Source organism: Micromonospora sp. BS32 (assembly GCF_059089345.1).
This window is the reverse complement of sequence record NZ_JBSSHR010000019.1, coordinates 1-57,460: the sequence shown is the minus strand read 5'-3', so window position 1 is coordinate 57,460 and position 57,460 is coordinate 1. Positions and strand designations below refer to the sequence as shown.

48 protein-coding genes and 2 pseudogenes (1 of these 50 cut by a window edge) are annotated in these 57,460 nt (G+C 72.1%); 29 read left to right on the top strand and 21 right to left on the bottom strand.

The features are described from left to right. Window positions 1-271 carry the 3' portion of a response regulator transcription factor gene (locus AC5RWQ_RS24095; protein ID WP_494284931.1) on the top strand. The gene continues 545 nt to the left of window position 1, outside the view, so the window shows 271 of its 816 coding nt (coding positions 546-816); its start codon lies off the left edge, out of view; the stop codon is at window positions 269-271. An 8-nt stretch (window positions 272-279) separates the two neighbouring features. On the opposite strand, the gene AC5RWQ_RS24090 is transcribed toward AC5RWQ_RS24095, so the two are convergent. Continuing rightward, on the bottom strand, window positions 280-687 hold the full coding sequence (locus AC5RWQ_RS24090; RefSeq protein ID WP_494284930.1) for a DUF5319 domain-containing protein: 408 nt from the start codon (window positions 685-687) through the stop codon (window positions 280-282). Between the two features lie 198 nt (window positions 688-885). Between AC5RWQ_RS24090 and guaB the strand changes: the two genes are divergently transcribed. From guaB to AC5RWQ_RS24070, 4 genes are all read left to right on the top strand, one after another. Beyond that, entirely contained in the window at window positions 886-2,448 is a 1,563-nt protein-coding gene (guaB, locus tag AC5RWQ_RS24085) for an IMP dehydrogenase (protein ID WP_494284929.1), read from the top strand. A 28-nt stretch (window positions 2,449-2,476) separates the two neighbouring features. Next, window positions 2,477-3,595: a GuaB3 family IMP dehydrogenase-related protein gene (locus tag AC5RWQ_RS24080; RefSeq protein WP_334493382.1), complete on the top strand. Its 1,119-nt coding sequence runs from the start codon at window positions 2,477-2,479 to the stop codon at window positions 3,593-3,595. Between the two features lie 137 nt (window positions 3,596-3,732). Then, window positions 3,733-5,142: a M1 family metallopeptidase gene (locus AC5RWQ_RS24075; protein ID WP_494284928.1), complete on the top strand. Its 1,410-nt coding sequence runs from the start codon at window positions 3,733-3,735 to the stop codon at window positions 5,140-5,142. Window positions 5,143-5,231: 89 nt separating this feature from the next. Further along, entirely contained in the window at window positions 5,232-6,695 is a 1,464-nt protein-coding gene (locus tag AC5RWQ_RS24070) for a M1 family metallopeptidase (protein WP_494284927.1), read from the top strand. Here the strand turns inward: AC5RWQ_RS24070 and AC5RWQ_RS24065 are convergent. Then, a complete protein-coding gene (locus AC5RWQ_RS24065) occupies window positions 6,692-7,813 on the bottom strand; it encodes an LCP family protein (RefSeq protein WP_494284926.1) in 1,122 nt (373 codons plus the stop codon). The two genes, AC5RWQ_RS24070 and AC5RWQ_RS24065, sit on opposite strands and share 4 nt — an antisense overlap. 137 nt (window positions 7,814-7,950) lie before the next feature. Here AC5RWQ_RS24065 and AC5RWQ_RS24060 point away from each other — a divergent pair, with 137 nt between their 5' ends. Further along, window positions 7,951-9,648 carry an FAD-dependent oxidoreductase gene (locus tag AC5RWQ_RS24060; RefSeq protein WP_494284925.1) on the top strand — a complete coding sequence of 566 codons (1,698 nt, stop codon included), beginning with the start codon at window positions 7,951-7,953 and terminating at the stop codon, window positions 9,646-9,648. A gap of 101 nt (window positions 9,649-9,749) precedes the next feature. Next, complete coding sequence (gene guaA, locus AC5RWQ_RS24055; protein ID WP_494284924.1) at window positions 9,750-11,306, top strand: glutamine-hydrolyzing GMP synthase; 1,557 nt, start codon at window positions 9,750-9,752, stop codon at window positions 11,304-11,306. Between the two features lie 109 nt (window positions 11,307-11,415). Here guaA and AC5RWQ_RS24050 read toward each other — a convergent pair. Next, a pseudogene (locus AC5RWQ_RS24050) lies at window positions 11,416-11,718 on the bottom strand (PspC domain-containing protein); the annotation flags it as partial. A gap of 144 nt (window positions 11,719-11,862) precedes the next feature. On the opposite strand from AC5RWQ_RS24050, the gene AC5RWQ_RS24045 reads away from it, so the two are divergent. The 3 genes from AC5RWQ_RS24045 to AC5RWQ_RS24035 all read left to right on the top strand — a co-directional run bounded on the left by AC5RWQ_RS24045 (window position 11,863) and on the right by AC5RWQ_RS24035 (window position 15,096). Beyond that, entirely contained in the window at window positions 11,863-12,810 is a 948-nt protein-coding gene (locus AC5RWQ_RS24045; RefSeq protein ID WP_494284923.1) for an NUDIX hydrolase, read from the top strand. Between the two features lie 79 nt (window positions 12,811-12,889). Further along, a complete protein-coding gene (locus AC5RWQ_RS24040; RefSeq protein ID WP_494284922.1) occupies window positions 12,890-13,810 on the top strand; it encodes an NUDIX domain-containing protein in 921 nt (306 codons plus the stop codon). Between the two features lie 347 nt (window positions 13,811-14,157). Beyond that, a complete protein-coding gene (locus AC5RWQ_RS24035; protein WP_494284921.1) occupies window positions 14,158-15,096 on the top strand; it encodes a CDP-alcohol phosphatidyltransferase family protein in 939 nt (312 codons plus the stop codon). A gap of 57 nt (window positions 15,097-15,153) precedes the next feature. Here the strand turns inward: AC5RWQ_RS24035 and AC5RWQ_RS24030 are convergent, their stop codons facing one another. The 3 genes and pseudogenes from AC5RWQ_RS24030 to AC5RWQ_RS24020 all read right to left on the bottom strand — a co-directional run bounded on the left by AC5RWQ_RS24030 (window position 15,154) and on the right by AC5RWQ_RS24020 (window position 18,663). After that, on the bottom strand, window positions 15,154-16,401 hold the full coding sequence (locus AC5RWQ_RS24030) for a phosphatidylserine decarboxylase (protein ID WP_494284920.1): 1,248 nt from the start codon (window positions 16,399-16,401) through the stop codon (window positions 15,154-15,156). 517 nt (window positions 16,402-16,918) lie between these two features. Continuing rightward, window positions 16,919-17,161: pseudogene (locus AC5RWQ_RS24025) on the bottom strand (hypothetical protein); the annotation flags it as partial. Then, window positions 17,158-18,663 (bottom strand): PspC domain-containing protein, encoded by a 1,506-nt coding sequence (locus tag AC5RWQ_RS24020; RefSeq protein WP_494284919.1) that lies wholly within the window; start codon window positions 18,661-18,663, stop codon window positions 17,158-17,160. The pseudogene AC5RWQ_RS24025 and the gene AC5RWQ_RS24020, both read right to left, overlap by 4 nt. A 170-nt stretch (window positions 18,664-18,833) precedes the next feature. Between AC5RWQ_RS24020 and AC5RWQ_RS24015 the strand changes: the two genes are divergently transcribed. Continuing rightward, window positions 18,834-20,099 carry a PspC domain-containing protein gene (locus AC5RWQ_RS24015; protein WP_494284918.1) on the top strand — a complete coding sequence of 422 codons (1,266 nt, stop codon included), beginning with the start codon at window positions 18,834-18,836 and terminating at the stop codon, window positions 20,097-20,099. A gap of 1 nt (window position 20,100) precedes the next feature. Then, the gene (locus AC5RWQ_RS24010; protein ID WP_494284917.1) at window positions 20,101-20,787 is read left to right on the top strand and encodes a response regulator; all 687 of its coding nucleotides are present in this window, start codon (window positions 20,101-20,103) and stop codon (window positions 20,785-20,787) included. A 17-nt stretch (window positions 20,788-20,804) separates the two neighbouring features. On the opposite strand, the gene AC5RWQ_RS24005 is transcribed toward AC5RWQ_RS24010, so the two are convergent. After that, window positions 20,805-21,539 (bottom strand): PIG-L deacetylase family protein, encoded by a 735-nt coding sequence (locus tag AC5RWQ_RS24005; protein WP_494284916.1) that lies wholly within the window; start codon window positions 21,537-21,539, stop codon window positions 20,805-20,807. A 411-nt stretch (window positions 21,540-21,950) separates the two neighbouring features. On the opposite strand from AC5RWQ_RS24005, the gene AC5RWQ_RS24000 reads away from it, so the two are divergent. The 5 genes from AC5RWQ_RS24000 to AC5RWQ_RS23980 all read left to right on the top strand — a co-directional run bounded on the left by AC5RWQ_RS24000 (window position 21,951) and on the right by AC5RWQ_RS23980 (window position 27,783). Further along, on the top strand, window positions 21,951-23,588 hold the full coding sequence (locus tag AC5RWQ_RS24000; protein WP_494284915.1) for a peptide ABC transporter substrate-binding protein: 1,638 nt from the start codon (window positions 21,951-21,953) through the stop codon (window positions 23,586-23,588). Window positions 23,589-23,745: 157 nt separating this feature from the next. Continuing rightward, on the top strand, window positions 23,746-24,672 hold the full coding sequence (locus tag AC5RWQ_RS23995; protein WP_494284914.1) for an ABC transporter permease: 927 nt from the start codon (window positions 23,746-23,748) through the stop codon (window positions 24,670-24,672). A 72-nt stretch (window positions 24,673-24,744) separates the two neighbouring features. Further along, complete coding sequence (locus AC5RWQ_RS23990) at window positions 24,745-25,722, top strand: ABC transporter permease (RefSeq protein WP_494284913.1); 978 nt, start codon at window positions 24,745-24,747, stop codon at window positions 25,720-25,722. A 26-nt stretch (window positions 25,723-25,748) separates the two neighbouring features. Then, a complete protein-coding gene (locus AC5RWQ_RS23985) occupies window positions 25,749-26,777 on the top strand; it encodes an ABC transporter ATP-binding protein (protein ID WP_494284972.1) in 1,029 nt (342 codons plus the stop codon). Beyond that, window positions 26,770-27,783 (top strand): ABC transporter ATP-binding protein, encoded by a 1,014-nt coding sequence (locus AC5RWQ_RS23980; RefSeq protein WP_494284912.1) that lies wholly within the window; start codon window positions 26,770-26,772, stop codon window positions 27,781-27,783. Before AC5RWQ_RS23985 ends, AC5RWQ_RS23980 begins: the two co-directional genes overlap by 8 nt. 71 nt (window positions 27,784-27,854) lie before the next feature. Here AC5RWQ_RS23980 and AC5RWQ_RS23975 read toward each other — a convergent pair whose 3' ends face one another. Both AC5RWQ_RS23975 and AC5RWQ_RS23970 read right to left on the bottom strand, forming a co-directional pair. Beyond that, window positions 27,855-28,232: a chorismate mutase gene (locus AC5RWQ_RS23975; protein WP_494284911.1), complete on the bottom strand. Its 378-nt coding sequence runs from the start codon at window positions 28,230-28,232 to the stop codon at window positions 27,855-27,857. 266 nt (window positions 28,233-28,498) lie between these two features. Next, complete coding sequence (locus AC5RWQ_RS23970) at window positions 28,499-30,352, bottom strand: bifunctional metallophosphatase/5'-nucleotidase (RefSeq protein WP_494284910.1); 1,854 nt, start codon at window positions 30,350-30,352, stop codon at window positions 28,499-28,501. Between the two features lie 169 nt (window positions 30,353-30,521). Between AC5RWQ_RS23970 and pcrA the strand changes: the two genes are divergently transcribed. Further along, window positions 30,522-32,927 carry a DNA helicase PcrA gene (gene pcrA, locus AC5RWQ_RS23965; RefSeq protein ID WP_494284909.1) on the top strand — a complete coding sequence of 802 codons (2,406 nt, stop codon included), beginning with the start codon at window positions 30,522-30,524 and terminating at the stop codon, window positions 32,925-32,927. 61 nt (window positions 32,928-32,988) lie between these two features. On the opposite strand, the gene AC5RWQ_RS23960 is transcribed toward pcrA, so the two are convergent. Further along, entirely contained in the window at window positions 32,989-33,786 is a 798-nt protein-coding gene (locus tag AC5RWQ_RS23960; RefSeq protein WP_494284908.1) for a M23 family metallopeptidase, read from the bottom strand. Between the two features lie 262 nt (window positions 33,787-34,048). Further along, a complete protein-coding gene (locus AC5RWQ_RS23955) occupies window positions 34,049-34,765 on the bottom strand; it encodes a M23 family metallopeptidase (RefSeq protein ID WP_334493548.1) in 717 nt (238 codons plus the stop codon). A 387-nt stretch (window positions 34,766-35,152) separates the two neighbouring features. Here AC5RWQ_RS23955 and icmB point away from each other — a divergent pair, with 387 nt between their 5' ends. From icmB to sucD, 3 genes are all read left to right on the top strand, one after another. Then, window positions 35,153-35,557 carry a coenzyme B12-dependent isobutyryl CoA mutase small subunit gene (gene icmB, locus AC5RWQ_RS23950; protein ID WP_334493550.1) on the top strand — a complete coding sequence of 135 codons (405 nt, stop codon included), beginning with the start codon at window positions 35,153-35,155 and terminating at the stop codon, window positions 35,555-35,557. A 482-nt stretch (window positions 35,558-36,039) separates the two neighbouring features. Next, a complete protein-coding gene (sucC, locus tag AC5RWQ_RS23945; protein ID WP_494284907.1) occupies window positions 36,040-37,218 on the top strand; it encodes an ADP-forming succinate--CoA ligase subunit beta in 1,179 nt (392 codons plus the stop codon). A 2-nt stretch (window positions 37,219-37,220) separates the two neighbouring features. Then, entirely contained in the window at window positions 37,221-38,108 is an 888-nt protein-coding gene (sucD, locus tag AC5RWQ_RS23940) for a succinate--CoA ligase subunit alpha (protein ID WP_494284906.1), read from the top strand. 100 nt (window positions 38,109-38,208) lie between these two features. Here the strand turns inward: sucD and AC5RWQ_RS23935 are convergent, their stop codons facing one another. Beyond that, window positions 38,209-38,523, bottom strand: a complete 315-nt coding sequence (locus AC5RWQ_RS23935) for a hypothetical protein (protein ID WP_494284905.1) — start codon at window positions 38,521-38,523, stop codon at window positions 38,209-38,211. 244 nt (window positions 38,524-38,767) lie between these two features. Between AC5RWQ_RS23935 and AC5RWQ_RS23930 the strand changes: the two genes are divergently transcribed. Then, complete coding sequence (locus tag AC5RWQ_RS23930; protein ID WP_494284904.1) at window positions 38,768-39,565, top strand: AfsR/SARP family transcriptional regulator; 798 nt, start codon at window positions 38,768-38,770, stop codon at window positions 39,563-39,565. A 75-nt stretch (window positions 39,566-39,640) separates the two neighbouring features. On the opposite strand, the gene AC5RWQ_RS23925 is transcribed toward AC5RWQ_RS23930, so the two are convergent. Beyond that, window positions 39,641-39,916: a DUF4190 domain-containing protein gene (locus AC5RWQ_RS23925; RefSeq protein ID WP_494284903.1), complete on the bottom strand. Its 276-nt coding sequence runs from the start codon at window positions 39,914-39,916 to the stop codon at window positions 39,641-39,643. A gap of 155 nt (window positions 39,917-40,071) precedes the next feature. Here AC5RWQ_RS23925 and AC5RWQ_RS23920 point away from each other — a divergent pair, with 155 nt between their 5' ends. Then, on the top strand, window positions 40,072-41,409 hold the full coding sequence (locus AC5RWQ_RS23920) for a cell division protein PerM (RefSeq protein ID WP_494284902.1): 1,338 nt from the start codon (window positions 40,072-40,074) through the stop codon (window positions 41,407-41,409). A gap of 60 nt (window positions 41,410-41,469) precedes the next feature. Here AC5RWQ_RS23920 and AC5RWQ_RS23915 read toward each other — a convergent pair whose 3' ends face one another. Beyond that, entirely contained in the window at window positions 41,470-42,135 is a 666-nt protein-coding gene (locus tag AC5RWQ_RS23915; protein WP_494284901.1) for a DUF4190 domain-containing protein, read from the bottom strand. Window positions 42,136-42,164: 29 nt separating this feature from the next. Beyond that, complete coding sequence (locus AC5RWQ_RS23910; protein WP_494284900.1) at window positions 42,165-42,464, bottom strand: CD225/dispanin family protein; 300 nt, start codon at window positions 42,462-42,464, stop codon at window positions 42,165-42,167. Between the two features lie 179 nt (window positions 42,465-42,643). On the opposite strand from AC5RWQ_RS23910, the gene purN reads away from it, so the two are divergent. The 4 genes from purN (at window position 42,644) to AC5RWQ_RS23890 (ending at window position 48,340) form a co-directional block, all read left to right on the top strand. After that, a complete protein-coding gene (gene purN, locus AC5RWQ_RS23905; RefSeq protein ID WP_494284899.1) occupies window positions 42,644-43,264 on the top strand; it encodes a phosphoribosylglycinamide formyltransferase in 621 nt (206 codons plus the stop codon). Further along, window positions 43,261-44,832 (top strand): bifunctional phosphoribosylaminoimidazolecarboxamide formyltransferase/IMP cyclohydrolase, encoded by a 1,572-nt coding sequence (gene purH, locus AC5RWQ_RS23900; protein WP_494284898.1) that lies wholly within the window; start codon window positions 43,261-43,263, stop codon window positions 44,830-44,832. The genes purN and purH overlap by 4 nt, the downstream gene beginning before the upstream one ends. 278 nt (window positions 44,833-45,110) lie before the next feature. Next, the gene (locus AC5RWQ_RS23895) at window positions 45,111-45,506 is read left to right on the top strand and encodes a hypothetical protein (RefSeq protein WP_494284897.1); all 396 of its coding nucleotides are present in this window, start codon (window positions 45,111-45,113) and stop codon (window positions 45,504-45,506) included. Between the two features lie 200 nt (window positions 45,507-45,706). Then, window positions 45,707-48,340 (top strand): beta propeller repeat protein, encoded by a 2,634-nt coding sequence (locus AC5RWQ_RS23890; protein WP_494284896.1) that lies wholly within the window; start codon window positions 45,707-45,709, stop codon window positions 48,338-48,340. Window positions 48,341-48,496: 156 nt separating this feature from the next. On the opposite strand, the gene AC5RWQ_RS23885 is transcribed toward AC5RWQ_RS23890, so the two are convergent. From AC5RWQ_RS23885 to AC5RWQ_RS23860, 6 genes are all read right to left on the bottom strand, one after another. Next, the gene (locus tag AC5RWQ_RS23885) at window positions 48,497-49,264 is read right to left on the bottom strand and encodes a hypothetical protein (protein WP_494284895.1); all 768 of its coding nucleotides are present in this window, start codon (window positions 49,262-49,264) and stop codon (window positions 48,497-48,499) included. A gap of 83 nt (window positions 49,265-49,347) precedes the next feature. Beyond that, a complete protein-coding gene (locus AC5RWQ_RS23880) occupies window positions 49,348-50,376 on the bottom strand; it encodes an ABC transporter ATP-binding protein (protein ID WP_494284894.1) in 1,029 nt (342 codons plus the stop codon). Continuing rightward, window positions 50,360-51,397, bottom strand: coding sequence for an ABC transporter ATP-binding protein (locus AC5RWQ_RS23875; protein WP_494284893.1), 1,038 nt, complete (start codon window positions 51,395-51,397; stop codon window positions 50,360-50,362). The genes AC5RWQ_RS23880 and AC5RWQ_RS23875 overlap by 17 nt, the downstream gene beginning before the upstream one ends. Before the next feature lie 4 nt (window positions 51,398-51,401). Further along, window positions 51,402-52,358: an ABC transporter permease gene (locus AC5RWQ_RS23870; RefSeq protein ID WP_334492858.1), complete on the bottom strand. Its 957-nt coding sequence runs from the start codon at window positions 52,356-52,358 to the stop codon at window positions 51,402-51,404. A 72-nt stretch (window positions 52,359-52,430) separates the two neighbouring features. Next, window positions 52,431-53,369 carry an ABC transporter permease gene (locus AC5RWQ_RS23865; RefSeq protein WP_494284892.1) on the bottom strand — a complete coding sequence of 313 codons (939 nt, stop codon included), beginning with the start codon at window positions 53,367-53,369 and terminating at the stop codon, window positions 52,431-52,433. An 82-nt stretch (window positions 53,370-53,451) separates the two neighbouring features. Next, entirely contained in the window at window positions 53,452-55,056 is a 1,605-nt protein-coding gene (locus AC5RWQ_RS23860; protein ID WP_494284891.1) for a peptide ABC transporter substrate-binding protein, read from the bottom strand. 414 nt (window positions 55,057-55,470) lie between these two features. Here AC5RWQ_RS23860 and AC5RWQ_RS23855 point away from each other — a divergent pair, with 414 nt between their 5' ends. Together AC5RWQ_RS23855 and mdh are read left to right on the top strand one after the other, a co-directional pair. After that, window positions 55,471-56,331, top strand: a complete 861-nt coding sequence (locus AC5RWQ_RS23855) for a bifunctional methylenetetrahydrofolate dehydrogenase/methenyltetrahydrofolate cyclohydrolase (protein WP_494284890.1) — start codon at window positions 55,471-55,473, stop codon at window positions 56,329-56,331. A 118-nt stretch (window positions 56,332-56,449) separates the two neighbouring features. Then, complete coding sequence (gene mdh / locus AC5RWQ_RS23850; RefSeq protein ID WP_334492866.1) at window positions 56,450-57,400, top strand: malate dehydrogenase; 951 nt, start codon at window positions 56,450-56,452, stop codon at window positions 57,398-57,400. Window positions 57,401-57,460 lie beyond the last annotated feature (60 nt).

Genomic DNA, 57,460 nt, shown 5'->3' with positions numbered 1-57,460 from the left:
GGACGGCGGCGAGCCCGAGCCGGCCGCCCCCGCCGGTCAGCGGTCCGCGCCCGGCGCGCGCAACGGCCGCGCCCCGGTCGGGCTGACCGAGCGGGAACTACAGGTGCTGCTCGGCATGGCCGAGGGGAAGAGCAACGCGGAGATCGGGCGGGAGCTGTTCGTCTCGGAGGACACCGTCAAGACGCACGCCCGCCGGCTCTTCCGCAAGCTGGGCGCCCGGGACCGGGCGCACGCGGTGGCCGCCGGCTTCCGGGCCGGGCTGGTGGCCTGAGCCGGGGATCAGTCCTCCGTGGCGTCGTCCTCGGCGGCGTCGGTGAGCGTGTCGTGCACCCCGTCGGCGTAGCCGCGCGCGTAGTCCCAGGTGACGTAGTGGTCCGGATCCGGGTCGTAGGCCGGCTCGTGCACCCGCGGGCGCCCGGAGGTGAGCAGGTGACGCAGGTTGCCGCGGAGCAGATCCCAGTCGAAGTAGTGCGGCTCGCGGCAGTCCTCGCACTCGATGACCAGCCCACGCACCCCGATCGGCGCCAGCAGGGCCTGGTAGATCTCCAGGTCCGCCAGGTCCTCCAGCACGTCCTGGCGCTCGACCTCGGTCAGCGGGTCGAGCGGGGCGTCCTCGCCCGGATCGTGCAGGCCCGCTGCCGGATCGGCGGGGTCGCCGTTGAACGGGTCGATGGGCTCCTCGTGCACCCTCTCACCGTAGACCCAACCCCCGCGCGACGCGTCCCCCCGCCGGGCCCCTGTGGCGCTGCCGACCCGCGGCGGCACCGCCGGGGGCGGCGCAGCTCAATGGGTACGATGAAGCGACGCGCCGTCATCCCGGCGAGCGCCGGCGCCCGCGCCTGCCGCCGCGCCGGAGCCCGTCCGAGCAGCTCAGGAGAGCACATCGTGGAGAATTCGCCCAGCACCGATCTTCCGGCCGGCGTCAACACCGGCGAGCTGGGCGGTCACCTGCCGGAGTTGCCCGCCGGCTCGGCGCGGGTGGTCCCGCTCGGGCTGACCTTCGACGACGTGCTGCTTCAGCCGGGCGAGTCGGACGTGGTGCCCAGCCGGGTCAACACCCGGACGAAGCTCACCCGCAACATCGAGCTGACCGTGCCGCTGCTCTCCAGCGCGATGGACACCGTCACCGAGGCGCGGATGGCGATCGCGATGGCCCGCCAGGGCGGCATCGGCGTGCTGCACCGCAACCTCTCCCTCGAGGACCAGGCGCTCCAGGTCGACCTGGTGAAGCGCTCCGAGTCCGGCATGATCACCAACCCGGTGACGGCCAGCCCCGACGACACCCTCCGCGACGTCGACGCGCTCTGCGGCCGCTACCGCATCTCCGGCGTGCCGGTGGTCGACGCCGGCGGCCAGCTGGTCGGCATCGTCACCAACCGCGACATGCGGTTCGAATCCGAGCCGAGCACCCGGGTCCGCGACATCATGACCCACACCCCGCTGATCACCGCGCCGGTCGGGGTGAGCAAGGACGACGCGCTCGACCTGCTGCGCCGGCACAAGGTGGAGAAGCTGCCGATCGTCGACGACTCGGGTCGGCTGCGCGGGCTGATCACCGTCAAGGACTTCACCAAGAGCGAGCAGTACCCGAACGCCACGAAGGACGACGCGGGCCGGCTCCGGGTCGCCGCCGCCATCGGCGTCGGCGAGGACGCGTACAAGCGGGCCCGGACCCTGGTCGACGCGGGCGTCGACGTGCTGATCGTGGACACCGCGCACGGCCACCAGCGGGCGGTGCTGGACATGGTCCGCCAGCTCAAGAAGGACGTCACGATCGACATCGTGGGCGGCAACGTCGCCACCTACGCCGGCGCGAAGGCGCTGGTCGACGCGGGCGCCGACGGCGTCAAGGTCGGGGTGGGTCCGGGCGCGATCTGCACCACCCGGATCGTGGCCGGGGTCGGCGTACCGCAGATCACCGCGATCATGGAGGCCGCGCGGGCCGCCCGCCCGGCCGGCGTGCCGGTGATCGGCGACGGCGGCATCCAGTACTCCGGCGACATCGCCAAGGCGCTGGTGGCCGGCGCCGACACGGTGATGCTCGGCAGCCTGCTGGCCGGCTGCGAGGAGAGCCCCGGCGAGCTGATCTTCATCAACGGCAAGCAGTACAAGGCGTACCGGGGGATGGGCTCGCTCGGCGCGATGCAGTCCCGCGGCCAGGCCAAGTCGTACAGCAAGGACCGCTACTTCCAGCAGGACGTGCTCGCCGAGGACAAGCTGGTCCCCGAGGGCGTGGAGGGCCAGGTGCCCTACCGGGGGCCGCTCTCCGCGGTCGCCCACCAGCTCATCGGCGGGCTCCGCGCCGCGATGGGATACGTCGGCGCGGAGAGCATCCCCGAGCTGCACCGCCGGGGCCAGCTCATCCGGATCACCGCGGCCGGGCTCAAGGAGAGCCACCCGCACGACATCCAGATGACCGTCGAGGCGCCCAACTACCACTCCCGCTGACCATCACCCCCGAACACCTGGAGTCCCCATGCGTGACGTGGTCGAGATCGGGCTGGGCAAGACCGCGCAGCGCGGCTACCACCTGGACGACATCGCCATCGTGCCGAGCCGCCGGACCCGGGACGTCGACGACGTCTCCACGGCCTGGCAGCTCGACGCGTACCCGTTCGGCATCCCCTGCGTCGGGCACCCGTCGGACGCCACCATGAGCCCGGCGTCCGCGGTGAGGCTCGGCCAGCTCGGTGGCCTCGGCGTGCTCAACGTCGAGGGCCTCTGGACCCGGTACGAGAACCCGACCAAGATCCTGGAGGAGCTGGCCGGCCTCGGTGAGGACGCCCGGGCCACCAAGCGGCTCCAGGAGGTCTACGCGGAGCCGATCCGCCCCGACCTGATCGCCGAGCGGGTCCGCGAGCTGCGGGCCGGCGGCGGCACGGTGGCCGTCCGGGTCTCCCCGCAGCACACCCTGGCGCTCGCCCCGGTCATCCTCGACGCGGGCGTGGACATCCTGGTCATCCAGGGCACCATCGTCTCGGCCGAGCACGTCTCGACCACCGACGAGCCGCTGAACCTCAAGGAGTTCATCGCCGACCTCGACCTGCCGGTGGTCGTGGGCGGCTGCACCGACTACAAGACGGCGCTGCACCTGATGCGCACCGGCGCGGCCGGTGTCATCGTCGGCATCGGCGGCGACGACTGGTCGACCACCGAGTCGGTGCTCGGCATCCGGGTGCCGATGGCCACCGCGATCGCCGACGCCGCCGCAGCCCGCCGGGACTACCTCGACGAGACCGGCGGCCGGTACGTGCACCTGATCGCCGACGGCGACATCCAGACCTCCGGCGACATCGCCAAGGCGCTCGGCTGCGGCGCCGACGCGGTGATGCTCGGCGAGCCGCTCTCGCTCTGCGAGGAGGCGCCGGCCGGTGGCGCCTGGTGGCACTCGGCGGCCAGCCACCCGTCGCTGCCGCGCGGCGCGTTCGAGGTGGCCGGCGAGCCGATCGGCTCGATGGAGCAGCTCCTCTTCGGCCCGGCCGACGAGCCGGACGGCCAGCTCAACCTCTTCGGCGGGCTGCGCCGGGCGATGGCCAAGTGCGGTTACCGCGACCTCAAGGAGTTCCAGAAGGTCGGCCTGGTCCTCGACCGCTGACCGGTCGCGCACACGTCGGAAGCCGGCCCACCGTCACGGTGGGCCGGCTTCGTCGTACCGCGCGGTGGAAGTCTCCGATCCGGCCTCGGCTCCCGCCACCCTGGCTAGGCTCGTCGGAGATCGAAGAGGAGGAGCGCATGGTCCAGACCGGACGGAGCCGGGCCCGCCGCCGGTTGGCCCTCGTCGCCGCGCTGACCTGCGTCGTCGCGTCCGGCGCGGGCTGCACCGACGACGGGTTCCGGCCCGGGGCGGCCGACGCCGGGGACCCGTACGTGCCCGGCCACGGCAACGGCGGTTACGACGTCTCGGCGTACCGGCTGCGGGTGCGCTACGACCCGGCGAGCGACCGGCTCACCGGCCACGCCGCCGTCGACGCCACCGCCACCCAGGCGCTCTCCCGGTTCAACCTTGACCTGGTCGGGCTGGACGTCTCCCGGGTCACCGTCGGCGGGACGACCGCCGCGCACCGGCGCGACGGCGACGAACTGGTGGTCACCCCGCCCCGGGGGCTGCCGCGCGGCGCCGGCTTCACCGTCGAGGTCGACTACGCCGGGGTGCCCACGGCCGTCTCCGACGGCGTGCTGGGCAGCGGCGGCTGGCTGCACACCGCCGACGGGGCGATCGCGCTCGGCCAGCCCGACTCGGCGGCCACCTGGTTCCCGGTCGACGACCACCCGTCGGACAAGGCGACGTACCAGGTGGAGGCGACCGTCCCGGAGGGACTCGCGGCGATCGGCAACGGGGTGCCCGGGGAGCGGACCAGCGCGGACGGCTGGACCACCTGGCGGTGGACCGAGTCGTCCCCGATGGCCAGCTACCTGTGCACGCTGGTGATCGGCGACTACCGGGTCACCACCGGCACCCACGCCGGCCGGCCGATGGTCACCGCGGTCGCCGCCGGGCTGCCCGCCGACGGCCCGGCGGCCCGCTCGCTCGCCCGCACCGGGGCCATCGTGGACTTCCTCGCCGAACGCTTCGGCCCGTACCCGTTCGACGCGTACGGCGGGGTGGCGATCGCCGACGACCGGATCCGGTACGCCCTGGAGACCCAGTCCCGGCCGGTGTACGGTCCGGGCTTCTTCCGCACCGGGCGGCCGGACGAGGGAGTGGTCGCGCACGAGCTGGCCCACCAGTGGTTCGGTGACAGCGTCTCGGTGGCCCGGTGGAGCGACATCTGGCTCAACGAGGGCTTCGCCACCTACGCCGAGTGGCTCTGGGCCGAGCACACCGGTGGCCGTACCGCGCAGCGCGCCTTCGAGCTCCAGTACGCGGTGACCGACTGGTCCGAGCCGTCCGTCGACCCGGGAACCGCGGAGCTCTTCGGCGACGCCGTCTACCGGCGCGGCGCCCTGGCCGTGCACGCGTTGCGCCGCACCGTCGGCGACGACACCTTCTTCCGCATCCTGCGCGGCTGGACCGCCGAGCGGAAGGGCGGCACCGCCACCACCGCCGACTTCGTGGCGTACGCCGGGAAGGTCGCCGGTCGGTCGCTCGACGCCTTCTTCGACGCCTGGCTGGTCGGCGCCACCGCTCCCGGCCTGCCGTGACGACGTGGTGACCGTCGATCGCTAGGCTGCCGACGACGACCGACCCGGCCGGGCGGTCGCGCCACGGGGAAGGGCGAACGATGAGAAGGATGCGGAGGAGCCTGTCGATGGGCGCCGCGCTGCTGGCGACCGGCGCACTCGGGCTGACGGCCTGCGACGCGGAGGAGCCGGCCCCGTCGGCGACGTCGTCGACGGCGACCACGAGCGCCGAGCCGCAGCCGTCGCGGAACTTCCAGCCCGGGGCGGCCGGCGTCGGGGACGCCTACTTCCCGACGTACGGCAACGGCGGCTACGACGTCGCCGGCTACACGGTCAAGGTCCGCTACGACCCGAAGTCCGACAAGCTCACCGGCGTCACCACGGTCCGGGCGAAGGCCACCGCCGACCTGAAGTCGTTCCACCTGGACCTCGCCGGCCTCGCCGCGAGCGCGGTGACCGTCGACGGCGCCGACGCCGGCCACACGGCGGAGAAGAACGAACTGGTGGTCACCCCGGCGACCGGGCTGGCCAAGGACGCCGACTTCGTCGCCGAGATCACCTACGGCGGTACGCCGAGGGCGCTGAAGAACGAGGTGATCGGCGACGGCGGCTGGCTGCACACCGCCGACGGCGCGATCGCCCTCGGCCAGCCGGAGTCGGCCAGCACCTGGTACCCGGTCAACGACCACCCCTCCGACAAGGCCACCTACGACTTCGAGATCACCGTCCCGGACGGGCTGACCGCGGTCAGCAACGGCGTACCGGGCGGGAAGACCAGCACCGGTGGCTGGACGACCTGGAAGTGGTCGGAGAGGTCCCCGATGGCCAGCTACCTGAGCACCGTCGTGATCGGCAACTTCCGGATCACCACCGGGCAGCACAAGGGACGGCCGGTCTACAGCGCCGTCACCACCAAGGTGGCCAAGGGCGCGGCGGACCGGTCCATCGCGCAGACCGTGAAGGTGGCCGACTACCTGGAGACCGTCTTCGGCCCGTACCCGTTCGGCGCGTACGGCGGGGTGGTCGTCTCCGACGACCGCATCCACTACGCGCTGGAGACGCAGAGCCGCCCGGTCTACTCCGCCGGCTTCTTCCGCCGCGGCGAGAACACCCAGGTGGTCGCGCACGAGCTGGCCCACCAGTGGTTCGGCGACAGCGTGGCGCTGGAGAAGTGGCAGGACATCTGGCTGAACGAGGGTCTGGCCACGTACGCCGAGTGGCTCTGGGCGGAGCACACCGGGGAGTACACCGCCCAGCAGGCGTTCGACATCCGGATGGCCCGGGTGCCGGCCGCGGTCTGGAAGACCCCGCCCGGCAGGCCGGGGGTGAAGAACCTGTTCGGCGAGTCGGTCTACCAGCGCGGTGGGATGACGGCGCACGCGCTGCGGATGTCCGTCGGCGACCAGAAGTTCTTCCAGATCATCAAGGCCTGGGCCAAGGAGCAGCGGGACGGCAACGGCACCACGGCCGAGTTCGTGGCGCTGGCCGAGCGGATCTCCGGCAAGCAGCTCGACGCGCTCTTCGCCGCCTGGCTCAACGGCACGAAGAAGCCCGCCGTCCCGAAGAAGCTCTAGTTCTTCACCCGCAGCTCGGGGTGGGCGTCGAGGTACTGTTCCGCGTCGCCCGCCTTGAGCGCGGGGAGGAAGCCCCGGCCGACCGGGGTGAGCTGCTCACCCTTGTAGGCGCTGCCCTTGCCCACCCCGTTGCCGGGGAGCGCGACCAGGGTGAACCGGGCGATGTCCAGCCCGCCCAGGGCGTAGGCGACGTCGACGATCCGCGGGCCGCCGACGTAGATCAGGCTGGCGCCGAGCGCGTCGATGACCTGCTGCACCCGGTCCGGCTGCCGGGCCAGGTCGTCGCTCAGGATCTTGGCGGTCAGCGCCCGGATCAGCTGCTGCTGGTGGCGCTGCCGGGCGTAGTCGCCGCCGGTGATGTAGCGCTGCCGGCCGTAGTCCAGCGCCTGCCAGCCGTTGAGGTGGCGGTCGCCCGGCTCGTAGACCATCTGCGGCCCGGTGTAACCGCCGCCCGACGGGAGCAGGTCCCGGTACTTCCCGTCCGGCCTGCGGTGGATGGAGGTCACCTTCTCGTCGACGTAGAGGTCGACCCCGCCGAGGGTGTTGACCAGCTTCTCGAACCCCGGAAAGTTGATCACCGCGCCGGCGTCGATGCGCAGCCCGGTGTAGCCGCTGACCGTGCTGCGCAGCAGCTCGTACCCCTGGGCCGGGTTCGGCTCCTTCGGCTTGCCGGGCACCCGGCTGCCGTAGCTCATCGAGTGGGTCAGCTTCGTCCGGCCGCCCTTCCAGCCCGACTTCGGGAACGCCGGGATGTCGACCAGCAGGTCGCGGGGGAGCGAGAAGAGGTACGCCCGGTCCAGCCCGGCCGGTACGTGCAGCACCAGCACCGCGTCGCTGTGCGGCTCCCAGCCGGGCACGCTGACCCGGGTGTCCAGGCCGACGACCAGCAGGTTGAGCGGGCCGGTGACGCCGGTGCCGGGCGGGGCGGTCGGGCTCGGGGTGGCGGTGGCGGCCTGTGGGGTGCCGGTGGCGGCGACCGCGCCGGTCCGCCGGGACGGCTCGTCGTCGCGGACCAGCCGGGCGATCACCAGGGCGGCCGCCACCACCAGGAGCACCGCCCCGAGGGCGGCCACGCCCAATATCCAGCGCGGTCGCCGCGCTCCGCTCTCCTGGCTCATCCTCGCCACCCCCGTGTGCACAACGCTCCGACAGGGGGCGGAAGTTGCGGCCCGGGCCGGGCGGACCAGCTCGACAGCATCATGATCGCCGCAAAACGGCACTGGCGCGATGGCTACCCACCGGTAATGATGCGTTCATGCGGTACGACGTGGTCGTCATCGGGTCCGGCTTCGGCGGCAGCGTCACCGCCCTGAGGCTGGCCGAGAAGGGGTACACCGTCGGGGTCCTGGAGGCCGGCCGGCGGTTCGCCGACGACGAGTTCCCCCAGACCTCGTGGCGGGCCCGGCGCTTCCTCTGGGCGCCGAGGCTCGGCTGCTACGGCCTGCAACGGATCACCCTGCTCCGCTCGGCCGACCGGAAGTCCGGCGGCGGCGTCATGGTGCTCTCCGGCGCCGGGGTGGGCGGCGGCTCCCTGGTCTACGCCAACACCCTCTACGAGCCGCTGGACGCCTTCTACGCCGACCCGCAGTGGCGGAACGTCACCGACTGGCGCGACGAGTTGGCCCGCCACTACGACCAGGCCAAGCGGATGCTCGGAGTCACCACGTACCCGATCGTCACCGGCGCGGACCGGGCGATGCGGGCGGTCGCCGAGCGGATGGGGGTGGCGCACACCTTCCACGCCACCCCGGTCGGGGTGCACATCGGCCGCCCCGGGCAGCGGGTCGCCGACCCGTACTTCGGCGGGGTGGGGCCGGAGCGGACGGGCTGCACGCACTGCGGCTCGTGCATGACCGGTTGCCGGCACGGCGCCAAGAACACCCTGGTCAAGAACTACCTCTGGCTGGCCGAGCGGCTCGGCGCCCGGGTCCACCCGCTGACCACGGTCACCGCGGTCCGCCCGGCCGCCGACGGCGGGTACGAGGTGCACACCGTGCGTACCGGGGCCTGGCTGCGCAGGCGCCGGCAGGTGATCCACGCCGACCAGGTGGTCTTCGCCGCCGGGGCGCTCGGCACCCAGCGGCTGCTGCACGAGATGAAGGCGAGCGGGGCGCTGCCCCACCTGTCGGACCGGCTGGGCGAGCTGACCCGGACGAACTCGGAGGCGATCCTCGGCGCCTCGGTGCCCCGCCAACGGGCCCGGGCGCAGCGGATGGACTTCACCGAGGGGGTGGCGATCACCAGCTCGTTCCACCCCGACCCGCAGACCCACATCGAGCCGGTCCGCTACGGCCGCGGTTCCAACGCGATGGGGCTGCTCCAGTCGCTGCTGGTCGACGGCGGCCCGCACCGGGTCCGGCGCTGGCTGGGCAGCATCGTCCGGCAGCCCGGCCTGGCGGCCCGGATGCTCTCGGTGCGCGGCTGGTCCGAGCGGACGGTGATCGCGCTGGTGATGCAGTCCGCCGACAACTCGCTGACCACCCGCTGGCGGCGCGGCCCGTTCGGCCGGCGGCTGGTCTCCGGTCCGGGGCACGGTGCGCCCAACCCGACCTGGATCCCGGCCGGCAACCAGGCGGTCCGGCTGCTCGGTGAGGAGATCGGCGGCACCCCCGGCGGCGCGCTGACCGAGCCGTTCAACATCCCGATGACCGCGCACATCCTCGGCGGTGCGGTGATCGGCGCGACCCCCGGCGACGGGGTGATCGACCCCTGGCACCGGGTGTACGGCCACCCGGGGCTGCACGTGGTGGACGGCGCGGCGGTCTCCGCCAACCTCGGCGTCAACCCGTCGCTGACGATCACCGCCCAGGCGGAGCGGGCGATGTCCTTCTGGCCCAACAAGGGCGAGGAGGACCCCCGGCCGCCGCTCGGCGAGGCGTACCGCCGGGTGGCGGCCGTAACACCGCGGAGTCCGGCGGTGCCGGCGGGCGCCCCGGCGGCGCTCCGTCCCTGAGCGCCACCGGCGGCGACCCTGACCGGCGGCGACGTGACGCGGCGCGCGGGAAGCACGGCCCGTGCCCGGGCCGGAAGTGACTGTCGGTAGGCTTTCTGCACATGAGCACGCCTCGCCCCGTCCTCGTGGTGGACTTCGGAGCCCAGTACGCCCAGCTCATCGCGCGTCGGGTGCGCGAGGCGAAGGTCTACTCGGAGATCGTCCCGCACTCCATGCCGGTCGCCGAGATGCTGGCGAAGAACCCGGCCGCGATCATCCTGTCCGGCGGCCCGTCCAGCGTCTACGCGCCCGACGCGCCGCAGATCGACGCCGGGATGTTCACCGCCGACGTGCCGGTCTTCGGCATCTGCTACGGCTTCCAGGCGATGGCCCAGGCGCTCGGCGGCACGGTCGCGCGGACCGGCAACCGCGAGTACGGCGGCACCCCGCTGCGTCCCCGCCTCCTCGAACCCGGCGTGCTCCTGCGCGATCTGCCGGCTGATCTGCCGGTCTGGATGAGCCACGGCGACGCGGTGACCGAGGCGCCCGAGGGCTTCACGGTGACCGCCGAGTCGGCGGGCGCGCCGGTGGCGGCGTTCGAGGACCTGGTCGGGCGCCGGGCCGGCGTGCAGTTCCACCCGGAGGTCGGGCACACCGCGCACGGCCAGGAGATGCTGTCCCGGTTCCTCTACGACATCGCCGGCATCGAGCCGACCTGGACCCCGTCGAACATCATCGACGAGCAGGTGGCCCGGATCCGGGAGCAGGTGGGCGACAAGGAGGTCATCTGCGGCCTGAGCGGCGGGGTGGACTCGGCGGTCGCCGCCGCGCTGGTGCACAAGGCCGTCGGTGACCAGCTCACCTGCGTCTTCGTCGACCACGGCCTGCTGCGCGCGGGCGAGGCCGAGCAGGTGGAGAAGGACTACGTCGCGGCCACCGGCATCAAGCTCAAGGTGGTCGACGCGCAGGAGCGCTTCCTCGGCGCGCTGGCCGGGGTGACCGATCCGGAGCAGAAGCGCAAGATCATCGGCCGGGAGTTCATCCGGGTCTTCGAGGCCGCCGCCCGGGACATCGCCTCGCACGGCGACGTCGAGTTCCTGGTGCAGGGCACCCTCTACCCGGACGTGGTGGAGTCCGGCGGCGGCACCGGCACCGCCAACATCAAGAGTCACCACAACGTCGGCGGCCTGCCGGAGGACCTGAAGTTCGCCCTGGTCGAACCGCTGCGCACGCTCTTCAAGGACGAGGTCCGGGCGCTCGGCCTGGAGCTGGGCCTGCCCGAGGCGATGGTCTGGCGGCACCCGTTCCCCGGTCCGGGCCTGGCCATCCGGATCATCGGCGCGGTCGACCGGGAGCGGCTCGAGCTGCTGCGCCGGGCCGACCTGATCGCCCGGGAGGAGCTGACCGCCGCCGGCCTGGACCGGGGCGTCTGGCAGTTCCCGGTAGTGCTCCTGGCCGACGTGCGCAGCGTCGGTGTGCAGGGTGACGGGCGCAGCTACGGGCATCCCGTGGTGCTGCGCCCGGTCTCCAGCGAGGACGCGATGACCGCCGACTGGTCCCGGCTGCCCTACGAGGTGGTCGCCCGGATCTCCACCCGGATCACCAACGAGGTCGCCGAGGTCAACCGGGTGGTCCTGGACGTGACCAGCAAGCCGCCGGGCACCATCGAGTGGGAGTGAGCCGGCCGGCTCAGGCGGCCGGCGGCGTCGGCGGCTGAGGCGCGGTCCGGGGCTCGGGCTCCGGCCGCACGGTCGGCACCGCCGCCGTGGCCGCGGTCGGCCAGTCGCGCGGGGCCGGCTGCGGCGCCGGGGTCGGCCAGCCGGCCGGGCCGGCCTGGGGCGCGACGCCCGTCGGGTGCGGCCAGGCGGGGGCGTCCGCCGGCTCCTCCGGCATCAGGAACCACATGATCGGGTACGCCAGCGCGGCGAAACCGCCGGTGACCAGGGCCGCCACCGCGAAGACCACCCGGACCAGGGTGGGGTCGACGGCGAAGTACCGGCCGATGCCGCTGGCGACGCCGGCCACCATCCGGTCCGTCGTCGGGCGGCGGAGCTGCTTGTACGGGGCGTGGGGGGTGTGGGTCGAGGTCATGTCTCCACGCTCCGCGCCGGCTGGCCGGCCGTCCTCGGTGACCGCCCCGATCCCTACCCTGATCGATCCCTGAGGTGCCAGCCAAGAGTCAGGAATCTGACTCTTTTCGATACAGGTAACCCAGGGCGGGGAGAATTTAGCTCCGTGACCACCTTGCTGGAGCCGCTCCGCAGGATCGCGGCATACGCAGTCTGTGCTGATTCAGTCGGCCGAGTGTTGCTGGTCCGCGCATCGGGGCGCTCCGGCACCCCCGGCGTGTGGTCCCTGCCCGGTGGGGCGGTCGACCACGGTGAGGACCCGAAGCACACCGTCGTCCGGGAAACCGCCGCCGAGACCGGGCTCTCGGTCGCCGTGTCCGGCCTCGACGACGTGCTCGCCGACATGCGGGCGCTGCCCGACCGGGGCATCACCATCCACACCGACCGGCTGATCTACCGGGTCTCGGTCCGCGGCGGCACCCTCGCCGACCGCGTCGATCGGCCCACCGATCTGGCTCGCTGGGTGACCCCGGAGGAAGCGCGCCGGCTGCCGCTGCGCTCGTTCACCGCGCGCGCCCTCGCCCTGCCCGCCTCCTCGGCCGACATCGTGCCGGACGAGGCCCCCGAGTTCCCGTCCTTCTACGCCGTGCCCGGCCCGGACGGGCTGCACCGGGCGCAGCGCTTCGCCGCGTACGCGGTGGTGACCGACCCGGAGGGGCGGGTGCTGCTCACCCGGGTCTCCGACGGCTACCCGGGGGCGGGCTGCTGGCACCTGCCCGGCGGCGGCACCGACTACGGCGAGCAGCCGGGCGCCGCGCTGATCCGCGAGCTGGTCGAGGAGACCGGGCAGAACGGCCGCCTGGTCGAGCTGCTGGGCGTGGCCAGCCACCGGGACGCCGCCTCGCTCGGCCCGGAGGGCTACCCGATCGACTGGCACGGGGTGCGCGCCTTCTACCGGGTGGTGGTCGACCAGCCGGCCCCGCCGACCGTGTACGACGTCGGCGGCTCCACCTGTGAGGCGCGCTGGTTCGCCAAGGAGGAGCTGGGCGCACTCCCCACCGACCGCCTCACCGAGGTGACGGCCGAGGCCGTGCAGGCGGCCCGGCTCACCTGACCTCCCGACCGGTCGACCGGCACGCCGGCCGCCCGACCGCTAACCTCATGATCGACGGGGTGAGGGCGGGAGAGTGGGCGTGCGGGAGCGGCGGCGGATCGGCGCGTACGGGTTCTGCACGGACGACGCGGGGCGGGTGCTGCTGGCCCGTGGGGCGGCGTCCTGCCCGTACCCGGGGGTGTGGCAGCTGCCGGGTGGCGGCGTGGAGCACGCCGAGCACCCGGCGCACGCGGTGGTCCGGGAGTTCGCCGAGGAGACCGGCCTCGACGTCGAGGTGGCCGGGGCGCGGGCCGCGGTGGCCGACGTGGCCACCTTCCGCACCGCCGACGGCGGTCCCGACCTGGCCGTGCACACCGACCGGTTGATCTTCGACGTCCGGGTCCGCGGTGGCGAGCCGCGCCCCGAGCCGGTCGGCGGCAGCGACGCGCTGGCCTGGTTCACCCCGGACGAGGCGGCGGTGGTGCCGCTGATGCCGTTCACCGCCGAGCTGCTCGGCCTGCCGGTCACGCCGCTGCCGGCGGAGCTGCCCCGGCCGCTGCCGCCGGACGCCCCGCCCACCGCCGACCGTCGGCAGCGCTTCGCGGCGTACGGGCTGGTCACCGACCCGGCCGACCGGGTGCTGCTGACGATGATCGCGGCGGGCTACCCGGGCGCCGGCCGGTGGCACCTGCCCGGTGGTGGCACGGATCACGGCGAGCAGCCGGCGGCCGGGCTGCTGCGCGAGCTGGTGGAGGAGTCCGGGCAGCTCGGCCGGGTGGTCGAGCTGTTGACGGTCGACAATCTGCACAACCCTGCCGCGCTCGGTCCCGAGGGCCGGCCGCTGGACTGGCACGCGGTGAGGGTGGTCTACCGGGTCCGGGTCGACCGGCCGGGGGAGCCGGTGGTCACCGAGCAGGCCGGCGGATCGACCGAACGGGCGGCGTGGTTCACATCCGCGCAGGTCGCGGGCCTGCGGCTGACCGAGGTGGCGGCGCTGGCAACCGGACGTGCAGGCCGATAGCACCCGCTCGCCCGGCCAACCGGGGCGGGCTCCGGTACAGTCGAAACAGAGGTTGGCCGGAGAAAACAGGCGATGAGGCCAGAGATGGGAACAAGATAGCGGTTCGCGTGGTTAAGGGAGATATAAGTACCGCCGGCAGCTATCGCCAACCGCCACTTCCTGTGCAATGGTGTACTCCGCTTGAACGGGCTGCCGGGCCAACAGCGGTCCGGCACGAGACAGCCGGACACCCGCCCATCAGGGCGGTCAGCCGATCCGGTGATGGAGGAAACGTGCCGAGAGCCCCATGGCGCCGGCGTCGTACGACTGACAGTCCGCGCCCCGCAGGGCGTCGCTGGGCGGGCCGGTTGCGCCGCAGCAGCACGTTCGCCCGCCAGGTGCTGCTCGTCCGGGTGGGCCGTCGCGACGGCGACCTGCGTGGCGACACCGGGCTGGTGCTTCCCGAGCGCCTCGTCGACCGACAGCGCCGCCGGTACCTGGCCGACCGCTTCGACCGGACCATCGGCCCCGACCGGGCCGAGCTCGAGGCGATCATGCCGGTCAGCCCGGCCGTCGCCCCGACGTCGCCGGTCGACGACGACGCATCGGCGATGTCGATCCCGCTGCTGCCCGGTGCCCGCACCCCGGCCCGCCGGATGAAGTTCGCCCTGGTCAACGCCTGCACCCTGGCCAGCCTGGTGCTCGGCATCAACGCCATCTTCGTGGCGATGGCCGGTGAGGCCCGGGTGGCCGCGCTCCTCCTGATCGCCTGCGTGGCCTTCGACGGCCTCGACGGCGCCCTCGCCCGCAAGCTCGGCGTGGCCAGCCCGTTCGGCGCCCAGATGGACTCGCTGGCCGACATGTGCTCCTTCGGCCTCGCCGCCCCGGTGGTGGTCTACGCCTCGCTCGTCGGCTCGGCCCCCACCGGAGCCGCCGCCGTCGCCGCCGCGCTCGTCGCGGGCTGCGCCGCGATCCGGCTCGCCCGGTTCAACGTCTCGCCCAAGGACGGCCGCTTCTTCTGCGGCGTGCCGACCACCATGGCGGCGGCGGTGCTCGCCCTGACCGTCGCCATCGGGCTGCCGCTGCCGGCCGTCGTGCAGATCGCCGGCGTCGCGCTGCTCGCCTTCGCGATGGTCAGCAGCTTCCCGTACGCGAAGCTCGCCCGCCTGGTCAAGCTGCCCCCGTGGCTCTGGCTGGCCCCGGTGGTCGGTGCGCTGGTCGACATCCGGCTCACCTTCGCCCTCGTGGTGGTGGGCTACCTGGTCAGCGGCCCGCTGCTCTGGCTGCACCAGCGCCGGACCGCCTGACCCACCCGCACGTACGACGAAGGGGCGCCGCGACCGCGGCGCCCCTTCGCGCGTTCGTCACACCCAGCGGGCGATGACCGTGGAGCCGCCGACCACCTTGTCGCCGGGGCCGACCAGCGGCTCGGCGGCGTCCGCCGGCAGGTAGACGTCGGTGCGCGAGCCGAACCGGATCAGGCCGAAGCGCTCACCCCGGGCCAGCAGCGCGCCGACCGGCGCCCGCTGCACGATCCGCCGGGCGATCAGGCCGGTCCGCTGCGCCACCACCACCGTGCCGTGGTCGGTGTCCAGCACCGTGTACGCCGCCACGTTGTGCTCGGCGTCCGGCTTCATCGCGTTGACGAAGCCGCCGTCGGCGACGAAGTAGTCGACCACCTTGCCGGCGACCGGCGCCCGGTTGACGTGCACGTCCAGCACCGAGAGGAAGACGGCGACGCGCAGCCACTCGCCGGCGCCGAAGCGCTCGTCGTGCAGCCGCTGCACCGAGAGCACCTGGCCGTCCGCGGCGGCGACCACGGCGGACGGGTCCTCCGGGACGTCCCGCTGCGGGTCGCGGAAGAACGCGGCGACCGGGGCGGCGGCGAGCGCCGGCACCAGCCACAGCCGGGACTTCGGCCGGGTGAGCCGGGCCAGCGCGGCCAGCCCGAGGGCGATCCCGGCCGCCGCGACGCCGTTGGAGTCGAGGTGCATGCCCCGGGTCAGCGGGACGCTGGACGGCCGGTGCGCCGGGGCCAGCCGGGCGGCCAGCGCGACGTCGGCCGGGGTGAACCGGAGGTGGTGCACCCGGACCGGTGGGGTGTTGCGCAGCACCAGGTCGTTACCGACCCCGTGCAGCACGCCCTGCCGGTCCAGCTCGGCGGCGGCTCCGGCGCTGCGGAAGACCGGCGCGGCGACACTGAGCACGGAGCCGTCGGTGAGGTACTTGGCCAGCCCGTCGATCGTCGTCCGCGCCTCCTCGGCGGTGCCCGTGAACGGCTCGGCCGCGACCACCACCTCGGCGGCGTCCGCCTCGGCGAGGGTGTCGACGACGCGTACCCGGTCGGCGACCCAGCGGCCCTGGGCCGTCACGTGCTCGCGGAGCGCGGCGGCGCCGGTCGTCCCGGCCGGCACCACGGTGAGCGTGTCGCCGGGGAGCAGCGCGTCGATCGCCGCGGCCAGCACCGCGGACTCCGGGGCCGCGCCGACCAGGAGGGCGGTCTTCGGGTCGTTACGCCGGGCCAGCTCGGTGACGAGGGTACGGGCGGCGCGCTCGCCGATGCGGACCGGGCCGGACGGGCCGGGGGTGCGCACGGCGGGGGACTGGGTCATGTCGGACGGGCTCCTGACGGGGTAGAGACGGGCATCGCGGCGGGACCGCCCCCGTGACCTGGTCGGCGCGACCCCGGTCGGGCCGGGCGACCCGGCGGCGCGACCACGGGCGGGACGGCCGGCCGGCGGAGGCGGAATCTCCACCGGCCAGCATACGAGTCCGTGCCCGGCGGCCGCACCGGCGTGCTCAGGCCGGCGGTCGGTGTTCGCCGGCCGGGGGGCCGCTGACCGGGGCGGCCGACGGGAGGCGGGGCATCTCGCGCGTCCGGCCGTCGCCGGGTTCCTCCGCCGGCCCGTCCGGCGCGTCGGCCGGCGGGTCGGAGACGGCCTCCGCGGGCCGGTCGGTGACCGCCCCGGTGGGCCACTCGTCGGCCTCTGCCACCGGCCGGTACGCCGGCTCGGGCTCCGCCGCCGCTTCGTCCGGTCCCCACAACGGGGCGGAGGTGGTCTCCGGACCCTCGATCCGCACGTCGGCGGTCTCCGGGCCGTCCCACCGGTACGGGTCGCCGGTGCCCGCCCGGTCGGGTTCGGCGGCGGGCTCCGGCCCGCCGGCGTCGGCGGGCTCCCGGTCGGCGTGCCGAGCCGTGCGCAGCGCGCCGATCAGGCCGAGCAGACCGACCAGCAGCAGCGCACCGGCCAGGAACCAGCCGACCGGGGGCAGGGCCAGTCCGAGGATCTGGGCGAGCAGCCACCAGGCCGACAACCCGAGGAAGAGCAACCCGAAGGCGAGCGAGACGAGGTCGGTGCGGTGGACCCTCACCGGGTCACCTCCAGATTGCCGGCGTTGACGTGCACGTACAGGCGCAGTTTCCCACCGCCGGCGCCGTCGGCGCCGAGGTCGGTGACCTCCCGGGATCGGCCGTCCGTGCCGGCCGGCCGCTGGCCGAACACCGTGGCGTCGCCGGCCCGCACCTCGGTCACCGTGGTCACGTCGACGTTCGGCGGTACCACCACCGTCCCCTCGCCGAAGTTCACCACCACGGTGATCTCGGCGTCCCGGTTGGTGAAGTCCACCGCGCGCAGGTCCAGGGTGGCGTCGCCGAAGCTGTTCTCGTACCGGGTGGCGAGGGCACGGTAGTCGGCCGGCGACCAGGTCACGGTGCCGTCCACGCCGCGGATCCGGTCGTAGGACTCGGCCACCGTGGCCACCCCCAGTGCCGCGGTGGTGACCAGGCCCAGGGCGATCAGCCAGCGGGCCCGGCCGAACCAGGTGCCGACCAGCAGCCCGAGGCCGATGGTGGCCAGGGCCGCCGCGAAGTAGCCGGCCGCGCCGATCGGGAAGACGTCCAGCAGGTCCAGGACGGCGACCACGCCCAGCGCCAGGAAGATCAGCGAGAAGGTGACCGGTCCCAGCGCGGACCGCTCCCGCGGCCGCTTCGGCGGCTTGACCCTCGGCGGGGCCGGGGGCGGCGGCGGGTACGTCCCCGCCCAGGGGCCGCGCGGGGCGAACGGCGGCCGGTAGCCGCCGGGCGGCAGGGGCGCGGCCACCGGCGGCGCCGGGGGCACGACGGTCGACCCGGCCGGTAGCTCGGCGGTGGCCGGCGTACCCGTCCAGGTGCTCGCCGGCAGCTCGGCGGTACGGGGCTCGGCGGCGGCGAGCGGCGGCGGGGCGGCCGGCGCCGGAGCGAAGTAGTCGGGCGCCGGGTAGCTGACCGGGGGAACCGGTCCGGGCGGCGCGGCCGGCGGTCCGGGGGCGGGTGGCGGTGCCGCCCCGGGCCGGTTGTCCCGGTTGAGCAGCAGCGCCCCACCGATCAGGATGGCGGCACCGAGCAGCACGGCCCGGAACGCGTCGGTGACGATGTAGCCGAAGCTCACCGCCACGAGGATGCCGAGCACGATCACGGTGACCGGGGACATGCTGGATCGGCCGCGGCCGAGCATCGACTCCAGCGGGGAGGCAGTGTCCCCCTCGCCCGGGATGGTCAGCCACGCGGCGACGTAGACGAGCAGGCCGACGCCGCCGAAGAAGCCCAGCACGGCGAGGATCACCCGCCACAGCACCGGGTCGGTGTTGGTGGCCCGGCCGATCGCTGCGCAGACCCCGGCCAGGTAGCGGCCGTCGCGGGGACGGACCAGGCCGTACCGCGAGGTGAAGCCGGCGGCGCCGGACGGTGGGGCGTACCCACCGGGGGGCGGTGGCGGGTCGCCCCCTGCGGGCGACGCCGGCGCCGACCAGGCCGGGCCGGCGGCGGTCGGCGCGGTCGGCGCCCCGGCCGGCTCGGTCGGCCCGGGGCGGGGCGACGGGGCAGCTTCCTCGGTCATGCCTCGATCCTGCTGCGTGGCCCGCCCGAGCGTCCTCAGGACCCGACCCTGACGCCACCCTGAGATCCGGGCGCCCCCGAAGTCGGGGGCGTCCCCGTGGTCGCACGGCTCCGTCCCGTGTGACGATCGGAACCGGCGTCGACACGCACCGTTCGCGCGCCGTGCCGTCCGTGAGCAGGGAGCCTCCGATCAGCACCGTGACCCCGCCGCCCCGCCTCTACCGGGCGCCCGAGCACCGGATGGCCGCCGGTGTGGCGGCCGGCATCGCCGACCACCTCGGCATCTCGGTGCTGCGAGTCCGGGTCGCCTTCATGGTCCTGCTCGGCCTCAGCGGGCTGGGACTGCTGCTCTACGCCGCGTTCTGGGCGGTGGTGCCGCTGCGTCCCGGCGACACCAGCACGCCGGCCCGGCGGGACCTGGCCCAACTGCTGCCCTTCGTGCTGATCGGCCTCGGGGTGCTGCTGGTACAGGTGCTGGTCTTCGACTCCGTCGGCGCGACGGGCACCGCCGGCTGGCTGGTGGCGATCATCGCGGTCGGGGCCGGGGTGATCTGGCACCAGTCCGGGCCGGAGCGCCGCCGGCAGTGGGGCGAGTCGCTGCCGGTGCCGTGGCTCGGCGCGGTGATCGAGGAGAGCGACCGGCGGGCCTTCGTGCTCCGCTTCGTCGGCGGCGGCGTGCTGGTGGCGGTCGGCATCATCGGCGTGGCCGCGGTCTACTCGCCGGTGCAGAACGTCGACGCGGTGGTCAACGGCGTCATCTTCGCGCTGGTCGGGCTGGCCGGCGTCGGGGTGGTGGCGGCGCCGCTGCTCTGGCGGACCTGGAACCAGCTCCGCTCGGAGCGGGAGGGGCGGATCCGGGAGCAGGAACGCGCCGAGTTGGCCGCGATGGTGCACGACCAGGTGCTGCACACCCTCGCCCTGATCCAGCGCAACGCCAGCGACGTCAAGGCCGTACAGCGGCTGGCCCGGGGGCAGGAGCGCTCGCTGCGCAACTGGCTCTACAAGCCGACCGGGTCGCCCACCGAACGGTTCGCGGCGGCGCTGGAGCAGGCCGCCGCCGAGGTCGAGGACACCTTCGCCATCACCGTGGAGGCGGTGGTGGTCGGCGACCGGGAGACCGACGAGCGGGTCGGCGCGCTGGTGGCGGCGGCCCGGGAGGCCCTGGTCAACGCGGCCCGGCACGCCGGTGTGCAGACCGTCTCGCTCTACGCGGAGGTCGAGCCCGAGCAGGTGAGCGCGTTCGTCCGGGACCGGGGGAAGGGTTTCGATCCGGATACGGTGGAGGATCACCGGCACGGCGTCCGAGGTTCGATCATCGGGCGGATGAAACGGCACGACGGCCGGGCGGAGATCCGGTCCGGGCCGGGTGAGGGGACCGAGGTACGGCTGATCCTCCCGATCAGCGGCAGCGGCTCCACGGCGGAAAGGGACAAGTGACATGGCGGAGCAGTCGATGGATCCGGTGGAGGGGACGGCCCCCCGCGCGCAGCGGTTGCGGGTGTTCCTGGTCGACGACCACGCCATGTTCCGGGCCGGTGTCCGGGCCGAGCTGGGCGGGCACGTCGAGGTCGTCGGGGAGGCGAGCACGGTGGCCGAGGCGGTCGCCCGGATCGCCGCCACCGAGCCGGACGTGGTGCTGTTGGACGTGCACATGCCCGACGGTGGCGGGCGGGCGGTGCTGGACGCGATGCGGCGTACCCACCCGCAGGTCAGGTTCCTGGCGTTGAGCGTGTCGGACGCGGCCGAGGACGTGATCGGGCTGATCCGGGCCGGCGCCCGGGGGTACGTCACCAAGACCATCTCGCCGGACGAGCTGACCGCCGCGATCCGCCGGGTGGCCGACGGCGACGCCGTGTTCAGCCCCCGGCTGGCCGGGTTCGTGCTGGACGCCTTCGCGGCCCGGCCGGACGCCCCGGTGGCCGATCCGGAGCTGGACCAGCTCACCAACCGCGAGCGCGAGGTGCTGCGCCTGCTCGCCCGGGGCTACGCGTACAAGGAGATCGCCAAGGAGCTCTTCATCTCGATCAAGACGGTGGAGACGCACGTGTCGAACGTGCTGCGCAAGCTCCAGATGTCCAACCGGTACGAGCTGTCCCGCTGGGCGGCGGACCGCCGCCTGGTCTGATCCGCCGGACCGTCCGGTCACTCCGTGCGCAGCACGGTGAACGCCTCGGCCAGCCGGCCCGGCGGCAGCCCGGCGTTGTCGGCGACGGTGGTCAGCCGGTCGCGTACCCAGGTCTCCACGTCCAGGTGACCGGTCTGGGTGTGGTGCGCCCGCATCGCCGCGATCTTGCGTTCGGTGTGCCGGGTGATGTCGACGGCGTGGTCCGGGGCCGGGCCGCCGGCGTACCAGATCTCCCGGACCACCCACGGCTCCAGCCCTTCGGCGAGCAGGTCGGGGTGGGCGAAGGGGTTGCGTGCGTCCGGGTAGACGGCGCAGGTGGCGGCCTCGCCCACGGCGAGGTGGTCGGGGTGGCTCGGGCCGGACAGGTGCTCCCAGCGGCGCAGCGGCGAGTTGGTGAGCACCCGGTCCGGCCGGAACCGCCGGATGGCGGCGGTGACGTCGCGGCGCAGCCCGAGGGTCGGGGCGACGGTCCCGTCGGTGTAGCCCTCCAGGAAGTCGACCCGGGTGACCCCGACCTCGGCCGCCGCGGCGCGCTGCTCCGCCGCCCGGATCCGGGGCATCCGTTCCCGTGCGGTGTCGTCGAAGCCACCGGCGTCCCCGTAGGTGACGATCAGGTACGCGACCTCGACGCCTTCCTCCACCCAGCCGGCGATCGTGCCCGCACAGCCGAAGTCGACATCGTCCGGATGGGCAAAAACGGCCAGCGTCCGGCGAACGTCGGAGAGGGCCGGCGCGGAGGCGGGGAAGCTCACAAACCCTGAGCTTACGCATGGCCGGCTTGCTGTCTTACCTGCTCAGAGCGGTACGACCAGGGCAGATCATGATCTTCTCTCAAGTATCGGCAACGTGGCAACCAACTAACGGCTTGATAACGGCACCTTCACGTAATGGGCCGGTGGGTGTCACAGTGGCAGCACCTCACCCCTGGCGTGAGGCACCCCGCACGTCCCGCCGGCCACGGCACCGCTCCGCCAGGAGCGCTTCGTGGCCGTCGAGCCTGCGCGGCGCCGAGCGCGAGAGATGGGGTAGCCCGGCGGATCGGTTCCCCGATTTCTCTGCGGTAAAACCGGTGACCTGCGACATCGGGGTCACTGGCGGCATCACCCCCCATACGTGCGTGAAACCCACGACGGAACCAGGTTAGAAAGAGGAGGCCCCTCGGAATGAGAGTCTCGAAGCGGGCGAGCGGCGCCATCGCTGTGGGCGCGGCATTCGCGCTCATCGCGACCGGCTGCTCCAGCGGCAACGGTGACGACACGACCAGCGCCGCCAGCAAGGACGGCAGCATCGTCATCGACGGCACCGAGCCGGAGAACCCCCTGGTTCCGGCCAACACCACCGAGACCGGTGGCGGCAAGGTCATCGACTGGCTCTTCACCGGGCTGGTGGAGTACCCGAACGACGGTGGCGCGCCGCGTAACGCGCTTGCGGAGTCCATCGAGACCAAGGACTCCAAGGTCTACACCATCAAGATCAAGAAGGACACGAAGTTCCACGACGGCACCGTCGTGAAGGCCAAGAACTTCGTGGACGCCTGGAACTGGGGCGCCTACTCGCCGAACGGCGCGCAGAACGCCAGCTTCTTCGCCGACATCGCCGGCTTCGCGGACGTCAACACCTCCGACCCGGACGAGGACGGCCCGAAGAAGGCCCCGACGCCGACCGCGAAGGAGATGAAGGGCCTCAAGGTCGTCGACGACTGGACCTTCGAGGTCACCCTCGAGGCGCCGACCGCCGTGTTCCCGACCAAGCTCGGCTACAGCACCTTCATGCCGCTGCCGGACTCGTTCTTCACCAACCCCGAGGCGTTCGGCAAGAAGCCGATCGGTAACGGCCCGGTGAGCTTCGTGTCCTGGGAGAACAACGTCGCGATCAAGCTCACCCGCTTCGACGACTACTCCCTGCGCGACAAGATGAAGATCAAGGACGTCACCGTCAAGATCTACCAGGACGACACGGCGGCCTACAACGACCTGGTCTCCGGCAACCTGGACTTCCAGCAGCAGGTTCCGGTCTCCTCGCTGGCCGGCGACAAGTGGAAGGCGGACCTGGGCGACCGGGCCATCGCCTCCACCACGCCGTCCACCGGCATCATCGCGTTCCCGATCTACGACGCCCGCTTCAAGAACGCGGACCTTCGTAAGGCGATCTCGCTGTCGATCGACCGCCAGCAGATCACCGACAAGATCTTCTTCGGTAACCGCAAGCCGGCCGACAGCTGGGCCAACCCGCTGACCCCGGGCGCGAAGCCGGGCAACTGCACCGCCTGCAAGTACGACCCGGAGCAGGCCAAGCAGCTGCTGGCCAAGGCCGGTGGCTTCAAGGGCCAGCTGAAGATGTACTACAACGCCGACGCCAGCCACAAGGACTGGATGGAGGCCGTCGCCGGGCAGATCAAGAACACGCTCAACATCGACGCGGTCGCCGTCGGCGTGCCGACCTTCGCGGTCTTCCGCCAGAACATCAACGCCCACAAGATGGACGGTGCCTACCGCGCCGGCTGGCAGCAGGACTACCCGGACGTCGAGAACTGGGTCAACCCGCTCTACGTGACCAATGGCTCCTCGAACGACGGTCTGTACAGCAACCCCGAGGTCGACGCCCTGGCCAAGGCCGCCAGCTCGGCGCCGAGCATCGAGGACGCGCACGCCAAGTTCGCCGAGGCCGTTGCCAAGATCGACCAGGACGTTCCGTCCATGCCGATCTACTTCGGTGGCCAGCAGTCCGGCCACTCCGAGAAGATCAAGAAGATGGAGCTCTCCAACGTCGGTGAGCTCGACATCACCTCCGTCGAGCTCTGATCCGAACGGTCTGACCCCGGGTCGGGCTCGCCTACCGGTGAGCCCGACCCGGGGCCGTTCCGCGAGGGGGTGTACAACATCTCCTCGCAACGTTGTCGCCATCCGTGTGTCGGCATACCCCGCCCGGCGCGCGCCCCCTTGTCAGGAGGACCACCCCATGGGCCGTTATCTGGTGAGACGGCTGCTCCAACTCGTTCCGGTCTTCATCGGTACGACGTTAATGATCTACGCGCTGGTCTGGGCGGTCCCTGGTGACCCGTTCGCCGGCAAGTGCGGCGATCGGGGCTGCCCCGCGAACTACGTCGCCATGATGACCGAGAAGTACCAGTTGGATCAGCCGATCTGGGTGCAGTACGCCACGTACATGAAGAACCTCCTGCAAGGGGACTTCGGCTCGACCTGGACCGGGCGGCCGGTGGGCGAGATCATCGCCACCGCGTACCCGAACACCCTGAAGCTGGCCGCGGTGGCCCTGGCGATCGAGGCCGTGATCGGCCTCACCGCCGGCGTGCTGACCGGCCTGCGCCGCAACGGCTTCCTGGACAACCTGGTCCTGGTCTCCACGCTCTTCCTGATCGCGCTGCCGGTCTTCGTCGTCGGCTTCGTGCTCCAGTGGCTCTTCGGCGTGAAGTGGGGCATCGTCACCCCCACCGTCTCCAACGAGATGCGTCTGACCGAGCTGATCCTCCCGGGCTTCGTGCTCGGTAGCGCGTCCATGGCGTACATCGCCCGGGTGTCGCGCACCAGCATCGCGGAGAACCGCCGGGCCGACTACGTCCGGACGGCCATCGCGAAGGGCCTGCCCATGCGCCGGGTGGTCGGCATCCACCTGCTGCGCAACTCCCTGATCCCGGTGGTGACCCTGCTCGGCACCGACCTCGGTGCCCTGATGGGTGGGGCGATCATCACCGAGGGCATCTTCGGCATCAACGGAATCGGACGCACCGTCCTGCGGGCGATCGTCACCAAGGAGAGCGCTACGGTTGTCTCCATCGTGGTGGTCCTGGTGCTCGTCTATCTCGTGATGAACCTGCTGGTGGACCTGCTCTACGCCGCCCTGGACCCGAGGATTCGCTATGAGTGAGCGCAGCGAACGAATCGTCATTGCAGTGTGCGCGGGCAACCAGCCCTGCGCTGAGCGCAGCGAGGTGCAGGCATGAGTGACCCGAGTGCCGCTTCGATCGTCAGCACCCCCCGTCCGGAGCAGCCGACCGAGATCGGCGCCCCGACCAACGCGGGCCTCCCGGAGAACGCCAAGAAGGAGAAGCCGCGCGGCCTCCTCGGCGACGCGTGGCGGGACCTGCGGCGCAAGCCGCTGTTCTGGATCTCGGCCACGTTCATCCTGATCTTCGTGGTGATGGCCGCCTTCCCGTCGCTGTTCACCTCCGGCGACCCCTACGCCCAGGCGTTGTCGCGCAGCCGGGTCGAGCCCTCCAGCGACGCCTGGTTCGGCTACGACGTGCAGGGCCGCGACGTGTTCGCCCGGACCATCTACGGCGCCCGCGCCTCGATCGTGGTCTCGCTGCTCTCCGTGATCGGCACCATGCTGATCGGTGGAGTGATGGGTATCATCGCCGGCTACAAGGGCGGCTGGGTCGACGGCCTGCTCTCCCGGATCGCCGACATCTTCTTCGGCCTGCCGTTCGTGCTCGGCTCGATCGTCATCCTGACCACGTTCAACGGCGCCACCTCGAACAACACCTCCACGCAGATCATGGGCCTGGTCATCGCGTCGCTGGTGGTGCTCACCTGGCCGGTCGTGATGCGGCTGATGCGTTCCTCGGTGCTGGCCACCAAGGAGGCCGACTACATCGTGGCGGCCCGGGCGATGGGCGCCAGCACCAGCCGGATCATCCTCAAGCACCTGCTGCCGAACTGCCTGGCGCCACTGCTGGTGTACGGGACGATCATGATCGGTTCGTTCATCGGCGCGGAGGCCACGCTGTCCTTCCTGGGCATCGGCCTGAAGAGCCCGGTGGTGTCCTGGGGCATCATGATCAACGAAGCGCAGAACTACATCCGGGTATCGCCCTTCCTGCTCTTCTTCCCCTCCGCGTTCCTCGTCACCGCCGTGCTGAGCTTCGTCATGCTCGGCGAGGCGGTCCGCGAGGCCCTCGACCCGAAGCTCCGATAGGGGAGACTGAGTTGTCCGACATTCTCGTGTCCCAGCAGTCCCGGCCCGGCGCCGACGGATCCGGCCGCCCTTCCGGCCGGCTGCTCGAGGTCGAAGACCTGCGGGTCGAGTTCCGCACCCGGGACGGCGTCGCCAAGGTCATCAACGGGGTCACGTACCACGTCGACGCGGGGGAGACCCTCGCCGTGCTCGGCGAGTCCGGCTCCGGCAAGAGCGTCACCGCGCAGACCATCATGGGCATCCTCGACATGCCGCCCGGGTTCGTCACCGGCGGCCAGGTCCGCTTCCACGGCAAGGACATGCTCAAGATGTCCTCCGAGGAGCGGCGCCGCATCCGCGGCGAGGGCATCGCGATGATCTTCCAGGACTCGCTCTCCGCCTTGAACCCGGTCTTCACCGTCGGGTTCCAGATCGCCGAGCAGTTCCGCATCCGGCGCGGCATGAGCCGCACGGACGCCAAGAAGCGCGCGATCGAGATGCTCGACCAGGTCAAGATCCCGAACGCCAAGGGCCGGTTCAGCAACTACCCGCACCAGTTCTCCGGCGGTATGCGGCAGCGCGCGATGATCGCGATGTCGCTGGCGCTCGACCCCGAGGTGCTGATCGCCGACGAGCCGACCACCGCGCTGGACGTGACCGTGCAGGCCCAGATCATGGACCTGCTCGGTGAACTCCAGCGGGAGCGGCGGATGGGCATGATCCTGATCACCCACGACCTCGGCGTGGTCGCCGATGTCGCGGACCGGATCGCGGTCATGTACGCCGGCCGGATCGTCGAGGAATCCGACGTGTACGACCTGTACGCCAAGCCGGCGCACCCGTACACCCTCGGGCTGCTCGAGTCGATCCCGCGGCTGGACGAAAAGGGCCAGCAGCTCCGGACCATCAAGGGTCTCCCGCCGAACCTGATGAACATTCCGCCGGGCTGCCCGTTCAACCCGCGCTGCCCGATGGCGCAGCCGGTGTGCCGGGAGAAGGTCCCCCCGCTGCTGCAGATCGGCGCCGGTCGGGCCAGCGCCTGCCACTTCGCCGAGGAGCTGGTGAACCGTGTCTGAGAACATTCTCGAAGTACGTGACCTGGTCAAGCACTACCCCGTCACCCAGGGGATCGTGTTCAAGAAGACCGTCGGCCAGGTCAAGGCCGTCGACGGCGTCTCCTTCGACCTGCGGGCCGGCGAGACGCTCGGCGTGGTGGGCGAGTCGGGCTGCGGCAAGTCGACGCTGAGCCGGGTTCTGATGAACCTGGAGAAGCCGACCGCCGGCAGCGTGCACTACAAGGGTCGGGACATCTCCAAGCTCTCCGGTTCCTCGCTGAAGGCGATGCGCCGGCAGATCCAGCTGGTGATGCAGGACCCGTACACCTCGCTCAACCCGCGGATGACGGTCGGCGACCTGATCGGCGAGCCGTTCGAGATCCACTCGGAGGTGGCGCCGAAGGGCAGTCGCCGGGACAAGGTCAAGGAACTGCTCGACCTGGTCGGCCTCAACCCGGAGCACATCAACCGGTACCCGCACCAGTTCTCGGGTGGCCAGCGGCAGCGCATCGGCATCGCCCGGGCGCTCGCCCTGCGGCCGGAGATCATCATCTGCGACGAGCCCGTCTCGGCCCTGGACGTCTCGATCCAGGCCCAGGTGATGAACCTGCTGGAGAAGCTGCAGACCGAGTTCGGCCTGTCGTACGTCTTCATCGCCCACGACCTGTCGGTCGTGCGTCACCTCTCCGATCGGGTCGCGGTGATGTACCTCGGCAAGATCGTGGAGATCGGCACCGAGGACGAGATCTACGAGCGGCCGACCCACCCGTACACCCAGGCGCTGCTCTCGGCGGTGCCGGTGCCGGACCCGACGCTGCGGGACAACAAGGCGATCATCCGGCTCACCGGTGACGTCCCCTCGCCGATCAGCCCGCCCTCGGGCTGCCGGTTCCGCACCCGGTGCTGGAAGGCGCAGGACATCTGCGCCCAGCAGCCGCCGCTGCTGGAGATCCGGCGGGGCTCGGACCACCCGAGCGCCTGCCACTTCGCCGAGAAGCGGGAGATCGTCGCCACCCACGGGGCGTGACACCGTCCGGACCGCCTGCCGCCGTCAGCCCGACGGTGGCAGGCGGTTCGCCGTTTCCGCCCCCGGCCGCCTCACAGCGGGCCGCGGCCCGCCCGCAGCAGCAGCAGCGCGAGCTGGGTGCCGTCGGCCCCGAGCGCCTGGCGGAACCGCTCCAGGATCTCCCGCTCGCGGGAGAGCACCAGGCGGGTGCCGCCGGAGGCCATCCGGGTCGCCCCCACCTCCTGGGAGAGCGCGGCCCGCTCCTGCCAGAGCGCGATGATCGTGCGGTCGATCTCGTTGATCCGCTCCCGGATGGCCACGATCCGCTCGGCCGCCGCCGCGTCGTCGGTGCCGGTGCCGGTGCCGGTGCCGGTGCCGGTGCGGGCGGTCGCCGCCCCGTTCGCGTCGCTGCCGGGCCGGTCGTCGTCACGCGCCAGGCTGCCGCTGGACTCCACCACGTCAGTCATCATCGTCGTACCCCTCGGGTGTCGGGCCCGGTGCCCGGATCCCGGGACGAAAAAGCCCCGGGCTCTCCGAGCCCGGGGCTTTCGCAGGTCTGAACGATCAGGCGCGACCTACGGCTGCCGGACTCCCGGTGCCGTAGTAAAAGTAGAAGCGCGCCTCGATCACGTCGTCGAGTATGCCGACCGGTGGGCCGGCCGCGCAAGGATTCCGGCCAACCCGTGGGACGCGGCGCGGCCCCGGGGAGCCGGGACCGCGCCGCGTCGACGTCAGCTCAGCCGAGCCTGGAGATCCGGTCGGCCGGACCGGGCGCGACCGGGGCGCCGGCGCCCAGGTACGCGACGAGGGCGTCCACGTCGAAGCCCCTTGCCGTGGTCCGGCCGGTGCCGGCCTTCAGGTCGGTGAACCCGTCCCCGCCGTTGGCGAGGAAGTCGTTCGTGGTGACCCGGTAGCTGGCCGCGGCATCGACCGGTGCGCCGTTCAGTGCCAGCGCGCTGACCCGGGAGCCCGCCGCGGCGCTGCTGTCGTACGAGTAGGTCAGCCCGGCGGAGACCTGGAGGATCCGCTGGGTGGTCTGCCCGTTCCAGCCGACGAACTGCTGCTCCAGCACGCTCTTGAGCTGCGTGCCGGTGAGCGTCTGGGTGACCACGAGGTTGTTGAACGGCTGGACGGTGAAGGCCTCGCCATAGGTCACCTCGCCCGGCGCCTCGCCGCCGGCCGACGCCCCGTACGACAGGGACGCCCGGATGCCGCCCGGGTTCATCAGGGCCAGCTGCGCCCCATCGCCCCTGGTGTACGCCAGCTGCGCGTCGGCGATCACGTCACCGAGCGGGCTCTCGCCGCTGGGCTTCGCGTCCCGGACGATGTCCGCGCTGATCCTCCCGACCACCTTGTTGGCGATCGGGGCGACCGCGGCCCGGTACTTGTCGGCCAGCGCCCTGGCGCCCGGGTCGACCAGCTCGGGGTTGCGCGCGAAGACGCCGGGCGCGGTCTGCTGCCAGCTGCCGTCCGGGTTGCGGACGCCGTTCTCCACGATCACGTTCTTCGCGGTGATGCCGGTGAACCGGCCGGTGCGCCGGTCCAGCGAGTAGTCGACGTCGGTGATCAGCTGACCGTTGCTGCCGGCGCTGGTGACCACGCTCTGCGTGCCCGAGGAGTTCGGCAGCGAGCAGGAGTAGAAGCGGTGGGTGTGCCCGGAGACCACCAGGCCGAACTCCGGGCGCAGGCCGCGGACGATGTCCACGATCGGGCCGGAGAAGTTGGCGCAGTCGGAGACGCCGGGGGTGCTCGGGGGCGGCGACTGGGCCCCGCCCTCGTGCACCAGCAGCACCATCGCCCGGACGCCGAAGAGCTTGAGCAGGCCGCCCCACTTGTTGGCGGTCTCCACCTCGTCCCGGAACTCCACCGAGGTGATGCCGGCGGGGTTGACGATGCCCGGGGTGCCCTCCAGGGTGACGCCGACGAAGCCCACCGGCACACCGCCGACGAAGCGCACGTCGATCGGGGGCAGGATCGGCAGCTTCGTCTTCTTGCTGATCGTGTTGGCGGCCAGGTAGGTGAACTTCGCGCCGGCGAAGCCGTCGCCGTCGGCGCAGCCGTCGACCGGGTGGCAGCCGCCCTTGTCGATCCGGATCAGCTCGTCGACGCCCTCGTCGAACTCGTGGTTGCCGACCGAGCTGATCTCCAGCCCGACCTCGTCCATCAGTTCGATCGTCGGCTCGTCGTGGAACGCGGCGCTGACCAGCGGGGTGGCGCCGATCAGGTCGCCGGCGCCGACGGTGGTGGTCTTCCGGCCCTCGGCGGCCGCCTCGGCGCGTAGCTTCTTGAGCCAGGTGGCGAGGTATTCCACCCCGCCGGCGGGGGTGCCGTTGACCGTGGCGCCGCTGCCGCCGGGTGGGTCGATGGCGCCGTGGAAGTCGTTGTAGCTGAGGAACTGGCCCTTGATCTCGCCGCCGGTTGCGGAGGCGTACGAGACGGCGACGGGGGCCAGGCCCGCCGCCGGGACGTCGGCGGCCGGTTGCGGTCCGGGCCGGCCGGTGACGGGCAGGGTGGCCACGACGGCCAGGGCGAGGGCCGGTGCGGCGAGGTGGCGCAGCAGGGCCCGACCGCGCGGACGCGGTTGACTCATGATTGTTTCTCCCAGGTCGGGTACGGGGGAGGAGCCGGGGTTTTCACCGTCATCGTTCCGGCTGGGGGACGAAGGCGCCAGAGGGGACTCCGTGACAGGTTCGTCTCACCTCGCACCCGGGCGTGCGCGGGCGGGAAGTGTCCGGCCGGCGGCATAGACTCGCCGTGCGATGCATCCTCTCTTCGACATCCCCGCGTCCCCGCCCGCGCCCGAGCCCGCCCGCACCCCGCCGCACCGGCCCGGGTCCGGCCCGGCCCGGCTGGATCCGCAGGCCCTGGTCGAGGGCCTCAACGGCCCCCAGCGGGACGCGGTGACCCACGCCGGCTCCCCGCTGCTGATCGTGGCCGGTGCCGGGTCCGGCAAGACCCGGGTGCTCACCCACCGGATCGCCTACCTGCTCGCCGCGCGGGACGTGCACCCCGGCGAGATCATCGCGATCACCTTCACCAACAAGGCCGCCGGTGAGATGAAGGAGCGGGTCGCCCACCTGGTCGGCCCGCGCGCCCGGCTGATGTGGGTCTCCACCTTCCACTCCGCCTGCGTGCGGATCCTGCGGGCGGAGCACGAGCACGCCGGGCTGAAGTCCACCTTCTCCATCTACGACGCGGACGACTCGCGCCGGCTGATGCAGATGGTCGCCCGCGAGCTCGACCTCGATCCGAAGCGCTACCCGGCCCGGGGGCTCGCCGCCCAGGTCTCCAACCTCAAGAACGAGCTGGTCGACCCGGAGGAGTTCGCCGGCCGGGCCAAGGGGCCGAACGAGCGGGCGCTGTCCGAGGCCTACACGCTCTACCAGCGGCGGCTGCGCGAGGCGCACGCGCTGGACTTCGACGACCTGATCATGACGACGGTGCACCTGCTCCAGTCGCACCCCCACGTGGCGGAGAGCTACCGCCGCCGGTTCCGGCACGTGCTGGTGGACGAGTACCAGGACACCAACCACGCGCAGTACACCCTGATCAAGGAGCTGGTCTCCGGCACCGAGGGGATCGAGCCGGCCGAACTCTGCGTGGTCGGCGACGCCGACCAGTCGATCTACGCGTTCCGCGGCGCGACGATCCGCAACATCCTGGAGTTCGAGCGGGACTTCACCGACGCCCGGACGATCCTGCTGGAGCAGAACTACCGCTCCACCCAGACCATCCTCAACGCGGCCAACGCGGTGATCGACCGGAACACCTCCCGCAAGCCCAAGCGGCTGTGGAGCGACGCGGGGGCCGGCGAGCAGATCGTCGGGTACGTCGCCGACACCGAGCACGCCGAGGCGGACTGGGTGGGCCGGGAGATCGACCGGCTGGTCGACGACGGCGAGACCCGCCCCGGCGACGTGGCGGTCTTCTACCGCACCAACGCCCAGTCCCGGGTCTTCGAGGAGGTGTTCATCCGGGTCGGCCTGCCCTACAAGGTGGTCGGCGGGGTGCGCTTCTACGAGCGCAAGGAGGTCCGTGACGCGCTGGCCTACCTGCGCGCCGTGGTCAACGACGACGACACGGTCAGCCTCCGCCGGATCCTGAACACCCCGCGTCGGGGCATCGGCGACCGGGCCGAGGCCTGCGTCGAGGCGCTCTCCGGCCGGGACCGGATCTCCTTCGGGGCGGCGCTGCGCCGGGCGAAGGACGCGCCGGGCATCTCCACCCGGGCGGCCAACGGCATCGGCGACTTCGTCGCGCTGCTCGACGGCGCCCGCGAGCTGGCCGAGACCGGCACCCCGGAGGAGGTGCTGGAGGCGCTGCTGACCCGCTCGGGCTACCTCACCGAGCTGGAGGAGAGCCTCGACCCGCAGGACGCCGGCCGGGTGGACAACCTCCAGGAACTGGTCAGCGTCGCCCGGGAGTACACCGAGCGGATCGAGGCGCTGGGGGAGGAGGGGGAGCGGGCCACCCTGGCCGGCTTCCTGGAGCAGGTGGCCCTGGTCGCCGACGCCGACCAGATCCCCTCCGACGACCCCGACCACCAGGGGGTGGTCACCCTGATGACGCTGCACACGGCGAAGGGCCTCGAGTTCCCGGTGGTCTTCCTGACCGGGCTGGAGGACGGCGTCTTCCCGCACCTGCGCTCGCTGGGCGACACCCGCGAGCTGGAGGAGGAGCGCCGGCTGGCCTATGTGGGCATCACCCGGGCCCGGCAGCGGCTCTACCTGTCCCGGGCGGTCACCCGCTCGGCCTGGGGGCAGCCGTCCTACAACCCGCCGTCGCGGTTCCTGGAGGAGCTGCCGCCGGAGCTGGTCCGCTGGGAGCGCACCGAGGGGTCGTACACCTCGTGGGCCGGCGGGGGTGGCGGCGTCGGCGGCCGCGCGGACCGCGCGCCCGGCGGGCGTGGCGGCTTCGCCGGGGGTACGCCGAAGGCGGCCCAGCTGGCGAAGCGGCTCGGCGTGGATGGCAGCCGACTGGCGACCGCCAGCGAGCTGCCGCAGGCGCCGAAGGTGTCGGCCGGGGACCGGGTCAACCACCAGCGTTACGGGCTGGGGCGGGTGCTCGCCGTGGAGGGGCACGGCCCGGGCGCCCGGGCGCAGATCGACTTCGGCGAGCAGACCATGTGGCTGGTGCTGCGGCACGCCCCGATCGACAAGCTCTGACGACGAGGGGCCCGGCTCCGGCGAACCGCCGGGCCGGGCCCCTCGTGTCGTCCGTGGGCGGTCAGCAGCCCACGTCGATGCCCCGGGCGCGCAGGAACGGCGCGGGGTCGATCTGGTTCCACATCTGCCCCTGGTGCACCTCGAAGTGCAGGTGCGGGCCGGTGGAGTCGCCGGTGGAGCCCTCGTAGCCGATCACCTCGCCGACGGTGACCTTCTCGCCGACGGTGACCTTCAGGCTGCTCTGGTGGGCGTAGTGGGTCAGGTAACCGTTGCCGTGGTCGATGAAGACGGAGTTGCCGTACCCGTCGCCGGCGTCGCCGGCCTTCACCACGGTGCCCGCCGCGGCGGCGTGGATCGGCGTGCCGGCGGGCATCGCGAAGTCGATGCCGGCGTGCAGGGTGCCCCAGCGCTGGCCGTAGCAGGAGGTGATCTCGGCGCCCGGCATCGGGATCACCCAGCTCGGCTTCGGCTTCGGCGTGCTGGTCCTGCGCACCGTCGGCTTCGGGGCGGCCTTGCGCGTCGGGGTCGCCGACGGGCTCGCGGAGGGGCTGCCGGTGGTGGGGCTCGGGGTGGCCGACGGGCTGAGCGGGGTGGCCGACTCGCGGGCGGAGCGGTCGGCGCGCGAGTCGGCCTCGGCCCGCGCGGCGGCCTCGGCGCGGGACTGGGCGTCCAGCGCGACGGCGGTGGTGGCCGGGGCGTCGTCGCGGTCGAAGGCGATCGACGAGGCGCCGGCGAGGCCGAGGCCGACCAGCGCGACCGCACCGAGGGCGAGGGCGCGCCCGCCGAGGCGGGGCCGCCGACGGTGCCGGGCCGGGGCCGCCTGGGTCGTGTCGTTCCGGGTGGAGCTGTCTTTCTGCACGGCGGACCTTCACACACTCAGGGGGACGGGACCCGACCATCCTGGGTGTGAACCGGCCCGGCGCCGGGTAGGGGTACCAGCGGGTAATCGGGAGCGCGGTCGACTGCTGTCCGAATTCGCCCCTTGTCGGGGATTGCGCCCTTATGTGTGATCATGTGGCCCAGTGGCACCGCTCACATCTCGGACTGTGACCCACCAGACTTCGGGCACGAAAAACCGCCCGGATCGATCGATCCGGGCGGTCAACAGGCGTTACGCAGCGTCAGGACGCCGCTGCTTCGCTGTAATATGCCTCGACTTGCAGCTTGATGTCCACTCCGCGGTCCTGGAGCCACGGCACCGGGTCCAGCGGCTGCCCCTTGACATGGATCTCCAGGTGCAGGTGCGAGCCGTACGAGTGGCCGGTGTTGCCGACCAGGCCGAGTTGGTCGCCGGCCTTGACCTGCTGCCCCTCGTGGACGCTCACCGAGGAGGAGTGGCCGTAGATGGCCTCGCTGCCGTCGGCGTGCTGGACGATCACCGCGTAGCCGTAGCCACCGAACCAGCCGGCCTTGGTGACGGTGCCCGAGTGGATCGCGACGAACGGGGTGCCCTCCGGCGCGACCAGGTCGATGCCGGTGTGCAGCTTGCCCCAGCGCATGCCGTACGGGGAGTTGAAGTCGTAGCCCTGCAACGGCAGCAGCCACGGGTCCTGCTCGGTGGACTCAGCCTGTGCGCCCCGGTCGTTGTCACGGGTGGCGCGTTCGGCGGAGTCGGCCCGGGCGGCCGCGTCCTGGCTGGTGATCGAGGCCTGCTTGAGCTCGTCGAGGACCGACGGGCTGACACTCTTGGCGTCCGGGAGGGCGCCCGCGCCGAGCGCGACGACGCCGGCGCCGACGAACGCGGTCGTGACGACCGCCGCGTAGCGGCTCCGCGGGGGGGTGGGTACGCGGCGGCGGCCGCGATATCTATCGGGCTCAGACGACAGGCGCTGGCGCACGCACACCCTCCGTTGTCGGGGATCCGATGCGACCTCGAACCGTTCGGTGAAGCTCTGTCGAACGTCCGGGGCCACGTCGTCACCCGTCCGTGGACCTGATGACAACCGTGGACACGTTAGCCAACCCCCGCTCCCGTCACAAGCGGAAGCGCCGAACCGGCGTTTCTTTCTGTCCCTTCCCGTCCGCCTTTGTCACAGCTCGTCCCCCGGACGGCTGTCCCCGAACCTGTCCGTTCGTCGCGCAGAGTGACCGTTCGGCGGAGGTGTCCGGCTTCCCGCGGAGGGGGTGGGGCGGTAGAGGACGTGGCCCGGATTTCCCGCCCCCGCCCGGTCGGGTTACCGTTCGTTCAGGTGGGAAGTCGCGGAGCCCGTGAAAGGTGTGCGCTGATGAGCTCTCGTATCCGGGTCGTCGTCGCCAAGCCCGGCCTGGACGGCCACGACCGGGGCGCCAAGGTGGTCGCGCGTGCCCTGCGTGACGCCGGCATGGAGGTCATCTACACCGGCCTGCACCAGACCCCCGAGCAGATCGTGGAGACCGCGATCCAGGAGGACGCCGACGCGGTCGGCCTCTCGGTGCTCTCCGGCGCGCACATGACCCTCTTCCGCCGGGTGCTGGAGCTGCTCGGCGAGCGGGACGCCCGGGACATCGTCGTGTTCGGCGGCGGCATCATCCCGGACGCCGACATCCCCGAGCTTCAGCAGCTCGGCGTCGCCAAGATCTTCACCCCGGGCGCCACCACCCAGTCGATCGTCGAGTGGGTCCGGGAGAACGTGGCCCAGGCCGTCGCCTGACCGGCGACCCGGTCCGTCCGGCACGAGTGGCGGTGTCCCCGGTCGGGACGCCGCCACTTCGCGTCAGGTGCGTCGGGACCGGAACGCGGGCAGGGGGAAGGGCCGGACGCACCCCTCACACGCCCGGCCCTTCTATGCACGATGCCCCGCCGCCACCCCTCGACCGACAGGGCATCGGCCGCTCCCGTCCTCGCGCTGCATCAGCGCTCCGACATCAGACTCAACGACGCCCTCATCCAGGGGTTACGCGTCTTCCGCGACCGTTCCCGGCGGGCCGGCCGACCGCCGTGGCCGCCCCGGCGAGTCGCGGACGGCGCGCTGTGCATTACCGCACACCGCGCACCCGCTCGGTTGCCCCCGGTGCGCATCTCGCTAGGCTGCGGCCACGGCCTGTTTGAACTGATGACAGGCGTCAACGGAGTTTCCACAACGCTGGTGGCGGCGCGACGGCGCGCCGCGGAGACGGGACGGGACGCGCAATCGTGGACCTGTACGAGTACCAGGGGCGGGACCTGTTCGAGCGGCACGGGTTGCCCGTGCTCGCCGGCGGCGTCGCCACTACCCCGGAGGAGGCCCGCGCGATCGCCGAACGCCTCGGCGGTCGGGTGGTCGTCAAGGCGCAGGTGAAGGTCGGCGGCCGAGGCAAGGCCGGCGGCGTCAAGCTGGCCGAGGGCCCGGATGAGGCGGTGGCTCGCGCCACCGACATCCTGGGCATGGACATCAAGGGTCACACCGTCCACAAGGTCATGATCACCGTGACCGCGGACGTGGCCGAGGAGTACTACTTCTCGTACCTGCTCGACCGGGCGAACCGCACCTTCCTCTGCATCGCCAGCGTGGCCGGCGGCATGGACATCGAGCAGGTCGCCGCCGAGACCCCCGACAAGGTGGTCAAGGCCCCGATCGACGCCGTCAAGGGCGTCGACGAGGCGAAGGCCCGCGAGATCGTCACCGCGGCCGGCTTCCCGGCCGAGGTCGCCGACCAGGTCGTCGAGGTCGCGGTGGGGCTGTGGCAGGCCTTCGTCGCCGAGGACGCCACGCTGGTCGAGGTGAACCCGCTGGCCAAGACGGCCGAGGGCAAGCTGCTGCTGCTCGACGCCAAGATCACCCTGGACGAGAACGCCGGCTTCCGGCACCCGGACCACGAGGCCCTGGTCGACCAGGCCTCGGTGGACCCGCTGGAGCAGGCCGCCAAGGAGAAGGACCTCAACTACGTCAAGCTCGACGGCGAGGTCGGCATTATCGGCAACGGCGCGGGCCTGGTCATGTCCACGCTCGACGTGGTCGCCTACGCGGGCGAGCGGCACGGCAACGTCAAGCCGGCCAACTTCCTCGACATCGGCGGTGGCGCGAGCGCCGAGGTGATGGCGAACGGCCTGGAGATCGTCCTCTCCGACCCGGCCGTGAAGAGCGTCTTCGTCAACGTCTTCGGCGGCATCACCGCCTGCGACGCGGTCGCCAACGGCATCGTGCAGGCGCTGGCGCTGCTCGAGCAGCGGGGCGAGCAGGCCACCAAGCCGCTCGTCGTCCGCCTCGACGGCAACAACGCCGAGGCCGGTCGGGCGATCCTCGACGGCGCGAACAACCCGCTGATCCGGCGGGTCGACACCATGGACGGCGCGGCCGAGCGGGCCGCCGAGCTGGCAGCTGCGGGGGTCTGACGATGGCTATCTGGCTGACCAAGGACTCGAAGGTCATCGTTCAGGGGATGACCGGTTCCGAGGGTTCCAAGCACACCCGGCGGATGCTCGCCGCGGGCACCAACGTGGTCGGCGGCGTGAACCCGCGCAAGGCCGGCACCACGGTCGACTTCGACGGCACCGAGCTGCCGGTCTTCGCCTCCGTCGCGGACGCGATGAAGGAGACCGGGGCCGACGTCACGGTCATCTTCGTGCCGCCGCAGTTCACCAAGGGCGCCGTCGTCGAGGCGATCGACGCCGGCATCGACCTCGCCGTGGTGATCACCGAGGGCGTGCCGGTGCACGACACCGCCGCGTTCTGGGCGTACAACGTGGACAAGGGCGAGCGGACCCGGATCATCGGGCCGAACTGCCCGGGCATCGCCTCGCCGGGCGCCTCCAACGCCGGCATCATCCCGGCCGACATCACCGGCTCCGGCCGGATCGGCCTGGTCAGCAAGAGCGGCACGCTGACCTACCAGATGATGTACGAGCTGCGGGACATCGGCTTCTCGACCTGCGTCGGCATCGGCGGTGACCCGATCATCGGGACCACCCACATCGACGCCCTCGCCGCGTTCGAGGCCGACCCGGAGACCGACGCCATCGTGATGATCGGCGAGATCGGCGGCGACGCCGAGGAGCGGGCCGCCGAGTTCATCAAGGCCAACGTCACCAAGCCGGTCGTCGGCTACATCGCCGGCTTCACCGCGCCCCCCGGCAAGACCATGGGGCACGCCGGCGCGATCATCTCCGGCTCGGCGGGCACTGCCGAGGCGAAGCAGTCGGCCCTGGAGGCCGTCGGCGTCAAGGTCGGCAAGACCCCGACCGAGACCGCCAAGCTGATGCGGGAGCTGATGTCCGGCCGCTGAGCCGGCAGGCACGTACGAAGGGGGTCGGCCCGTGGGGTCGACCCCCTTCGCGCATTCTGTCCAGGTCACCCGTTTCCCGGGTAGCCCGGCGACGGCACGGTCAGCCCCGGGTCTGCCAGTAGCCGGAGGCGACCTCCTCGGTGGACAGGCAGGTGACCGTCGAGTTCACGCTGCCGGCATAGCGCCAGACGCCGTACCGGGTGGTGTACGACGTGGAGCCGGTCTTGTAGCAGCGGGCGACCGCCCGGAACTCACCCGGGTAGCCGTAGCCGCAGTACACCGAGTAGGTGTTGTAGTCGTAACGCCCGGAGCACCCGCTCACCGCGGCCTGGGCGGACGTGGCGGGCACCAGGACCGCCGCGGACATCAACCCGGTGACCGCGATGGCGCGCAGCTTCTTCTTCATGTCGGTCATCAGACTCCTCCTTCAGGCCCCGCTCGTGACGGTGCCGCTCGCCGAGCCCGGCCGAGCCGCTCCCGGTGAGGAATCGGCGCTGTCGACCGGATGCGTCAAGCCTGGGGGGAGGTCCTTTACTGTTCGCTATCCATTGACTATCCCCGATTCCGCTCTCGCTCCACCAGGCAGTGCGCGCATGATCGGCAGGGCACCCATCGTCACCCGTCTGTATTAGGCTCGGCCGCAGCAACGGGGAGGCAGTGTGCAGTTTCGCGTTCTTGGGCCTGTTGGTGTCGCGATCCGGGAGAGCGTGGTCGAGGTCGGGCAGCCGCGACATCGCGCACTACTGGGCTATCTCTTGCTCTACCGCAACGATGCCGTCGTCACCGAGCGCTTGATCCGGGCCCTGTGGGGCAGCGCGGAGCCGAAGTCCGCGCGTACGCAGATCCACATCATGGTCTCCGTACTGCGGCGCTGCCTGGAAGCGAACGGCATGGGCGAGGTGGTCCGCAGCGTGCCGGGCGGATATCGCGCACAGGTGCGGCACGAGGCGGTCGATCTGGCCGTGTTCGACGACCAGCTCACCGCAGGGCGTGCCGCGGCCGAGCGGGGCGACTGGGCGGACGCCGCCCGCCGTGCCCGGATCGCGCTGACGCTGTGGGAGGGGGAGCCGTTCGCCGGGGTCAAGGCGGCGTACGTGACCGCCGCCCGACGCAACCTGCGTCAGCGGTGGTTGGACGCCTACGAGGTGGTGGCCGAGAGTGAGCTCCACCTGGGCAACCACGAGGCCCTCATCTCCGAGCTCGGCTGGCTGGTAGAAGAGCACCCCACCAGGGAACGGCTGGTTCGTCAGCTGATGCTCGCGCAGTACCGGGCGGACCGCAGGGTCGACGCCCTCGCCACCGCGCGGTGGTGGCGGTCAGTCCAGGTGGAGCTGCAGGGCCTCGATCCCGGGAACCGGTTCGTCGCACTGGAGAGATCCATCCTCGCCAACGACGTCGCGTCCCCGCGGACCCGGCCCCTCGGGGCGGTACGGGCCCAGGTGTCGGGGGCCGCCTGAGCCCAGTCGGCTGCCGCGGCGGCTTGCCGGGTCGCTCGGCGGCGGGGGCCCGCCCGAAGCCGGGCCCGCCGTCGCTCAGTCGTTGTTCCAGAGCGGGTACGTCCCGCTGGCCCGCCAGATCGCGGTGCCGATGATGTTGATCACGCCGAAGGCGATGGCCAGGTAGCCGAGCACCGGCGACTGGCCGTACCGCTTGGCGTCCCGGACCGACAGGTAGCCGAAGACGATGCCCAGGACGCCGCAGCAGATCAGACCGAGGACGATGCCGAGCACCCCCCAGAGCGTGGTGCGGTCCCTGCCCGCGGCGGGTGGCGGCGGGGGCGGCGGGGGCGGCGGGTACGGAGCGTTCACGGCTTCCTCCCAGCACTCGATGCCACGACTTGAGTCGCGTCCTGCGCCGAGGCTAGACCGGATCCGGCCCCGAGGGCCGTGGATCACGGAACTCGCCGGTGCCACACCGCCCCGGCGGGCAGCCGCAGCCCGCGCGGCGTGCCAGAGTAGACCCGATGTCCTCGGTCACCCCTGATCAGCCGCGCCGCCCCGCCGGCGTCCGCGCCGACGCGCGGCCGCCCGGCCGTGCCGCGCCGGGTCCCCGGGTGCCTGCCCCTCGCCGGCCGGAGCCGTCCCGGGGCCGAGCGCCGCTCGTCGTCGCCGCCGGGGTCGCCGCCGCCTGGGCCGCGCTCACGTCGTACCTGCCGGTGGCGCTGGTGCTGGCGCTCGCCCAGCTCAGCGAGGACGCCGCCTCGGTGACCGGCGCGCTGCGCGCCGGGCTGGCCGGCTGGCTCCTCGGCCACGGCGTGCCGTTGCAGACCCCCGCCGGCCCGCTCGGCCTCGCCCCGCTGGCCCTCTCCGCCCTCGCGCTCTGGCGGCTCACCCGCGCCGGGGTGCACACCAGCCGGGCGATCGGCGCCCGCGGCGGTCGCTCGCCCCGGCAGGCGCTCATCGCCGCCGGCGCGGTCGGGGTCGGGTACGCGCTGTTCGGCGTCCTGGCCGCACTGCTGGTCGGAACCGGCGGGCTGCGGGTCTCCCCGGTCCGCGCCGGGATCACCTTCGCGCTCTTCGGTGCGCTCGCCGCGCTGGTCGGGGCGGTCCGCACCACCGGGGTCGCCGGTCTGTTCGCCGACCGGGCGCCAGCGGTGCTGCGCGACGGCGTCCGGACCGGCCTGGTCGCCGGTCTGCTGCTGTTCGGCGCCGGGGGCGGTGCGGCCGGACTGGCCGTCGCGACCGGCGGTGGCGACGCCGCCGACATGATCGGGGCGTACCGGACCGGGGTGGCCGGGCAGGCCGGCATCACCCTGGTCAGCCTGGCCTACGCGCCGAACGCCACCGTCTGGTCGACCGCCTACCTGCTCGGTCCGGGCTTCGCCGTCGGCACCGGCACGGCGGTGCGTACCAGCGAGGTGTCGGTCGGCGCGCTGCCCGCCGTACCCCTGCTCGCCGGCCTGCCCAGCGGCCCGGCCGACGGGACGGGCGCGGCGCTGCTCGCGGTGCCGGTGCTGGCCGGGATGGCGGCCGGGTGGCTGCTCGCCCGGCGGCTGCCGCGCCCCGGGACGGAGGGCGCGGAGCGGGGCTGGGCGGCGCTGCTCGGGCCGGCCGCGCTCGCCGGCCCGGTGGCCGGCCTGCTCGCCGGCCTCGCCGCGGCGGCCTCCGGCGGTCCGCTCGGCGGCGGGCGGCTGGCCGAGATCGGGCCGGTTCCCTGGCAGGTCGCGGCGGTAGCCACCGCCGTGGTCACGGTCGGCGCCGTGCTCGGGGGCGCCGCCGCCCGGGTGGTCGCCCGGCCGGCGACGTCGCCCCGGCCGCCGCGCGCCCGCATCCCGGCCGACCCGCCCCCGGCCCGCGGCTGACCCGGCGGTACGACGAAGGGGCGCCCCGGTCGGCCCGGGACGCCCCTGTCGCAAGCGGGGTCAGTAGCTGCCCGGCATGTTGATGCTCAACGCGACGGCCACGATCTGCAGGATGCCGAAGAGCAGGCCGACGCCGCCGCAGATGAGGCCGGTGAGGGCCTGGCTGCCGTTGTTCGCCTCGCCCCGGGCCGCCTTCTGTCGACCCAGCCAGCCGGTGACCAGGCCGGCGATGCCCAGCGGGATGCCCAGGTAGCAGCAGGCCAGCGGGATCGACGCGATACCGAGGATCATCGCGACCAGGCCCAGGGTGTTCTGGCCCTGGGTCTGCGGGTACCCGGCGCCCGGGTAGGTCGGCACGCCGTAGGGCTGCTGGCCGTACGGGTCCTGGTACGGCTGCTGGCCGTATGGCTGGCCCGGCGCGGGCTGGCCGTAGGGCTGGCCCGAGGTCGGCTGCCCGTACCCCGGCTGCCCGTACCCCGGCTGCCCGTACCCCGGCTGCCCGTAGGGCTGCCCCGAGGTGGGCTGCCCGTACGGCGCCTGCGGCTGCTGGCCGTACGGGTCGTGCGGCTGCTGGCCGTACGGCGGCTGCGGCTGCTGGCCGTACGGCGGCTGCGGCGGCGCGGCGTACGGATCCTGCGGCTGCCCGTACGGTTGCCCCGAGGTGGGCTGCTGACCGTACGGGTCGTGCGGGGGCTGCTGACCGTACGGGTCCTGTCCGGGCTGCATGTGGCGGCTGCTCCTCAGTCGATGATCGGTCAGTACGTGCTGTTGTCGGAGCCCATCATGCTGCCGATGCCACCCACGAGGCAGCACACGAGGGAGATCACCCAGAGGGCGATGCCGACGATCAGCGCCCACTTGGACCACTTCTTCGACTCGGCGGCGGCGGCCTGCGCGCCGGCGTAGTCGCCCTGCTGGATCAGCGGGTTGACCTTCGAGGCGTTGATGATGGCCGGGATGGCCAGCGGCCAGCAGAAGAAGATGGCGACGATGGACATCGTCATGTTGTTGTTGATCGGCTGCTGCTGCGGGGCGTGGGGGTAACCGGGCTGCATCGGGGCTCCTCGTTCGGACGGCACAGTCCGTGCCGGATCATCGGTGAAGGGTGCGGCGGCGGGCGTACGCCGGCCACCGAGCGACCGGCAGCGTATCGCGCCGGCGCCAGCCGGGAGATCACCCGAATCGCCGCTGCCCGATCGCTGGGCGTCCCGACCTGCCCGATAGGGTTGGCCGCGTGACCGAGCCCGCGTCCGTCGCCCGCCTCGTCGTCCTCGTCTCCGGTTCCGGCAGCAACCTCCAGGCGCTGCTGGACGCCGCCGCCGACCCCGCGTACGGGGCGCGGGTGGTGGCCGTCGGCGCGGACCGGGACGGGATCGCCGGCCTGGACCGGGCCGCCGCCGCGGGCGTGCCGACCTTCGTCGACCGGCTCAAGGACCACCCGACCCGGGAGGACTGGGACGCGGCGTTGACCGCGCACGTCGCCGAGCACCAGCCGGACCTGGTCATCTCCGCCGGCTTCCTCAAGCTGGTCGGGCCGCGGTTCCTGGCCGCCTTCGGCGACCGCTACCTCAACACGCACAACACCCTGCTGCCGGCGTTCCCCGGCATCCACGGCCCGCGCGACGCCCTCGCCTACGGGGTGAAGGTCACCGGGGCCACCCTCTTCTTCGTCGACGCCGGGATGGACACCGGGCCGATCGTCGCCCAGGTCGCCGTGCCGGTACTGAACGACGACGACGAGGCGACGCTCACCGAGCGCATCAAGGAAGCCGAGCGCCGCCAGCTCGTCGAGCAGGTCGGTCGCCTGGTCCGTGAAGGTTGGACGATCACCGGAAGAAAGGTCACGGTCCCGTGAGTTCCACTCAGGACGAGCGCCGCCCGATCAGGCGGGCCCTGGTCAGCGTCTACGACAAGACCGGTCTGGTCGAGCTGGCCCGAGCCCTGCACGAGGCCGGGGTGGAACTCGTCTCGACCGGCAGCACCGCGTCGACCATCTCCGGCGCGGGCCTGCCGGTGACTCCGGTGGAGCAGGTGACCGGTTTTCCGGAGATCCTCGACGGCCGGGTGAAGACCCTGCACCCGAAGATCCACGGTGGTCTCCTCGCCGACCTGCGCAAGGACTCCCACGCCGCCCAGCTCGACGAGCACGGCATCGCCGGGATCGACCTGCTGGTCTCCAACCTCTACCCGTTCCAGGCCACCGTCGCCTCCGGCGCGAGCCAGGACGAGTGCGTGGAGCAGATCGACATCGGCGGCCCGGCGATGGTCCGGGCGGCGGCGAAGAACCACGCCTCGGTCGCGGTGGTGACCGACCCGGCCGCGTACCCCGCGTTGCTGGCCGCGCTCGGCGCCGGCGGCTTCACGCTGGCCCAGCGCAAGGTGCTGGCCGCCCGGGCGTTCGCCGTCATCGCCGAGTACGACGTGGCGGTCGCCGAGTGGTGCGCCCAGGAGCTGGCCCCGGCGGACGACTGGTGGCCGGAGTTCGCCGGCCTGACCCTGCGCCGCCAGGCGGTGCTGCGCTACGGCGAGAACCCGCACCAGCACGCCGCCGTCTACACCGACCCGTCCAGCCCGGCGGGCCTGGCCCAGGCCGAGCAGCTGCACGGCAAGGAGATGTCCTACAACAACTACGTCGACGCGGACGCCGCCTGGCGGGCCGCGAACGACTTCCCGGACCAGCCGGCGGTGGCGATCATCAAGCACGCCAACCCGTGCGGGATCGCGGTCGGCGCGGACGTGGCGGAGGCGCACCGCAAGGCGCACGCCTGCGACCCGGTGTCGGCGTTCGGCGGCGTGATTGCCGTGAACCGCCCGGTGAGCGTGGAGCTGGCCCGGCAGGTGGCCGAGATCTTCACCGAGGTCGTGGTCGCCCCCGGCTTCGACGAGGGCGCCGTGGAGATCCTCCAGGCCAAGAAGAACATCCGGCTGCTGCACGCCCCGGCCTTCGACCCGCTGCCGGCGGAGTGGCGGCAGGTCACCGGCGGCGTACTGGTGCAGCTGCGGGACAAGGTCGACGCCGAGGGCGACGATCCGGCCAATTGGAGGCTGGCCACCGGTGAGGCGGCCGACGAGGCGACCCTGCGGGACCTCGCCTTCGCCTGGCGGGCGGTCCGCGCGGTGAAGAGCAACGCCATCCTGCTGGCCAGGGACGGCGCCACCGTCGGGGTGGGGATGGGTCAGGTCAACCGGGTCGACTCGGCCCGGCTGGCGGTCGATCGGGCCGGCGCCGACCGCGCCCGTGGCTCGGTCTGCGCCTCGGACGCGTTCTTCCCGTTCGCCGACGGCCCGAAGATCCTCATCGACGCCGGCGTGGGCGCGATCGTCCAGCCCGGCGGCTCGATCCGCGACGAGGAGACCATCGCCGCCTGCAAGGAGGCCGGCGTGACGATGTACCTCACCGGCACCCGGCACTTCTTCCACTGATCCCACCCGCAGCCGTCGAGCATGGAGTCGTGGAGGCCGACACATCGGCCACCGCGGCTCCCTGATCGACGCCGATCGGCGGGCTGAGCGGGGCGAAAAGGTGGACCGGCGGGCCGTTGCCCGCGGACAAGCGTTGTTGCTAGCGTAAGGCCGCCCGGCGATCCACCCTCCCCAATTCGCTCCGCCGCCCTTCCCCTCGCGCGACCGCCCACGGTCGTCCGCCGGGAACGCGCCGGACATCCCGTACCGGCAGGTCCGCCATGCGCATGGTCGAACGGTTGACGTCCGTCGCCGTCGCGCTGGCGTTCGTGCTGGCGGGGCTCGGGGTGCCCAGCTGCCCGGTCGGCCACGACGCCGACCACGGTCCCGCCGGGCATCACGCCCCGGTCGGCCACGTCCGGGTCGACCCCGCCACGGCGGTCGCCCGACCGGATTCCGTAGCCACGGACCGGGCCGGCAGCGGTACCAGCGTTCTCGTCGCCGCCCCCTGCGCCGACCACCGGAGCGCGATCGGCGTCGGCGACGGGCCGGACGACCAGACGCACCGGGTGCTGTCGGCGGCCGGTGTCCCGCCGCGCGCGACGCCGGTGGTCACCGGCTACCGGCAGCCCGCGCACCCGCTTCCGCCCCGGGGCGCCACCGGCAGCCGGGCGCCACCCGCGCGTACCGCCTGACCCGTCGTCCGCCGCCGCCCGGCGATCCGGCCCCCGACTCCGCCTGCGCGGACCGGCCCGCCGGACCCGTCCGCCGCCGCCGACCCGGGTCGCCACGACCATCCCCACGACCACGGACGTGTGCGGGACGATCCCCGCCGCCGCGGTTCTCCTCCGCCGGGCCACCCTGCCCGGCACCCCTTGAATCCTGGAGGATTCGCATGTCGAAGTTCCGCTGGCGCAAGCCGGCGACAATCGCGGGCGCGCTGGTGCTGACCGCCGCGCTGGGTGGCGTCGCGGCCACCAACCACGAGGTACAGGAATTCCTCGGTCTGGCCGAGGAGCCGGGCGCCAACCTGCCCTGGCATCCCCGGGAGTTCGCCGAGATGGCCGCCGGGGAGAACTCCGAGGAGGCCGGCGAGGAGGCGTTCGAGGCCCGGATCATCGCCGAGCAGTTCGCCCAGGCCCGCTCCGCGCCCGGCATCGTCGCGCCGGGGGCGTACTCCAACGCGTTCAGCCAGCTGGGCGGCCTGCCGGTCACCAACGGCAGCTGGCGCGAGGTCACGAAGATCAAGTACGACGGTGACGACCCGCGCTACCGCGACTACGCCTCCAACTCCTCCGGGGGCGCGGGCCTGCAGACCGGCCGGATCACCGGCCTCGCCGCCGACAACAGCGGCTACGTCTACGCGGCCGGCGCGGACGGTGGCGTGTGGCGGTCCTCGACCGGCGGCGGGAGCTGGACGCCGATCACCGACCAGCTGCCCACCCTGTCCAGCGGCGACGTGGTGCTCGCCACCGACGGCTCCCTCTGGTACGCCACGGGCGAGGCGAACACCGGCGCCACCTCGTACGTCGGTGCCGGCGTCTACCGGCTCGCCAACCCGAGGACCGGCCGGTTCGCCGCATCCGACCGGGTCGGCGGCACCGAGCTGGAGAGCTCGGTCATCAACAAGCTGCGCTTCTTCGACGGCAAGGTCTGGGCCGCCACCAACCGGGGCCTCTACTCGCACTCGATGGCCAGCGGCTCCGGTGCGTGGAAGTTCGAGTGGGCGCCGAACCCGAGCTACCTGCCGGGCGGGGCGAACGCGGGCACGGCCAACGCGGCGTACAAGAACATCGTCAACGACGTGGCCGACGACCCGCGCAACCCCAGGCACGTCGTGGTGGCCTCGGCCTGGCGGTCGGGGGACAGCTACAACGGCTTCTACGAGACCGCCGACTACACCGCGGGCGGCTGGGCCAAGGTCAACCCGACCGGCTCCATGCCGGCCGACGACATCGGCTACGTGACGTTCGCCTTCTCCGCCGACGGCGGCAAGCTGTACGCGATCAACCAGTCGCCGAAGCTGCTGAACAAGCCGGCCGGCAACGTCAACAGCTACCTCGACGGCATCTACGTCTCCAACAACGGCTCGCCCGCCGGGCCGTGGAGCAAGATCGCCGACTCGGCGAAGCTGGGCAACTCCGGTTCCGCGCTCAAGCAGACCGTGATCGGCAAGGGCTACGGACCGGGCATCCAGGCCTGGTACAACCAGTTCCTGACGGTCGACCCGGCCAACCCGAACCACGTCTGGGCGGGTCTGGAGGAGGTCTACGAGTCGACCGACGCCGGCGCGAACTGGAAGACCGTCGGTCCGTACTGGAACTTCGGCTTCTCCTGCTGGAACATCAGCGACGCGCAGAACACGTGCAACAAGACCACCCACTCCGACCAGCACTCGGTGGCGGTCGGCAACGGGTTCGTCTACGTCGGCAACGACGGCGGCATCTACCGCCGGCCGGTCAACGGCAAAACCGACAAGGAGGGGCACGCCACCGACTGGCAGAGCCTCAACGACGGCACCATCGACGCCCTCCAGTACTACTCGGTCTCGGTGGGCAGGGACCCGGCCAAGGCCGGCACGGTCGTCTCCGGTGGTCTGCAGGACAACGGCGCCTCGGTGCTGCGCGCCGGCGACACCGTGATGGGGTCGAACTTCGGTGGTGACGGCGGCGACTCGCTGGCCGACCCGGCCAACGGCTGCCGCCAGGTCCAGGAGTACACCAACCTGGCCATGCGGTCGACCGAGAACTGCAACGCCAACCCGGGGCCCGGCACGGCGGAGACCTCCACCTCGCGGGACATCCAGCCGTACACGTCGTCCCCGGGTGACGAGCCGGCCCGGTTCATCGCGCCGTTCGCGGCCGACGACCACGACGCGAACACCTGGGTCGCCGGTGGCCAGCACGTCTGGGTGAACACCAAGGGCTACGCGATCGCCGACGGCAAGGGCTGGCGCAACGTCTTCGACCTTGGCGCCGGCCACACCGCCACCTCGGTCGCGGTCTCCGGCGGCACCGCGTACGTCGGCTGGTGCGGGCCGTGCAACAACTCGGGCTTCACCCGGGGTGTCGCGGTCGGCAAGGTCAACGACCCGGCGAGCTGGCACCAGGTCACCCTGCCGGGTGACTTCCCGAACCGGTTCGTGCAGGGCGTCGGCGTCGACCCGGCCAACGGGGCGCACGCCTTCCTCGCGATCAACGGGTTCTCCCGGCGGTTCACCGAGGGCCCGGGCGCCGGTGTCGGCCACGTCTACGAGACCACCGACGCGGGCGCGACCTGGAAGGACGTCTCGACGAACCTGCCGGACGTGCCGGCCAGCTCGGTCAAGGAGCTGCCCAACGGCGCGCTGGTGCTCGCCACCGACCTGGCCACCTTCTACCGGGCGCCGGGCGCCACCGGCTGGCAGCGGCTCGGCACCGGCCTGCCGCTGACCGTCGGCATGGACGTCGAGTACCACGCGGCCGACAACTCGCTCTACGTGGCCACCCACGGCCGCGGCATCTGGGCGTTCAACCTGGCCCAGCTCTGAGGAGTCGTCCGGTCCGGCCCCGATCCGGCCGGACCGGACGGCATCGGTTCGGCCCCCGTCGCCGACCGCGCGGCATCGGTCCCTGATCGAGCCGCACGTCGGGAGGCCTCGTCCCGCTCGGGACGGGGCCTCCGTCGTACCCGGTCCCGGTGGGCGTCAGGCCCTGGTCCGGCGTGCCGGTGTCCCGTCGGCGGCGCGGTGGGCCCGGCGTAGCAGGACGATGCTGGCGACGAGCACGACGGCCAGCACGCGAGCGGTCCACGCCAGCGCGGGGGAATCGACGTCATCGCTGAGGCCGAGCAGCACGGCGATGACACCCGCTCCGCGGATGTCGTCGGAGGTGCTCAGGACCGCCGCGGTGGGCATCGCCAGCATCGAGATCATCAACATCGCCGCCGACAACCGGCCGGGCAGGCCGACGTGGTGGGGCAACCGCTGGAACATGTGCACCGAATAGCCGGCCATCAGCAGGAGCAGCGCGACGATGGGGCCGCCGAGCACACCGGCGATGACCGAGCCGAACATGATCAACGCAGCCTGGACGTGCAGCAGGTGCAGCGGCACGGCCACGGCGAGCTGGGCGACACCGACCCCGGCGACGAGGCCCATGTGCAGCGCCGCCCGCACCAGCCGGCTGCCCGGATCGGACGCGCCCGGCCCCGACCGGGCCGCCCACAGGGCGCCGAGCACGCCGAGGACGAGCAGCGGCATCGGCCAGAGGATCATCATGTCGGGCGCCACGCCCGGGTCGGGCAGGACCGCGACGACCGCGGTCATCGCGAGCGCCAGCGCCGTCTGCGACGTGATCGCCCACACCAGCACCGGTGCCCGCCAGTTGCCCTTGACGTCGCTGCCGAAGTTCTGCAGGCTCGGCCGCGCGCCGCGGATGGCGCCGGTGGTGCGGATGTTCTTGGCAGGGGTCACCGGGCCATTGTGTACAGCGGCCACAACCGGCCGGCGGCGGAGGCGCCCTCCGAACGGGGACGGGGTCTCCGCCGCACGCGGCGTCAGGCGACCGGGCGCAGGTCGGCGAAGTGGCAGGCCGACGGGTGGGGGTCGGCGGCGCGGGGAACCGTGGGCGGGTCCTCGCGGGCGCAGACCTCCTGGGCCTTCCAGCAGCGGGTACGGAAGCGGCAGCCGGACGGTGGCTCGGCCGGGCTCGGCACGTCGCCGGTGAGCCGGATGATGTTCCGGTCGTTGCGGGCGTCCGGGTCGGGCACCGGCACCGCCGAGAGCAGCGCCTGGGTGTACGGGTGGGTGGCCCGCTCGTAGATCTCGTGCTCGGTGCCGATCTCCACGATCCGGCCGAGGTACATCACCGCGACCCGGTCCGAGATGTGCCGGACCACCGACAGGTCGTGTGCGATGAAGATGTAGGACAGCCCGAACTCGTCCTGGAGCTTCTCCAGCAGGTTGATCACCTGGGCCTGGATGGAGACGTCCAGCGCGGAGACCGGCTCGTCGCAGACGATCACCTCGGGCCGCAGGGCGAGCGCCCGGGCGATGCCGATGCGCTGCCGCTGGCCGCCGGAGAACTGGTGCGGGTAGCGGTTGACGTGCTCCGGGTTGAGCCCGACGACGTCCAGCAACTCCTGCACCCGCTTGCGCTTGCTCCCCTTCGGGGCCGCGTCCGGGTGGATGTCGAACGGCTCGCCGATGATGTCGCCGACCGTCATCCGCGGGTTCAACGAGGTGTACGGGTCCTGCATGACCATCTGCATATTGCGGCGTACCCGGCGCAGCTCCGCCCCGGAGGCCTTGAACAGGTCCTTCCCCTCCAGGGTGGCCCGACCGGAGGTGGGCGTCTCCAGCCGCATCAGCAGCCGGGCCAGGGTGGACTTGCCGCAGCCGGACTCGCCGACGATGCCCAGCGTCTCGCCGCGGCGCAGCTCGAAGCTGACCCCGTCGACCGCCTTCACCGCGCCGGTCTGCTTCTGGAAGATCACGCCCTGGGTGATCGGGAAGTGCTTGACCAGGTTGTCGACGGCGAGGATGGTCTCGCCGCGGACCTTGGTCGGGCTAGCGGGCGCTGTCATCACGGACCTCCTGCGCGAAGTGGCACGCGCTGGTCCGGCCGTCGCCGAGGACCAGGTCGTGCGGCACCTCGTCCACGCAGACCTGCTGCACGTACGGGCACCGGGGGTGGAACGGGCAGCCGGAGGGGATCCGCATCAGGTTCGGCGGCAGCCCCTTGATCGTGGAGAGCTCCTGGCCGCGGACGTCCAGGCGCGGGATCGACTCCAGCAGACCCTTGGTGTACGGGTGGGCCGGCGCCCGGTAGAGCGAGCGGACGTCGGCGTGTTCGATGATCCGGCCGGCGTACATGACGGCGATCCGGTCCGCGACGCCGGCGACCACGCCGAGGTCGTGGGTGATCAGGATCATCGCCATGTTCAGATCGCGTCGCAGGTCGGCCAGCAGGTCCATGATCTGGGCCTGCACGGTGACGTCCAGCGCGGTGGTGGGCTCGTCGGCGATCAGCACCTTCGGGTTCATCGCCAGCGCCATCGCGATCATGACGCGCTGCCGCATGCCGCCGGAGAACTGGTGCGGGTAGTCGCTGATCCGCCGGGCCGCGTCCGGGATCTTGACCAGGTCCATCAGCTCGATGGCGCGACGCCGCGCGTCGGCCCGGGACATCTTCTCCCGCTGGCGCAGCGTCTCGCCGATCTGCCAGCCGACCGGGAAGACCGGGTTCAGCGCGGAGAGGGCGTCCTGGAAGATGATCGCGATCTCTTTGCCGCGCACCTGCCGGCGCTGCTCCTCGGGCAGGGTGAGCAGGTCCCGGCCCTGGTACAGGATCTGGCCGGAGCGGATCACCGCCGGGGGAGTGTCCAGGATGCCCATGATCGCCTGGGCGGTGACCGACTTGCCGGAGCCGGACTCGCCGAGCACGGCGAGGGTCTCCCCGGCGTCGAGGTGGTACGACACCCCGTTGATCACCCGGGCCACGCCCTCGCCGGTACGGAACTCGACGTGCAGGTCCCGTACCTCGAGCAGGTGGCCGGCCGGCGGGGTGGGGGAGGCCGGCGTGGGCTGGACGGCTGACTGGGTCATGAGGTCACCGCAGCTTCGGGTCGAAGGCGTCGCGGATCGCGTCGCCCAGCATGATGAAGGCGAGCACGGTCAGCGCCAGGAAGACGGACGGGACGATCAGCGGGGTCGCCGACTCGCGCAGGTGCACCCGGCCGGCGTCGATGTCGATGCCCCAGGAGATGGTCGGCGCCTTGAGGCCGATGCCGAGGAAGCTCAGCGTCGCCTCGGCCGCGATGAACGAGCCGAGCGCGATGGTGAGCACCACGATCGCCGGGGCGAGCGCGTTGGGCAGGATGTGCCGCCACATGATCCGGCCGTTTCCGGCGCCGAGCATCCGGGCTGCGGCCACGTAGTCCTGCTCCTTGGCGGTGATCACCGAGGAGCGGACCACCCGAGCCGCGGTGGTCCAGCCGAGCACCGCCAGTACGAAGATCACCGCGAAGAGCCGGACGTTGTCGCTGCTGGTGCTCACCCGCTTGAGCAGCACGATCGCGGCGAGCAGCAGCGGGATGCCGAGCACGATGTCGATCACGCGGGAGAGCACCGCGTCGATCCAGCGGCCGAAGTAGCCGGCCAGCATCCCGACGACCAGCGCGATGATGCCGGTGATCAGCGCGGAGAGTGCGCCGACCAGCAGCGAGGCGCGGGCGCCGTAGACGGCCCGGGCGTACGTGTCGCAGCCCTGGAAGTCGTACCCGAAGATCGCCCCGCCGGACGCTCCGGCGTGCTGCCGGGAGAGCACGCAGTCGCGCGGGTCGTTGGCGGTGAAGAGCGAGGGCACGGCGGCCATCGCGGCGACCAGCACGACCAGGGTCAGGCTGATCCAGAAGATCGGGTTGCGGCGCAGGTCGCGCCAGGCGTCGCCGGCCAAGCTGCGCGGCTTGTGCGGCGCGCCGACCTGGTTGGGTGCCCCGGGCTCGCCGGACACGCCCCGCCGCGCGGCCTGATTCTCCGTCGCGGCGACAGTCTCGAAGTCACTCATGCCCGCACCTCGCTCCGCTCGGTGCGGCCACGAGCGACCGAGCACGCTGCGTTGATGGTTCGTTCGCTGCGCTCACTCATAGCGGATCCTCGGGTCGAGTACGGCGTACAGGACGTCCACCACCAGGTTGGAGATGAGGTAGACCACGACGAGCACGCTGACGATGCCCACCACCAGCGGGCCGTCCTCGGTGCGGATGCCGCGGAACAGGTTGAAGCCGACACCGGGGATGTTGAACACGCCCTCGGTGATGATCGCGCCGCTCATCAGGTTGCCCAGCTCGACACCGAGGAAGGTGATCACCGGGATGAGCGAGTTGCGCAGCACGTGGACGCTGACGATCCGCCGGCGCACCAGGCCCTTCGAGCGGGCGGTCCGGACGTAGTCGGCGCGCAGGTTCTCCGCCACCGAGGTACGGGTCAGCCGCAGCGCGGTGGCCAGCGAGAGCGAGCCGAGCACGATGCCGGGGAGCAGCAGCGCGTACAGGTCGGGCTCGGCGCCGGCGGTGGGCGGGAAGAGCTGCCACTTCACGCCGAGGAAGTACTGCGCCAGCGGGGCGAGCACGATGGTCGGGATGCCGAGCACGAGCAGGGTCAGCACCAGCGTGGAGTTGTCGAAGATGCTGGCCCGGCGGATGCCGGCGAGCACCCCGGCGGTGACGCCGACGAGGATCGTCACGGCCATCGCGATGAGCGCCAGCTTGACGGTGACCGGCCAGGCGGCGGCGAGGATGTCGCCGATCTGGCGGCCGGTCAGTGACTGCCCGAGGTCGCCCTGCAGCAGGTTCTTGATGTAGTCGAAGTAGCGGTAGAAGAAGCCACCGACGCCGGTGGCGTCCAGGTGGTACTTCTCCGTGAGGTATGCCCGCTGGGCGGCGGTGACCGGGCGTTCGCCGGCGAGCGCCTGGATGGGATCGCCCTGGCCGGCGAACATCAGGGCGTAGACGATCAGCGTGGTCCCGAAGAAGGCGAGGACCATCTGGAGCAGACGCCGCAGAACGAAGCGGAACATACTTGGCAGTCTCTCTGAAAACGGGCGAAGACGGGGCGGGTCGGGCCATCGTCCGCCGATGGCCCGACCCGTCGTACCGGTGTTACTTGACGGCTTCGATCTTCAGCAGGTCGACCCGGTCGAAGAGATCCATCTCCACGTTCTTGACCTTGGTCGAGTGTCCGAAGTTGTTCTGGCCGAACCGGAGCGGGATCACCGGCATGTCCTTGGCCAGCAGGTCCTCCGCCGCCTGGTACTTCTTGATCGCCTCTTCCTCGGTCGGGGCGCTGGCGCCCTCGGCGAGGAGCTTGTCGAACTGCGGGTTGCTGTAGCCGTAGTAGTTCGACGAGCCGTTGGTGCTGTACAGCGGGCCCAGGTAGTTCTCCATGGACGGGTAGTCCATCACCCAGCCCATCCGGAACAGGCCGACCGGCTGCTTCGCCTTGAGCTTGGTCAGCAGATCCGCGAACTTGGGCTCGGCGGTGCCGACGCACTCCACGCCCAGGTTGGCCTTGAGCTGGTTGCAGGTCGCGTCGATCCAGTCCTTGTGGCCGCCGTCGCCGTTGTACGACAGCTCGATCTTGGACGGGCCGCCCGCGGCCTGGTACATCGCCTTGGCCTTGGCCGGGTCGAACGTGCCGGCCTCGCCGATGGTGTTCTCCCGGTAGCCCGCCACGACCGGCGAGACGAAGGAGCGCGCCGGCTGCTGCGAGTCCTTGAAGATCGACTTGGTGATCTCGTCCCGGTTGATCGCCATCGAGATGGCCTTGCGCACCTCGGGCTTGCTGAACTCCTTCTGGAACGTCGGGAAGGAGAGCACCTGCAGCGACGAGGCCGGGCTCTGCTGGAACCGGTCACCCAGGTCGGTGCCGGCGGTGGACAGGTTCTCGGTCGGGATCGTCTTGATCACGTCGAGGTTGTCCGAGAGCACGTCCGCGTACGCGGCCGTCGGCTGCTGGTAGATGCGGAACTCGACGCCGCCCACCTTCGGCTTCTCGCCGGGGAAGGCGTCGTACTTGGCGACCTCGACCTTGGCGTCGTGCTGCCAGGAGCCCTTCATCTTGAACGGGCCCTGACCGATCGGCGCCTGCTCGTAGCCCTCGGCCAGCACGCCGGGGGCCGAGAAGGCCACCTTCGGCAGGGGGTAGAAGGCCGTGTAGCCGAGCATCGTCTTGAACTCGCTGTACGGCTCGGACAGCGTCACGGTGAAGGTGAGGTCGTCGACCTTCTTCAGCCCGGAGAGCGTCTTCGCGGTCGGCTTCTCGCCCTGCAGGGCGTCGTAGCCGGCGACCTTCTCGAAGAAGTAGCTCGAGTTCTGGCCGTTCGGGGCGTACGCGCCGTAGTTCCAGGCGTCGATGTAGTTCTGGGCGGTGACCTTCTCGCCGTTGTGGAAGGTGTAGCCGTCCTTGAGCTTGATCGTCCAGACCTTGTTGTCCGACGACGTCACCGACTGGGCCGCCACCTCGAAGGGCTTGTTGGCCTTGTCGTAGTCGACCAGCGGGCTGAACAGGGCGCTGAGCACCTGCGAGCCGCTCGTCTCGTTGGTGTTGGTCGGCACCAGGTGCTGCGGCTCGGCGATCTCGATCCGCACGGCCGCAGTGGGGTCGCTCTGACCGGATCCGCCATCGCCGCCCGAGCCGCAGGCCACCAGGCCCAGGGTCACCGCGAGCGGGAGAGCGGTCCAGGCAGCCAGCCTACGAACTCGCATTGAGACTCCTCATCTCCTCACGCTGCGCAGTCAGGCCCGGCGTTGGGTGACGCTGCGCAACAATCGGCAACGGTAGGTCGCCGGCCGTCCATTCGACAACGAGAGCGTTGCGAACCGGTAACAGCTGGGCCACCCCGGTCTTGTCGCCGGCCGAGCCATCTGCTATCAGGAGCTCCTCGTTTCCGCAGGCCGAGAGGGGCTGAGCGGGGGCCTTACCGGCCCGGTCGCGCACTCCGGCTCCGGTCGGGGCGTCTCGGCAACAGTGTCCGCTCTGTGCCGCTTGATGATTAACTGTCCGTCCCAATATGTGGCATGACCCACAGTTCACTACTGTCGGTGACTAAACCCACGTAACGGAAAGTCACCGTCTGCTGTCGGCGGCTCGACGGGCTGCGGCCGTGAGACGATCAGGGCGTGACGGCGACGATCCTGGACGGCAAGGCCACCGCGGCGGAAATCAAGGACGAGCTGCGGACGCGGGTGAAGGCCCTCGCCGAGCGCGGCGTCACCCCGGGCCTGGGCACGGTCCTGGTCGGCGCCGACCCGGGCTCGCAGGCGTACGTCAACGGCAAGCACCGCGACTGCGCCGAGGTCGGCATCGCCTCCATCCGCCGGGAGCTGCCCGCCGACGCCACCCAGCAGCAGGTCGACGACGTGCTCGCCGAGCTGAACGCCGACCCGGCCTGCCACGGCTACATCGTCCAGCTCCCGCTGCCGGCCCATCTGGACACCCAGCGGGTGCTGGAGCTGATCGACCCGGACAAGGACGCCGACGGCCTGCACCCGGTGAACCTCGGCCGGCTGGTGCTCGGCTACGACGCTCCACTGCCCTGCACCCCGCGCGGCATCGTCGAGCTGCTCCGCCGGTACGACGTCCCGCTGCGTGGCGCCAAGGTGGCGCTGGTCGGCCGGGGCAACACGGTGGGCCGCCCGCTCGGCCTGCTGCTCACCCGACGCAGCGAGAACGCCACCGTGACGCTCTGCCACACCGGCACCCTCGACCTCGCCGCGCACACCCGCGCCGCCGAGATCGTGATCGTCGCCGCCGGGGTGCCCGGGCTGCTCACCGCCGAGATGGTGACCCCGGGCGCGACGGTGGTCGACGTCGGCATCACCCGGGTGGTCGGGCCGGACGGCAAGGGCCGTTACACCGGCGACGTGGACCCGGAAGTGGCCGAGGTGGCCGGCAAGGTGGTCCCGATGCCCGGCGGCGTCGGGCCGATGACCCGGGCCATGCTGCTGACCAACGTGGTGGAGCGCGCCGAGCGCGACTGATACCGGACGGCCGTGACATCCGCCCCATCCCGGCGATGGCCGCCGCCCCTGGCCCGATCGGTGCCAGGATGACTGATACGGTCCGGAAAACCGACTGGTATCAGGGAGTGGGACGACCATGGGTAAGAAGGTCACTGTCGTCGGGGCCGGCTTCTACGGCTCCACCACCGCACAGCGCCTGGCCGAGTACGACGTCTTCGACACCGTTGTGATCACCGACATCGTGGAGGGCAAGCCGGCGGGTCTCGCGCTGGACCTCAACCAGTCCCGCGCGGTCGAGGGCTTCGAGACCAAGGTCGTCGGCGTCACCACCGGCCCGAACGGCGAGGGCTACGAGGCCATCGAGGGCTCCGACGTCGTCGTCATCACCGCCGGCCTGCCGCGCAAGCCGGGCATGAGCCGGATGGACCTGCTGGAGACGAACGCCAAGATCGTCCGTCAGGTCTCCGAGAACGTCGCCAAGTACGCCCCGAACGCCGTGGTCATCGTCGTGTCCAACCCGCTGGACGAGATGACCGCGCTGGCCCAGCTCGCCACCCAGTTCCCGAAGAACCGGGTGCTCGGCCAGGCCGGCATGCTCGACAGCGCCCGGTTCACCAACTTCGTCGCCGAGGCGCTCCAGGTGCCCGTGAAGTCGGTCCGGACGCTGACCCTCGGCTCGCACGGCGACACCATGGTGCCGGTGCCGTCGAAGAGCACCGTGAACGGCAAGCCGCTGCGTGAGGCGATGCCGGCCGAGCAGATCGAGGAGCTGGTCGTCAAGACCCGCAACGGTGGCGCCGAGGTCGTCGCGCTGCTCAAGACCGGCTCGGCGTACTACGCCCCGTCGGCCGCCGCCGCCCGGATGGCCAAGGCCGTCGCGGAGGATTCCGGCGCGGTCATGCCGGTCTGCGCCTGGGTCGACGGCCAGTACGGCATCTCCGGCGTCTACCTGGGTGTCGAGGCCGAGATCGGCGCCGAGGGCGTCAAGCGGGTCGTCGAGACCGACCTGGACGCCGACGAGCTGGCCAGCCTGAAGGAGGCCGCCGAGGCCGTCCGCGCCAAGCAGGCCGACGTCGCCAACATGTGATCCAACCGACCCACGAGGGGCGCGCCGGCTTCGCCGGCGCGCCCCTCGTCGCACCCCACC

Coding starts and splice junctions, on each gene's coding strand:
- pcrA (WP_494284909.1), top strand. CDS start 30,522: ATGCATCCTCTCTTCGACATCCCCGCGTCCCCGCCCGCGCCCGAGCCC.
- AC5RWQ_RS23910 (WP_494284900.1), bottom strand. CDS start 42,464: ATGCAGCCCGGTTACCCCCACGCCCCGCAGCAGCAGCCGATCAACAAC.
- AC5RWQ_RS24080 (WP_334493382.1), top strand. CDS start 2,477: ATGCGTGACGTGGTCGAGATCGGGCTGGGCAAGACCGCGCAGCGCGGC.
- AC5RWQ_RS24075 (WP_494284928.1), top strand. CDS start 3,733: ATGGTCCAGACCGGACGGAGCCGGGCCCGCCGCCGGTTGGCCCTCGTC.
- AC5RWQ_RS23975 (WP_494284911.1), bottom strand. CDS start 28,232: ATGATGACTGACGTGGTGGAGTCCAGCGGCAGCCTGGCGCGTGACGAC.
- AC5RWQ_RS23860 (WP_494284891.1), bottom strand. CDS start 55,056: ATGCGAGTTCGTAGGCTGGCTGCCTGGACCGCTCTCCCGCTCGCGGTG.
- AC5RWQ_RS24060 (WP_494284925.1), top strand. CDS start 7,951: ATGCGGTACGACGTGGTCGTCATCGGGTCCGGCTTCGGCGGCAGCGTC.
- AC5RWQ_RS23990 (WP_494284913.1), top strand. CDS start 24,745: ATGAGTGACCCGAGTGCCGCTTCGATCGTCAGCACCCCCCGTCCGGAG.
- AC5RWQ_RS23880 (WP_494284894.1), bottom strand. CDS start 50,376: ATGACAGCGCCCGCTAGCCCGACCAAGGTCCGCGGCGAGACCATCCTC.
- AC5RWQ_RS24010 (WP_494284917.1), top strand. CDS start 20,101: ATGGCGGAGCAGTCGATGGATCCGGTGGAGGGGACGGCCCCCCGCGCG.
- AC5RWQ_RS24070 (WP_494284927.1), top strand. CDS start 5,232: ATGCGGAGGAGCCTGTCGATGGGCGCCGCGCTGCTGGCGACCGGCGCA.
- AC5RWQ_RS23875 (WP_494284893.1), bottom strand. CDS start 51,397: ATGACCCAGTCAGCCGTCCAGCCCACGCCGGCCTCCCCCACCCCGCCG.
- AC5RWQ_RS23920 (WP_494284902.1), top strand. CDS start 40,072: ATGTCCTCGGTCACCCCTGATCAGCCGCGCCGCCCCGCCGGCGTCCGC.
- AC5RWQ_RS23915 (WP_494284901.1), bottom strand. CDS start 42,135: ATGCAGCCCGGACAGGACCCGTACGGTCAGCAGCCCCCGCACGACCCG.
- AC5RWQ_RS24030 (WP_494284920.1), bottom strand. CDS start 16,401: ATGACCCAGTCCCCCGCCGTGCGCACCCCCGGCCCGTCCGGCCCGGTC.
- sucD (WP_494284906.1), top strand. CDS start 37,221: ATGGCTATCTGGCTGACCAAGGACTCGAAGGTCATCGTTCAGGGGATG.
- AC5RWQ_RS24065 (WP_494284926.1), bottom strand. CDS start 7,813: ATGAGCCAGGAGAGCGGAGCGCGGCGACCGCGCTGGATATTGGGCGTG.
- AC5RWQ_RS23935 (WP_494284905.1), bottom strand. CDS start 38,523: ATGACCGACATGAAGAAGAAGCTGCGCGCCATCGCGGTCACCGGGTTG.
- AC5RWQ_RS23995 (WP_494284914.1), top strand. CDS start 23,746: ATGGGCCGTTATCTGGTGAGACGGCTGCTCCAACTCGTTCCGGTCTTC.
- AC5RWQ_RS24000 (WP_494284915.1), top strand. CDS start 21,951: ATGAGAGTCTCGAAGCGGGCGAGCGGCGCCATCGCTGTGGGCGCGGCA.
- AC5RWQ_RS23865 (WP_494284892.1), bottom strand. CDS start 53,369: ATGTTCCGCTTCGTTCTGCGGCGTCTGCTCCAGATGGTCCTCGCCTTC.
- AC5RWQ_RS24020 (WP_494284919.1), bottom strand. CDS start 18,663: ATGACCGAGGAAGCTGCCCCGTCGCCCCGCCCCGGGCCGACCGAGCCG.
- mdh (WP_334492866.1), top strand. CDS start 56,450: ATGGGTAAGAAGGTCACTGTCGTCGGGGCCGGCTTCTACGGCTCCACC.
- AC5RWQ_RS23890 (WP_494284896.1), top strand. CDS start 45,707: ATGTCGAAGTTCCGCTGGCGCAAGCCGGCGACAATCGCGGGCGCGCTG.
- icmB (WP_334493550.1), top strand. CDS start 35,153: ATGAGCTCTCGTATCCGGGTCGTCGTCGCCAAGCCCGGCCTGGACGGC.
- AC5RWQ_RS23870 (WP_334492858.1), bottom strand. CDS start 52,358: ATGAGTGACTTCGAGACTGTCGCCGCGACGGAGAATCAGGCCGCGCGG.
- AC5RWQ_RS23970 (WP_494284910.1), bottom strand. CDS start 30,352: ATGAGTCAACCGCGTCCGCGCGGTCGGGCCCTGCTGCGCCACCTCGCC.
- guaA (WP_494284924.1), top strand. CDS start 9,750: ATGAGCACGCCTCGCCCCGTCCTCGTGGTGGACTTCGGAGCCCAGTAC.